The 57,671-nt window shown below is 62.0% G+C and carries 40 protein-coding genes and 1 riboswitch (1 of these 41 running past the window's edge); of the genes, 14 read left to right on the top strand and 26 right to left on the bottom strand.

The window, feature by feature from the left end; translation table 11 throughout:
* Positions 1-187: 187 nt before the first annotated feature.
* Positions 188-302, top strand: a riboswitch (glycine riboswitch).
* Between the two features lie 253 nt (positions 303-555).
* The 4 genes from gcvT (at position 556) to gcvPB (ending at position 5,166) form a co-directional block, all read left to right on the top strand.
* Positions 556-1,653, top strand: a complete 1,098-nt coding sequence (gene gcvT / locus IPF85_RS27720) for a glycine cleavage system aminomethyltransferase GcvT (protein ID WP_343411289.1) — start codon at positions 556-558, stop codon at positions 1,651-1,653.
* A 103-nt stretch (positions 1,654-1,756) separates the two neighbouring features.
* The gene (gene gcvH / locus IPF85_RS27725) at positions 1,757-2,152 is read left to right on the top strand and encodes a glycine cleavage system protein GcvH (protein WP_343411290.1); all 396 of its coding nucleotides are present in this window, start codon (positions 1,757-1,759) and stop codon (positions 2,150-2,152) included.
* Positions 2,153-2,173: 21 nt separating this feature from the next.
* Complete coding sequence (gcvPA, locus tag IPF85_RS27730) at positions 2,174-3,643, top strand: aminomethyl-transferring glycine dehydrogenase subunit GcvPA (RefSeq protein ID WP_343411291.1); 1,470 nt, start codon at positions 2,174-2,176, stop codon at positions 3,641-3,643.
* Positions 3,640-5,166 (top strand): aminomethyl-transferring glycine dehydrogenase subunit GcvPB, encoded by a 1,527-nt coding sequence (gene gcvPB, locus IPF85_RS27735; protein ID WP_343411292.1) that lies wholly within the window; start codon positions 3,640-3,642, stop codon positions 5,164-5,166. Before gcvPA ends, gcvPB begins: the two co-directional genes overlap by 4 nt.
* 152 nt (positions 5,167-5,318) lie before the next feature.
* Here the strand turns inward: gcvPB and IPF85_RS27740 are convergent, their stop codons facing one another.
* Positions 5,319-8,225 (bottom strand): BTAD domain-containing putative transcriptional regulator, encoded by a 2,907-nt coding sequence (locus IPF85_RS27740; RefSeq protein ID WP_343411293.1) that lies wholly within the window; start codon positions 8,223-8,225, stop codon positions 5,319-5,321.
* Positions 8,226-8,397: 172 nt separating this feature from the next.
* Between IPF85_RS27740 and IPF85_RS27745 the strand changes: the two genes are divergently transcribed.
* From IPF85_RS27745 to IPF85_RS27755, 3 genes are all read left to right on the top strand, one after another.
* Positions 8,398-8,592, top strand: coding sequence for a hypothetical protein (locus tag IPF85_RS27745; RefSeq protein ID WP_343411294.1), 195 nt, complete (start codon positions 8,398-8,400; stop codon positions 8,590-8,592).
* Between the two features lie 367 nt (positions 8,593-8,959).
* Entirely contained in the window at positions 8,960-9,490 is a 531-nt protein-coding gene (locus IPF85_RS27750) for a hypothetical protein (RefSeq protein ID WP_343411295.1), read from the top strand.
* Between the two features lie 29 nt (positions 9,491-9,519).
* Entirely contained in the window at positions 9,520-17,877 is an 8,358-nt protein-coding gene (locus tag IPF85_RS27755) for an Ig-like domain-containing protein (protein WP_343411296.1), read from the top strand.
* Between the two features lie 153 nt (positions 17,878-18,030).
* On the opposite strand, the gene IPF85_RS27760 is transcribed toward IPF85_RS27755, so the two are convergent.
* From IPF85_RS27760 to IPF85_RS27785, 6 genes are all read right to left on the bottom strand, one after another.
* On the bottom strand, positions 18,031-20,271 hold the full coding sequence (locus IPF85_RS27760) for a molybdopterin-dependent oxidoreductase (RefSeq protein ID WP_343411297.1): 2,241 nt from the start codon (positions 20,269-20,271) through the stop codon (positions 18,031-18,033).
* Positions 20,272-20,376: 105 nt separating this feature from the next.
* Positions 20,377-21,087, bottom strand: a complete 711-nt coding sequence (locus IPF85_RS27765; protein WP_343411298.1) for a 2Fe-2S iron-sulfur cluster-binding protein — start codon at positions 21,085-21,087, stop codon at positions 20,377-20,379.
* The gene (locus tag IPF85_RS27770; protein WP_343411299.1) at positions 21,088-21,318 is read right to left on the bottom strand and encodes a hypothetical protein; all 231 of its coding nucleotides are present in this window, start codon (positions 21,316-21,318) and stop codon (positions 21,088-21,090) included. It lies immediately after the preceding gene.
* Between the two features lie 41 nt (positions 21,319-21,359).
* Positions 21,360-22,220 (bottom strand): formate dehydrogenase accessory sulfurtransferase FdhD, encoded by an 861-nt coding sequence (fdhD, locus tag IPF85_RS27775; protein ID WP_343411300.1) that lies wholly within the window; start codon positions 22,218-22,220, stop codon positions 21,360-21,362.
* A complete protein-coding gene (locus IPF85_RS27780; RefSeq protein WP_343411301.1) occupies positions 22,217-23,968 on the bottom strand; it encodes an NAD(P)H-dependent oxidoreductase subunit E in 1,752 nt (583 codons plus the stop codon). The genes fdhD and IPF85_RS27780 overlap by 4 nt, the downstream gene beginning before the upstream one ends.
* Before the next feature lie 167 nt (positions 23,969-24,135).
* Entirely contained in the window at positions 24,136-24,489 is a 354-nt protein-coding gene (locus tag IPF85_RS27785; RefSeq protein WP_343411345.1) for an RHS repeat-associated core domain-containing protein, read from the bottom strand.
* Here IPF85_RS27785 and IPF85_RS27790 point away from each other — a divergent pair.
* Positions 24,481-24,999: a hypothetical protein gene (locus IPF85_RS27790; protein WP_343389898.1), complete on the top strand. Its 519-nt coding sequence runs from the start codon at positions 24,481-24,483 to the stop codon at positions 24,997-24,999. The two genes, IPF85_RS27785 and IPF85_RS27790, sit on opposite strands and share 9 nt — an antisense overlap.
* Before the next feature lie 331 nt (positions 25,000-25,330).
* The gene (locus IPF85_RS27795; RefSeq protein WP_343389897.1) at positions 25,331-25,624 is read left to right on the top strand and encodes a hypothetical protein; all 294 of its coding nucleotides are present in this window, start codon (positions 25,331-25,333) and stop codon (positions 25,622-25,624) included.
* Between the two features lie 192 nt (positions 25,625-25,816).
* Here the strand turns inward: IPF85_RS27795 and IPF85_RS27800 are convergent, their stop codons facing one another.
* The 8 genes from IPF85_RS27800 to IPF85_RS27835 form a co-directional block, all read right to left on the bottom strand.
* A complete protein-coding gene (locus tag IPF85_RS27800; protein ID WP_343389896.1) occupies positions 25,817-28,690 on the bottom strand; it encodes an N-6 DNA methylase in 2,874 nt (957 codons plus the stop codon).
* A gap of 597 nt (positions 28,691-29,287) precedes the next feature.
* Complete coding sequence (locus tag IPF85_RS27805; protein WP_343411302.1) at positions 29,288-29,485, bottom strand: hypothetical protein; 198 nt, start codon at positions 29,483-29,485, stop codon at positions 29,288-29,290.
* A gap of 634 nt (positions 29,486-30,119) precedes the next feature.
* Positions 30,120-31,409, bottom strand: coding sequence for a hypothetical protein (locus IPF85_RS27810; protein ID WP_343389895.1), 1,290 nt, complete (start codon positions 31,407-31,409; stop codon positions 30,120-30,122).
* Between the two features lie 699 nt (positions 31,410-32,108).
* Complete coding sequence (locus IPF85_RS27815; RefSeq protein ID WP_343411303.1) at positions 32,109-32,309, bottom strand: hypothetical protein; 201 nt, start codon at positions 32,307-32,309, stop codon at positions 32,109-32,111.
* A gap of 38 nt (positions 32,310-32,347) precedes the next feature.
* A complete protein-coding gene (locus tag IPF85_RS27820; protein ID WP_343411304.1) occupies positions 32,348-32,761 on the bottom strand; it encodes a hypothetical protein in 414 nt (137 codons plus the stop codon).
* Positions 32,762-33,056: 295 nt separating this feature from the next.
* Positions 33,057-33,818 carry a hypothetical protein gene (locus IPF85_RS27825; RefSeq protein WP_343389892.1) on the bottom strand — a complete coding sequence of 254 codons (762 nt, stop codon included), beginning with the start codon at positions 33,816-33,818 and terminating at the stop codon, positions 33,057-33,059.
* Positions 33,819-33,924: 106 nt separating this feature from the next.
* The gene (locus IPF85_RS27830; protein ID WP_343411305.1) at positions 33,925-35,073 is read right to left on the bottom strand and encodes a proprotein convertase P-domain-containing protein; all 1,149 of its coding nucleotides are present in this window, start codon (positions 35,071-35,073) and stop codon (positions 33,925-33,927) included.
* On the bottom strand, positions 34,997-38,002 hold the full coding sequence (locus tag IPF85_RS27835) for a proprotein convertase P-domain-containing protein (RefSeq protein WP_343411306.1): 3,006 nt from the start codon (positions 38,000-38,002) through the stop codon (positions 34,997-34,999). The genes IPF85_RS27830 and IPF85_RS27835 overlap by 77 nt, the downstream gene beginning before the upstream one ends.
* A 349-nt stretch (positions 38,003-38,351) precedes the next feature.
* On the opposite strand from IPF85_RS27835, the gene IPF85_RS27840 reads away from it, so the two are divergent.
* Positions 38,352-38,654: a PqqD family protein gene (locus IPF85_RS27840; RefSeq protein WP_343389889.1), complete on the top strand. Its 303-nt coding sequence runs from the start codon at positions 38,352-38,354 to the stop codon at positions 38,652-38,654.
* Between the two features lie 580 nt (positions 38,655-39,234).
* Positions 39,235-40,347 carry a hypothetical protein gene (locus tag IPF85_RS27845; protein WP_343411307.1) on the top strand — a complete coding sequence of 371 codons (1,113 nt, stop codon included), beginning with the start codon at positions 39,235-39,237 and terminating at the stop codon, positions 40,345-40,347.
* Here IPF85_RS27845 and IPF85_RS27850 read toward each other — a convergent pair.
* A complete protein-coding gene (locus IPF85_RS27850; RefSeq protein WP_343411308.1) occupies positions 40,339-41,979 on the bottom strand; it encodes a radical SAM protein in 1,641 nt (546 codons plus the stop codon). The genes IPF85_RS27845 and IPF85_RS27850 overlap by 9 nt on opposite strands.
* Before the next feature lie 243 nt (positions 41,980-42,222).
* On the opposite strand from IPF85_RS27850, the gene IPF85_RS27855 reads away from it, so the two are divergent.
* Complete coding sequence (locus IPF85_RS27855; RefSeq protein WP_343411309.1) at positions 42,223-44,514, top strand: glycoside hydrolase family 2 TIM barrel-domain containing protein; 2,292 nt, start codon at positions 42,223-42,225, stop codon at positions 44,512-44,514.
* Between the two features lie 141 nt (positions 44,515-44,655).
* Positions 44,656-45,573, top strand: a complete 918-nt coding sequence (locus IPF85_RS27860) for an NAD-dependent epimerase/dehydratase family protein (RefSeq protein WP_343411310.1) — start codon at positions 44,656-44,658, stop codon at positions 45,571-45,573.
* 117 nt (positions 45,574-45,690) lie between these two features.
* On the opposite strand, the gene murJ is transcribed toward IPF85_RS27860, so the two are convergent.
* The 9 genes from murJ to IPF85_RS27905 form a co-directional block, all read right to left on the bottom strand.
* Positions 45,691-47,241: a murein biosynthesis integral membrane protein MurJ gene (murJ, locus tag IPF85_RS27865; protein WP_343411311.1), complete on the bottom strand. Its 1,551-nt coding sequence runs from the start codon at positions 47,239-47,241 to the stop codon at positions 45,691-45,693.
* A gap of 244 nt (positions 47,242-47,485) precedes the next feature.
* Positions 47,486-48,652 (bottom strand): thiolase domain-containing protein, encoded by a 1,167-nt coding sequence (locus IPF85_RS27870; protein WP_343411312.1) that lies wholly within the window; start codon positions 48,650-48,652, stop codon positions 47,486-47,488.
* A 61-nt stretch (positions 48,653-48,713) separates the two neighbouring features.
* Positions 48,714-49,763 (bottom strand): hydroxymethylglutaryl-CoA synthase, encoded by a 1,050-nt coding sequence (locus tag IPF85_RS27875; protein WP_343411313.1) that lies wholly within the window; start codon positions 49,761-49,763, stop codon positions 48,714-48,716.
* A gap of 2 nt (positions 49,764-49,765) precedes the next feature.
* Complete coding sequence (locus IPF85_RS27880) at positions 49,766-50,233, bottom strand: CBS domain-containing protein (protein WP_343411314.1); 468 nt, start codon at positions 50,231-50,233, stop codon at positions 49,766-49,768.
* A gap of 234 nt (positions 50,234-50,467) precedes the next feature.
* Positions 50,468-50,872, bottom strand: a complete 405-nt coding sequence (locus IPF85_RS27885) for a hypothetical protein (protein ID WP_343411315.1) — start codon at positions 50,870-50,872, stop codon at positions 50,468-50,470.
* A gap of 179 nt (positions 50,873-51,051) precedes the next feature.
* Positions 51,052-51,930, bottom strand: coding sequence for a CoA ester lyase (locus IPF85_RS27890; protein WP_343411316.1), 879 nt, complete (start codon positions 51,928-51,930; stop codon positions 51,052-51,054).
* A 17-nt stretch (positions 51,931-51,947) separates the two neighbouring features.
* Positions 51,948-52,559 (bottom strand): NAD(P)-binding domain-containing protein, encoded by a 612-nt coding sequence (locus IPF85_RS27895; protein WP_343411317.1) that lies wholly within the window; start codon positions 52,557-52,559, stop codon positions 51,948-51,950.
* Positions 52,560-52,663: 104 nt separating this feature from the next.
* A complete protein-coding gene (locus tag IPF85_RS27900; protein WP_343411318.1) occupies positions 52,664-53,116 on the bottom strand; it encodes a MaoC family dehydratase in 453 nt (150 codons plus the stop codon).
* A gap of 20 nt (positions 53,117-53,136) precedes the next feature.
* Positions 53,137-54,561 carry a nucleotide sugar dehydrogenase gene (locus IPF85_RS27905; protein WP_343411319.1) on the bottom strand — a complete coding sequence of 475 codons (1,425 nt, stop codon included), beginning with the start codon at positions 54,559-54,561 and terminating at the stop codon, positions 53,137-53,139.
* A 168-nt stretch (positions 54,562-54,729) separates the two neighbouring features.
* Between IPF85_RS27905 and hutH the strand changes: the two genes are divergently transcribed.
* A complete protein-coding gene (gene hutH / locus IPF85_RS27910; protein ID WP_343411320.1) occupies positions 54,730-56,358 on the top strand; it encodes a histidine ammonia-lyase in 1,629 nt (542 codons plus the stop codon).
* Positions 56,359-56,402: 44 nt separating this feature from the next.
* Here the strand turns inward: hutH and IPF85_RS27915 are convergent, their stop codons facing one another.
* Positions 56,403-57,671, bottom strand: partial view of an ABC transporter transmembrane domain-containing protein gene (locus IPF85_RS27915; RefSeq protein ID WP_343411321.1) — the 3' portion only. 609 nt of this gene lie beyond the right edge of the window; only the last 1,269 of its 1,878 coding nucleotides appear in the window; its start codon lies beyond the right edge, outside the window — the gene reads right to left on this strand; its stop codon occupies positions 56,403-56,405.

The raw sequence follows: 57,671 nt of genomic DNA on the forward strand, positions 1-57,671 counted from the left end.
ATTTACGGGCAGCCATTCCGTTCACGTTTGGAACTGCTGCTGGCGAACGACAGGCATTGACACCGGTAGCAACGTATGCTATGATAGGCTCAGATGTTTGACTGGGATCACGGGATGATTCAAGTCAGGTGTCATGGTCTATCACGTGTTTCATTTATTTCATCTATTTCAATGATGTCATGGCTGGATGATCAGCGCGAGAGAGCACCTGGGCAAATCACCCAGGTCGCCGAAGGGGCACCCTGACCAGAAATACCGGGTCTGGCGGGCAATCTCTCAGGCAAAAAGATCGCGTTAGGACAGCACTCTGGAGAGCCGATGGCAGGGTCAGGCTGGCCGTGCCGTCGCACCGACGGGGCAATTTCCCGCACACGCGGCGAAAATCTCTCAGGTGCCAAGGACAGAGGGAATCGGGTATGTATCGCACGCGATACCTGCCCGATTCCCTTTTCTGTTTGGAGTTGGCGTCAGGCGGAAAAGCACAGGATCTGTAACCGAAACCGACGGACCAAGTAAAGAACACGTTGTCTTCAGGGAGGGATGAGGAGGGACAGGATGAATCGAACGTTTTTGTACGATGTTCACGTGGCCCTGGGCGGGCGCATGGTGGATTTTGCCGGCTGGGAATTACCGGTGCAATACCCCACCGGCCCGTTGGAGGAGCACAAGCGCGTGCGTGAGGCGGCGGGTCTGTTCGACATTGACCACATGGGACAGGTCGTCGTGGCCGGACCAGACGCGCTCAGCTTCCTGCAGAAAATCCAGGTCAACGACATCAGCACGATGGCGATCAACGATGCTCGCTACAGCCTGATGTGCTATGCCGACGGCAGCGTCATTGATGACATTTTTCTCTACCGTGTGGCGGGCGCAAGCTGGTGGGTCATTGTCAATGCGTCCAACCGCAAGAAGGATGTGGAATGGATGCAGACGCACGCGGTGGGCATGAACGTCAGCGTAACCGACATTTCGGATGACACCTACATGCTGGCCCTGCAAGGCCCCCAGGCGCAGGCAATCCTCCAGAGACTGACCGACCTCGACCTGGCGACCGTCAAGTTCCACACCTGCGCGCAGGTCACGGTCGCGGGCGTCGTGACCCTTCTGGGCGCCACCGGCTACACGGGCGAGTACGGCTACGAGTTGTTCTTCCCTGCGGCGCAGGCGGTGGCCCTGTGGAACGCCATCCTGGAGGCAGGCAAGCCGGAAGGCATCTTGCCCTGTGGCCTGGCCGCGCGCGACTCACTGCGCTTCGAGCCATGCCTGCCGCTCTACGGGCATGAGATTCACGCCCGCGTGGATCCGATCAGCGCGCGCTTGAGCTGGGCGGTCAGTTTCAAGAAGGGCGATTTCAGCGGCCGCGAGGCCCTGCTCAAGATCAAGCTGGAAGGCCCGGCGCAGCGCCTGGTGGGCTTCGAAATGGTGGAGCGCGGCGTGCCCCGCGCGGAGTACCCGGTGGCGATCGCCGGCCAGGTGGTGGGCGTTGTCACTACTGGCATGAAATCGCCGACCACGGACCGCTTCGTGGGGCTGGCCTATGTGCCGGCCGCGAGCGCGGCGGTGGGCAGTCAGATTGACATTGTCATTCGGGACACGCCCAAGAAAGCAACCGTGGTGAAGACGCCGTTCTACGTGGCGGCCTATCGTCGCTGAGCCGCGGCGCAAACCGCCGGCTCTTGCTCGACAGCATGATCTGCCTGTTGTTTCTGTCTGTCTATTCCTGTTCTATCTGTTTTTTTTGCTAAAGGAGATTACCATGAGCTACAAATTCGATCCCGCCGCCCGCTATGCCAAGTCTGATGAATGGGTGCGCCTGGACGGCGACACCGCCGTGATCGGCATCAGCGACTATGCCCAGAATGCCCTGTCCGATGTGGTGTACATCGAGCTGCCGGGCGTGGGTACGCACTACGCGCAGGGGCAGCAGTGCGCCACGGTCGAATCGGTCAAGGCCGCGTCTGACATCTACGCGCCGCTGGGCGGCACGGTCATCGCGGTCAACAGTGCGCTGGAAGATACGCCGGAGAAGGTCAATGAGGACCCGTTTGGCGAAGCCTGGCTCTTCAAGATGAAGCCAGACAACACCGCTGAGATGGAGAATCTGATGACACCGGCTGCGTACGCCGCCTACTGCACGACGCGCGAACATTAGACGGCAAAGGAGCCAACAGCGATGAACTTTAGCCCTGGCTATGTGCCCAACACGGACGCGGACCGCCAGCAGATGCTGGCGACCATTGGCGTGGCGTCGGTGGATGATCTGTTTCACGACGTACCGGCCGAATTTCGCTTTCCGCGCCTGAATTTGCCGGAACCGGTCAGCGAGTACGAAATTTTGCAGGAACTGCAGGCGCTCAGCAGCGAGGATGCCGACGCCGATACCGCGCCCTGCTTCCTGGGCGCTGGTGCGTATCACCACTTCGTCCCCTCCATTGTGGACGCCATCATCAGCCGCAGCGAATTCTACACGGCCTATACCCCCTATCAGCCAGAAGTAAGCCAGGGCACGCTGCAGGCCATCTTCGAGTATCAGAGCATGATCTGCGCGCTGACCGGCATGGATGTGTCGAACGCCAGCCACTACGACGGCGCCACCGCCGTGGCCGAAGCGGTCATCATGGCCCTCAACATTGGCCGCCTGAAGCGCAAGACGGTGCTCTTCTCGCGCGACGTCAACCCGCAGTACCGCGCCGTGGCCCAGACCTACACGCAAGGCATGGAGGTCAGCTTCAGCGGTTTTGCACCGGGGATTGACCTGGACGCGCTGGAGGCGCTGATTGATCATTCGTCGGCTGCCGTCATCGTGCAGAATCCCGACTTCCTGGGGCGGTTGACCAGCCCGGCCCGCCTGCGACAACTGGCCGCCGCGGCGCACGCCGGTGGCGCGGTGCTCATCGTCGTGGCCGATCCGATCAGCCTGGGCATGTTCAAGGCGCCGGGCAGCTACGACGCTGACATTGTCTGTGGCGAAGGGCAATCGCTGGGCAACCCACTCAACTTCGGCGGCCCCTACCTGGGCTTTTTTGCCTGCAAGAGCGATCATGTACGGCGCAGCGCCGGTCGCATCATCGGCGAAACGGTTGATGTAGACGGCGAGCGCGGCTTCGTGTTGACCCTGAGCACGCGTGAGCAGCATATTCGCCGCGATAAAGCCACATCCAACATCTGCACCAACCAGGGCCTGGTGGCGCTCTCGGCGGCCGTCTACATGTCGGCGCTGGGCAAGCATGGCCTGCGCCGGGTGGCTGAACTGTGCTATCACAAGGCGCATTACGCCGCGCAGCAGATCGCCGCGCAGACCGGCTTCGAGGTCTGGCAGGACAAACCATTCTTCCAGGAATTCATCGTGCGCTCCGCGCTGCCGGTGGCAGCAGTCAACCGTTACCTGTTCGATGAATACGGCATCATCGGTGGCTATGACCTGAGCCAGGATTATCCCGAACTAGGCAACGCCATGCTGCTGTGCGTGACCGAGACGCTGAGCAAGCGCGATATTGACGCCCTGGTGGCGGCCCTGGCCGAGATCGAGGACGCGGGCGCCGCACAGGCCGCGCCAATCCCCCAAGATGATACCCTGCCCGAACTCGACGTGGAGAGCGAGCAAATGGATGTCGTCATAGAGGCGATGGAGGTGACCCAATGAACAGCCCAGCCAACATCCCCAGCGCAGGCAGCGCCGCGACGCGCAGCGAGCCGCTGATTTTCGACCTCAGTTCTCCCGGCCGCATGGGCGCCAGCCTGCCCGCGCTGGATGTGCCGGAAGCGCCCTTGCCGCAAGATTTTCTGCGCACGGCCGCCGAACTGCCGTTGCCCGAAGTGGCCGAGATTGATGTCATGCGCCATTTCGTGCGCCTGTCCCAGAAGAACCACAGCATTGACACCGGCTTCTACCCGCTCGGCTCCTGCACGATGAAGTACAACCCCAAGGTGAATGAGAAAGCCGCACGCCTGCCCGGCTTCACCAACCTGCACCCCCTGCTGCCGGCTGAAAGCGCGCAAGGGGCCATGCAACTGATGTACGAACTGCAGGTCTACCTGGCTGAGATCAGCGGCTTCGCGGCCGTTAGTTTGCAGCCGGCGGCCGGCGCGCAGGGCGAGCTGAGCGGCGTGCTGATGATGCGCAATTACCTGTACGACCAGGGTGAGACCCAGCGCACGAAAATCCTGGTGCCAGACTCTGCGCATGGCACCAACCCGGCCTCGACGACGATGGCCGGGCTGCAGGTTGTTGAAATTCCGAGCGATGCACGAGGCAACGTGGACCTGGCTGCGCTCAAGACCCAACTGGACAAGATCGGCCGTGAAGTCGTTGGCCTGATGTTGACCAATCCAAACACCCTGGGGTTGTTCGATGAGAATGTGCTCGAGGTGATTCGCCTGGTGCAAGAGGCGGGCGGCCTGGTCTACGGCGATGGCGCCAACTTCAACGCCATCCTGGGGATCACCAAGCCGGGCGAGCTTGGTTTCGATGTGATGCACTTCAACCTGCACAAGACCTTCACCACACCGCATGGCGGCGGCGGGCCAGGCTCGGGGCCGGTGGGGTGCAGCGAGGCGCTGGCGCCCTATCTGCCAGGCCCGGTGGTGGCAATACGACCACGCGCTGACGTCGAAGAGATGGTGGACCTGGTGTGGCACATGCCGCAGTTCAGCATCGGACGCATCAAGAGCTTCCACGGCAACTTTGGCATGCTGGTGCGCGCCTATACCTACATTCGCATGTTGGGCGAAGAGGGCCTGCGCGCCGTCAGTCAAAACGCGGTCCTCAACGCCAACTATATGCAGGCGCGACTCAAGGGCGCCTACCCCATTCCGCATGGCGACCGCACCTGCATGCATGAGTTTGTGGCCCAGGGCATTCTGGAAGAGGCGCCCACGATTCACACGATGGACATTGCCAAGCGCCTGATGGATTTTGGCTATCATCCGCCCACGGTCTACTTCCCGCTGATCGTGCGCGAGGCGCTGATGATCGAGCCGACCGAAACCGAAAGCCGCGAGACGCTGGATGGTTTCGTGGACACCCTGCTGCAGATCAAGCAGGAGGCGATCGCCAATCCGCAGCTTCTCAAAGAGGCGCCGCACACGACCCCGGTCGGTCGCCTGGACGAAGTGCGCGCCGCCCGCGATCTCAAGCTGTGCGCCACCGCGGCGGCGGAGGGGTAGGGGGAAGATCGGAGAAGGGGAGAGGGCGGAGAAGGGGAGAAGGGGAGAGGCGGAGAAGGGGAGAAGGGGAGAAGGGGAGAGGCGGAGAAGGGGAAGAACTCCCTTCTTCCACGAAACCCAATCTCTGATCTCGAATCTCTAATCTCTGATCTCTAATCCCCAATCTCTGCCAGAACATCCTCCAAAGTCAACGAACGGGCCGCGTGTGCAGGCAGCATCTCTGTGGAGAGGGCGCTGCGCTGCACGGCGGCCTTGCGTTTGGTTTCGGCGCTGGCGTCCGGATGGCGCATGACCAGCGTCAGCCAGGCCACGGCTTGCGCGGGATCATGCGGCGCGGCGATGTTGACGGCCGCTTCGCTGATGACGAGCAGTGCGAGATCGCCCAGTTGCCCGTTCAGCGCAATCTGTAAGGCGCGGTGGTAGGTCTGCTGCGCCGCCGCGCTGCCGCCCTGGCGCATGAGGGCCAGGGCCAGGTTGCGCAGCGCCATGACGCTGAGATAAGTGTAACCGTTTTCCGTGCATAGCGACTCGCTCTCGTGCAGGAGCTGTTCGGCTTCAGCGTAGGCGCCGGCCAGGCACAGGGCGCCTCCCAGGGTGTTCATCGTGTGTACCAACATGCTGGGGTCACCGACCTCGCGTGCCACGGCTAATCCCTCGCGCAGATGGATCAGGGCCTGGGTCGGGTTCCCCATCACGCTGCACACCTCGCCCAGGTTCCCCAGCACCCCAGCCATGCCCCAGTGATCGCCAGCCTCGAGGTAGAGCACCAGGCTGCTTTCAAAATGATGCAGGGCGGCGGCGTAATCACCCTTGCCATACGCCACGGCGCCGAGAAACAGATGGGGATAGGCCAGGTCGGTGCGCACACCCACACGCTGAAAGAGCGCCATGCCCTCCTCGATCAACCGCTGCGCCTCATCGTAGCGCGCCAGGCGAAAGCCAAGCCAGCCCTGGCGAATGAGCAGCCCGGCCAGCAGCCGTGCGAGCTGCGGTTGCGCCGCCTGCGCTGCCTCGCTCAACGCCAGCCAGGCTTCCTGTACGCGTGTGCTCGCCTCGCGGAAGGCGGCGTGTCCTTCCTGAAACGGGCCGCGCAGGTCATAGAAAACCATCAGGCTTTCCATCGCCTGGCGTAGCACGCGGCTATCCACCTCTTGTGTACCCCATTGCCAGGCGCGGCGAATCTCCGCGGCCACCGCGCTCACCTCGACCAACGCCGCCTGTCCGTCTTTGCCCTTGAGCCGCGACTCGCGCTCGTGCAGGAACGCGGCAAAATAGGCCGCGTGGCGCGCCAGGGTGGTAGCCTGCAGATCAGCCCAGTTGCCCAGTTTATCCGCGGCATACTGATGCACCACCGGGTGTAGCTCATAGCGTCCGTCGGGCAGATGACGCAGCAGCGACTTGTTGACCAGGTTCGCCAGGGGTTTCACCTCCGCCAGCAGGCCGCGTGCGGCCGGCGCGTCGAAACTGCCGGCGGAGACGCTCGCCTGCGCCAGTGTGACCTGTTCCTCCGGGGTCAGGAAGTTCCAGGCGTGTTCGAAAACGGCGCGCAGGCTGCGATGGCGGGGCGGAGCATCTGGCCAGGTGGCGGCCAGGAAGTCGCTGGTGCGGCCGAGTTGTTCGGCAATTTCTGTACAGGACAATGCGGGCGCCTGCGCGGCCGCCAGTTCCAAGCCGAGCGGCATGCCGGCCAGCAGGCGACAGATCTGCACAATGGCCCGATAATCGGCGGCCGTGGGCGCAAAATACCGATGCTGGCGTTGCGCACATGCAACGAAGAGGGCCACGGCGTCAAAAGACAGCGGATCAACGGCTGTGTCGGTCGTTGGAAAGGCCAGCCCATCGAGATGAAAGAGCCGCTCGTCACGCAGGCCCAAGCGCGTGCGCGAGGTGATCAGAAGTTTGACGGCCGGCGCCTGTTGCATGATGTCCACCAAGAGGCTGGCGGCGGGCAGAAGATGTTCGAAGTTGTCGAGTACGAGCAGCAGCTCGCGGTTGCGCAGAAGGTCGAGCAACTGCTGAGACTGATCGTTGCCGCCGACATTCGGCGCCTGCAAGGCTTCGAGCAGCGTTGCCGGCAGGTGATGAGGGTGCGTGATGGCGGCCAGATTCACCAGACAGGCGCCGTTGATGAAATCGCCCTGCTGCAGCGCGCAGTGGGTCAGTGCCAGCGCCAGTCGCGTCTTGCCGATGCCGCCTGGCCCGATAATCGTCAGCAGGCGGCAGGCGGGATCGGCCAGGCGGGCGGCCAGGTCATCCAGTTCAGCCTGGCGTCCCACCAAGGGAGCGGACACGGCGGGTAGGGACGGCAAGGCGCCGATGGCGCGGATGCGTTCATACAACGCTGTCACTTCGGCGGACGGCTCGACCCCCAGCTCGGCGGCGAGGGTGCGACGGCAGATTTGGTATTGAGCCAGGGCGGCCGAACGCTGACCGCTGCGCGCCAGCAGGAGCATGAGCTGGCTGTGGGCCTCTTCGCGCCAGGAGTCGAGCGCCAGCAGGCGGCGCAGGCACTCGATGCCGGCCAGGTATTCTCGCCGCTGCGCATAGTGCGCGGCCAGGGTGTGCAAGGCCTGCCAGGCCTGTTCGCGCAGGCGTTCACGTTGCCAGGTCAGCCATTCATCGAAATCGGGCGCATCGCGCACATGAAAGCCTTCGAGAAAATCACCGCGGTAGAGGGTGACGGCCTGCCGCAAATGCTGCACACGCGCCGCGGCATCAGGCGCGGTTGCGGCCAGGCGCAGATTCTCCTCGAAAGCCTGCACGTCGAGCCAAAACGGCTGCGTATGGTCGAAGGTAACCGACTCACGGGTGGTGAGGACATGAACCGGCAAGAGGTGACGCAGGTTGACCAGAAGCTGGCGCAGATTGCTCTTGGCATCTGTGTCGGACATCTCGCCCCAAAACATCTCCGCCAGACGCTCGCGCGCCAGGGCGCGGTCGCTGAGTATCAGGTACACCAACAGAGCGGGCACCTTGCTGGTGATGAAACCGGTTAGTGGCGTGTTGTCGAGGGTGAATTCGAGCTTACCGAGGAGCGCAATGCGAAGTTCCGTTTTCATTCTCCAACCTGAGAATCAGACATGGATGACACGGGACGACCTGATTTCATGATGTGACGGTGTCCCGGCAAGGCATGAGAGACGGGTTGGCGTGTCAATTCACGATTTCTTTACGATGACGTGTTACCCTGCTGCAACGTTACTGTGAGCGCACCTGGAGATACCCAACACCATGACCATGCGACCATTCCATAATCACGCCAATCACGCCTATCACGCCTATCTCTTACGTATCTGGCAGGAGAAGACCACCGAGACCCCCGTGTGGCGTTTCAGCCTGGAAGACCCAAGCAGCGATCAGCGCATCGGCTTTGCCGATCTGGCTGCGCTAACTGCGTTTTTGCTGCAACGGACCTCGGAGACCTGAGATCGGAGATCGGAGACCGGAGATTGAAGACTGGAGACCGGAGACCGGAGGAACTCCCTTCTTCCACGAAACCCGATCTCCGATCTCCGATCCCTGATCTCTGTTCTTAGACCGGAGACCTGAGATCGAAAATCGAACCGCGCTATTTTACCCGATTTGCTGCGTTCCACACAATCTTTCTGGATCCCCCCAACGCCAAGACTCACGCCTGCCCCACCTCATGCCCCAACAACCGTGAAAAACTGAGCACTTTTTGGTCTGGAGAATGAATAGTCGCGGCGGCTATCCTATGGTTGGCTTTGGCTGCCTGTTTGTCGGCAGCCGGCCAGAAAATCGGTGCGTACCCACAAACGAGAAGGAGTCAACCATGTCCGCCAAGTCGCTTCGCCTTGACCCGGTCGGTCTCGGTTTTATCACACTCACGAGCACCCTGGTCATCCAACTGTTTCACAACGTTGAGCATGTCATCCAGATGTTTCAGAAATATGCCTGGCATCTCAACCGTTTTCCTGGCCTCCTGGGCCTCCGGTTTGATTTCGAGCTGGTGCATTTCCTCTATAGCCTGGCGTTGTGGGTTGCCCTTTTGGCGACGATCATCCTCTACCGCCGCAATCCCGGCATCTGGCGCGAGAGCCAGGCCGCCGCGCTGGCTCTGCAGTTTGCGCTCTGGTTTCAGGGATACCACGTCCTGGAACATAGTGTGCGGATCTGGCAGTATTTTGGCCTCGGCATGTTGTCGCCCACGCCGGGTATCCTGGGCAATTTCTTCCCCATCCTCGAACTGCATTTCTGGTTCAACAGCATCGTGACCACCGCCCTGATCATTGCCTACATCGGTTTCCGCCCCTGGTGGCGCACGGGAAAAACCCCATATCTCAATCCCCAAATCTCAAGCTGAGAGCGGGATTTTCACGAGGAGGACTTATCATGCGTTATTTGCGTGTTCCGCACGCCCCATTGGCCGAGATTCTCATCGGCGCCCTGTTGTTGGCTACGGTCCTCTTGCTGGCCGTAGTCCTGCGTACGCCCCGCGTAACGGCCTATCGGGCCGCGGCGCCACGACGTCCACGCGGCCGCACCTGGCCAACCGTGATCGGCCTGGCGCTGGTAGTGCCCTTGCTCTGGAGCCTGTTGACCTGGCCGATTTTGCAGCCGTCACGCCACAGCCTGCGCAACTGGCGCACGGCCGTGCCGGTATGGCTGGTCAACGCCTTTGTTTCGGTTGGCTTTGCCCAGGCGCCCCTCGCGCCGATGAAGCCGGACATCAACAGCGACGGTGTCGTGGACATCCAAGACCTTGCGCGCACCAGCGGCTGCTTCATGCACCCACTGACAGACCCCGGTTGTGCAGTCACCGATGTCAACCATGACAATCAAAACAGCGTGCTAGATATCGTGCGCGTGGCCGTCCGTTGGTACCAGCCGTTTACCAGGATCGCCGACAGCAGCCCCACCAACGGCGAAGATGATGTATCCATCACGCGCGAGACCGTCATCCGTTTCAGCGCGCCCATTGACGCCGCGGCCGTCCTCCCTTCCAACTTCTATGCCACTTTCGCCGGCCAGACCCTCAGCGCCCGGCTCTATCTCTCCTCCGACATGAAGACCGTGACCCTCTTTTACGATGATGACCTGCCGGCCAGCGCGCGCGTGCGCGTCACCATCAACGGCGACGCGGTGGCCGACGCGAATGGCTATGCCATGGATGTGCGCGGTAATGGCCTGGCCGGTGGCAGTGGGACAATTGACTTCGACACGCTCTCCCTTTCCACCGTGCCCGGCACGCAGGTGTGCGGCACCGTGTTCGCCTCGGAACTGGGCCTTACACCCAACGGCGAAACGACCGATGTGCCGCTGGCCGGTGTGCGTATCACCGTGGATGGCGCTGAGGCGACCATGCGCGCCGATAGCGCCAACGACGGCGCCTTCTGTCTGAACCCAGCGCCGGCCGGCAGCTTTTTTGTCCACATCGATGGCCGTACCGCCACTGCCACGGTGCCGCCAGGCGCCTATTATCCCTTCGTCGGCAAACAGTGGGCATCGGCGCCGGGGCAGAGCACCAACATTGGCAATATCTATCTGCCGTTGATTGCGCCTGACACCCTGCAGGCCGTCAGCGTCAGCAACCCCACAGCCATCACCTTTCCAGCGGCCGTGATTCAGGCCCACCCCGAACTATCGGGCACGCAGATCACCGTGCCGGCTGATTCCCTCTTCGCCAACAACGGCACGCGCGGCGGTTCCGTGGGCATTGCGCCGGTGCCGCCGGACCGCCTGCCCAGCCCGCTGCCGCCGGAGTTGGACTTCCCGATCGTCATCACCGTGCAGACCAACGGCCCGGAAAACTTCGACGCGCCGGCGCCTATCTGCATGCCCAACCTGCCGCAGCCTAGCACCGGCTTTGCTCCTTTCCCCGGCACCAAGATGGCCCTCTACAGCTTCAACCACGACACCGGTCGTTTCGAGGCCGTCGCGCCCATGACCGTCAGCGCGGATGGCGCCCGCGTCTGCACCGATCCTGGCTATGGCATTGTGGCGCCGGGCTGGCACGGCACGCAGCCAGGCGCACGCGGCAAGGGCGGCCCAATCAAGACGCTGCCGCCCAACAACTGTCCCGGTATCAACCCTTTGACGCAATGTTGCACCTCCGCCGGGCCGGTTCCACGCACCGCGGTTTCCAACCTGGCCGACTGTCCGAACCGTATTCCCAAGCCCACCTACGTGCCGCAGCCCAACGGCTGTGGGCCTGAGGGTTACGGCTACGCGATTCCTGACTGCGCGCCGGTGCTCACAGCCCTGGGAACCGTGTCGTACATCTGCTTTACCGAAGCCTGCAACGCGCACGATGTCTGCTATGGCTCGTGCAATGCCGGCGCCGGCCACAAGAACACCTGCGACGGCAACTTCCAGGACGACATGCGCTTCAAGTGCGACAGCAGCTTCCCCATTGACCCCATCGCCCGCCAGAACTGCTACGCGGCCGCGTCCGTCTACTTCAACGCTGTCAACAAGACCTCGATCGGCAATGATGCTTACAACGCGGGTCAACAGGAAGCGTGCGATTGCTGCGCTTCTGGCTCGCAGGCCGCCGCGGCGGCGCAGACGGAGCGTGTCCCCGTTGCGAACCCGACGGCTGCCTTGCTCAATCAGATCGCGCCGCCGACAGATGCCGGTCAAGAGACTGGAGCGGGCGCTGGTCAAGAGGCTGGGGCGATCAGCGCAGCGCAGCCGCAGTCAGCCGCGGCCAAAATCCTCCTGCGCGTCACATCCCCCGACGCGCCGGCCGTGGTTGACAGCAGTCTCGGCGATCTTTCCACCGGCGTTCATTACTTCGCCATTCGCAACTGGTTCACCGATGTGGTGGTGCAGCGTGGGCGCACCGGCGCCAACGGTATCGCCCATGAAAACCTGAATCTGCAGGCGCGCACCCTCTACCGCCAATACATCCTGCAGCCGTCCACGCTGCTGGTTGGCTTTGCGGATTTCACCACGCCGCTGGACGGCCTGACGATTGACTTGCCGCCAACCTACCTGGGCAATTCCACCGCGGCCGATAGCGACGGCGACAGCTTGAACGATGATGGCGAGTTGGTCATGGGCACCCAAGTCAACAATCCAGACAGCGATGGCGATGGCGTCAACGATGGCGCCGAGGTGCAGCAGGGCACCGACCCCTTGGGCGGCTTGATTGCGCAGACCGGGATCATCGCCACGACCCAGACCCCAGGCCCGGCGGTGGACATCTGTGCGGTCAACGACCTGGTGGCCGTGGCCGAGATGGAGACGGGCGTCTCGATCTTCAACGTCTTCAACAGCATCAATCCGACGATCATGGCGCAGGTCAACACGCCAGGCCAGGCGCAGTCGGTGGCTTGCGGCGACAACAATCTGCTGGCCGTGGCCGATGGCAGCGGCGGTTTGGCCGTGATTGATTTCAGCGACCCGCCGGCCGCGTTCATCAGTCACCAGGTCAACCTGGGGGGCAGTGTGCATGCGGTGGCGAGCGCGGGCAGTCTGGCCTATGCCGGATTGACCAACGGCAATGTGGTCGTGGTGGATATGCAGAGCGGCACGGTTCTGCAAACGATCAGCGCCGGCGCCGCGGCCATCGAAGACCTGTCCACAGAAAAAGAGAACCTGTTTGTGCTGCTCGACAGCCAATTACGCGCCTATAGCGTCGCCCAGGGCATCTTGACCTTCCAGGGCCAAACCGCCACGACGGGCTATGTCGCCGAAGGCATTACCGGCCGTAAGCGCCTGTTTGTCGGCGGTGGCTTTGCCTATGCAACCTCTTACCCCGGCTACGATGTCTTCGATGTCCAGAATCTCGCCTTCCCGGTGCGTGTCGGCAACGCCAGCACTCCTGGGCCGAATTCGTTCAAGCAGATTGTGGCCAATGGCTCCGGTCTGGGCGTGGCCACCGTGGGCGTCAACCCGCGCAACGATGGCACGCACGATCTGTGGCTCTACGATGTGAGCGATCCCACGCGCACCGGCGACCTGCTGACCACGTTTAGCACGCCGGACGTGGCGCGCGCCGTGGCGATCTACAACGGGTTGGCCTATGTCGCGGACAGCGCGGGCGGGATGCACGTCATGAGCTACCTGGCGTATGACACCCAGGGCATTCCGCCCACCATTGCTTTGAGTACTAACTTCGTGTCTGGTCAGGCCGAAGAGGGTAAGGTGATGCGGGTGACGGCTGCTGTCGCGGATGACAGCCAGGTGCGCTCTGTGCAGTTCTACATCAACGACGTGCAGACACAGACAGATGGTAACTTCCCCTTCGAGGTGCGCTTCATCACGCCGCGCATCAACCCGCCGCCGGCGCCAGGCCGACCCGGCCAGCCGCAGGATGCGATCTTCACCCTGCGCGCACGTGCCATTGATACCGGCGGCAATGCCACCTGGAGCGATACCATGACGGTGACGCTGACGGCCGACGCCACCGCGCCGCAAGTGACGCTGGTTGCGCCAGCCAGCAACTCGGTGAACATCCAGGGAGGGGTTAGCGCCGTTGCCGTCACCTTCAGCGAGCCGGTTGACCCTGCATCCCTCACGGCCGCCACCTTCCGCCTGTTCAACGCGGGCAACGATGGTCAGCTTGGCACCGGTGATGATCAACTGGTGAGCGGCGGCGTCATCGAGTACCGCAGCGATGTCAATATGGCCGTGTTGAGCTTCGGCGCTCCCTTGCCGCCGCAACTGTACCGCGTGGATGTCAGCACGGGGGTGACCGACCTCGTGGGTAATGCGCTGGTAGCAGCTTTCAGCTCAACCTTCCGCGTGAATCAGCCGGTGACGTGGGCGTCAGACAACAGCGGCTTCTGGGATGTTGGCAGCAACTGGAGCAGCGGCAGCGCGCCGACCGCCTCAGATTTCGTCATCATCTCACGCCCCAGCGCGGCGATAACGGTAACGGTGCGCTTTGGCGGCGCGACGGCGCGTAGGGTTACCAGCGACGAAACCCTGGAAATCAACGGCGGTACCCTGACCGTAGCCACGCCTTCGACAAACGCCGGCCTGGTCAAGATCAGCAGCGGCGCCCTGGTCGGCAGCGATTGGGTTTTGCAGAATGGCCTGGCCTGGAGCGGCGGCACGGTGGACGTTGCGAACGCGCGCATGACCGTCAACGGTGCGGTGAGCATCAGCGGCAGCGCGACCAAATCGTTGTGGCGAGGCACGCTTGATCTGCTGGGCACGACGACCTGGAGCGGCAGCGGCGCCATCAGCCTGTCGAACGGCGCGGTCATCAACAACCAGGCCGGGGCGACCTTCAACGCGGAGACCGATCAAGTCTTCACATCCATCCAACTTGGCGGCACGTTCAACAACTCCGGCGCTTTCCGCAAACAGAACAGCGCGGGGACGACCACCTTTACCGGTTCGATCGGCTTCAACAACTATGGCAATCTGCAACTGCAGAGCGGAACGCTGGCGATCGCGTCCAACGGCACCCAAACCGGTGACGCGCAACTGAGCGCGGGCACAGTGCTGCAATTTACCGGCGGCACCTACGGACTGAATAATGCCTCGAACATCAGCGGCGGCGATGTCCTCATTAGCAGCGCCACCGTCAACATCAACGGTCAGATCAACGTTCAGAATCTGCGCATGACGGGCGGCGCCCTGGGCGGCAGTGGTACGTTGACCACTACCAACATCTTTACCTGGACGGCCGGTTCCTGGAACGATAACGGCACGACGGTCATCCCGGTCGGCGCAACGTTGGTCATCAACGGCAGCGTCTCGATCTGGCAGCACACCGTACACAACAAGGGCACGACCATCTGGAGCGGGGCGGGTGACATCAGCATCTCGAACGGTTCGGTGTTCAACAACCTGGCCGGTGCGCTGTTCGAGGCGCAGAACGACCGCACGATCAACTCCATCCAGATTGGCGGGGTTTTCAACAACGCCGGCGTCTTCCGCAAGCTGAGCGGCGCGGGCAACACGACGGTGACGAGCGTCACCTTCAACAACAGCAACCTGGTGCAGGTGCAGAGCGGCACACTGAAGCCGGGCGGCGGGGGCACGAGCAGCGGCGTCTTCGACGTCAGCAGCGGCGCGGTGCTGGATTTCACCAGCAGTCACTCCTTGAACAACGCCACCTTCGACGGGCCCGGATTGACGCGGCACAGTAGCGGCACCTTGACCCTGACCGGTCCGGTGACGGCGCAGTTGTGGCACATGACGGGCGGCGCCCTGGGCGGCAGCAACACCTTGACCGTCACCCAGAACATGACCTGGACGGCCGGTTCCTGGAACGATAACGGCACGACGGTCATCCCGGTCGGCGCAACGTTGGTCATCAACGGCAGCGTCTCGATCTGGCAACACACCGTACACAACAAGGGCACGACCATCTGGAGCGGGGCGGGTGACATCAGCATCTCGAACGGTTCGATGTTCAACAACCTGGCCGGTGCGCTGTTCGAGGCGCAGAACGACCGCACGATCAACTCCATCCAGATTGGCGGGGTTTTCAACAACGCCGGCGTCTTCCGCAAACTGAGCGGTGCGGGCAACACGACGGTGACGAGCGTCACCTTCAACAACAGCAACCTGGTGCAGGTGCAGAGCGGCACGTTGAAGCCGGGCGGCGGGGGCACGAGCAGCGGCGGCGTCTTCGACGTCAGCAGCGGCGCCGTGCTGGATTTCACCACCAATCACAGCCTGGGCAACGCCACCTTCGACGGGCCGGGATTGACGCGGCACAGCAGCGGCACCTTGACCCTGACCGGTCCGGTGACGGCGCAGTTGTGGCACATGACGGGCGGCTCCCTGGGCGGCAGCAACACCCTGACCGTCACCCAAAACATAACCTGGACAGCCGGCTCCTGGAACGATAACGGCACGACGGTGATCCCGGTGGGCGCGACGTTGGTCATCAACGGCAGCGTCTCGATCTGGCAGCACACCGTACACAACAAGGGTACGACCACCTGGAGCGGCGCGGGCGACATCAGCATCTCGAACGGTTCGGTGTTCAACAACCTGGCCGGTGCGCTGTTCGAGGCGCAGAACGACCGCCTGATCAACTCCATCCAGGTTGGCGGGGTTTTCAACAACGCCGGCGTCTTCCGCAAACTGAGCGGTGCGGGCAACACGACGCTGACGAGCGTCACTCTCAACAACAGCAACCTGGTGCAGGTGCAGAGCGGCACGTTGAAGCTGAACGGCGGTGGCAGCAGCGGTGGCGTCTTCGATGTCAGCAGCGGCGCCGTGCTCGACTTCACTACCAATCACAGCCTGGGCAACGTCACCTTCGACGGGCCAGGGCTGACGCGGCATAGCGGCGGCATCCTGACCCTCAACGCTCCGGTGACGGCGCAGTTGTGGCACATGACGGGCGGCACCCTGGGCGGCAGCAACACCCTGACCGTCACCCAAAACATAACCTGGACAGCCGGCTCCTGGAACGATAACGGCACGACGGTGATCCCGGTGGGCGCAACGTTGGTCATCAACGGCAGCGTCTCGATCTGGCAGCACACCGTACACAACAGAGGCACGACCACCTGGAGCGGCGCGGGCGATATCAGCATCTCGAACAATTCGGTGTTCAACAACCTGGCCGGCGCGCTATTCGAGGCGCAGAACAACCGCCTGATCAACTCCATCCAGCTTGGCGGTGTCTTCAACAACAGCGGCACCTTCCGCAAGCTGAGCGGTACGGGCGATACGACGCTGACGAGCGTCACTCTCAACAACAGCAACCTGGTGCAGGTGCAGAGCGGCACGTTGAAGCTGAACGGCGGCGGCAGCAGCGGTGGCGTCTTCGATGTCAGCAGCGGCGCCGTGCTCGACTTCACTACCAATCACAGCCTGGGCAACGTCACCTTCGACGGGCCGGGGCTGACGCGGCATAGCGGCGGCATCCTGACCCTCAACGCTCCGGTGACGGCGCAGTTGTGGCACATGACGGGCGGCACCCTGGGCGGCAGCAACACCCTGACCGTCACCCAGAACATGACCTGGACGGCCGGTTCCTGGAACGATAACGGCACGACGGTCATCCCGGTAGGCGCAACGTTGGTCATCAATGGCAGCGTCTCGATCTGGCAGCACACCGTACACAACAGAGGCACGACTATCTGGAGCGGAGCGGGTGACATCAGCATCTCGAACGGTTCGGTGTTCAACAACCTGGCCGGTGCGCTGTTCGAGGCGCAGAACGACCGCACGATCAACTCCATCCAGCTTGGCGGGGTTTTCAACAACGCCGGCGTCTTCCGCAAGCTGAGCGGTGCGGGCAACACGACGGTGACGAGCGTCACCTTCAACAACAGCGGCAGCGTGGAAGCGCTCAGCGGGACGTTGGGTTTTGTGGGCGGCTACAGTCAGAGCGCCGGCAGCCTGACCCTCGGCGGCGGCAATGTGCAGGCCAATGGAACGCTGGCCCTGAACGGAGGCAGTCTCAACGGCGTGGGGACGGTCACAGCGAATGTCAGCAACAGCGGGCAAATCGCCCCAGGCAACGGCGGCGCCGGCGCCCTGGCGATCGTGGGCGCCTACACGCAGGCGGCCGGTGGCACGCTCAATATCGAACTGGGCGGCCTGACCGCGGGCAGCCAACACGATCAGTTGACCGTCAGCGGCGCGGTCACGCTCAACGGCACGCTCAACGTGACCCTGATCAACGGCTTCAGCCCGGCGGTCAACGACAACTTCATCGTGCTGATCTACGCCTCTCGCAGCGGCACGTTCAGCGCCATCGCCGGCAACGGCAACACCTACAGCCCCCTCTACAACGCCGGCAATCTGACGCTGGTGGCGCAGTAACTGCGGCGCAGGGGTGCGCTGGTGACGCGATTGGAAGTGACCGGCACTTCAGTGTGCGCAACGTGCAGGTTGGTTGCGCGGCGAAGTGCCGGTCCCCTGGCGGGCGGGACGCAGCCACGAGTTGGCATTGGACATCGGAGAGATTCTCATTGCTCAGCGCCGCGCGCCAGGGCTGCTGACACCGCTCACAGCGCCGCCCGGCCGCGCCAATGGCGTCAGGCGCACGGCGCACACTTTGTAATCGGGAATTTTCGCCAGCGGATCGAGATCGTGCAGGGTCAACTCATTGGCCGCGGCTTCGGCAAAGTGAAAGGGCAAGAAGACCGTCCCTTGCGGCGAACGCCCCGTCACCAACACCTTGCACTCGACACGCCCGCGCCGCGACTTGAGTTCCACCCACGCCCCTGAGCTGACCGCCAGCGCCAGCGCATCCTCGGGATGCACCTCCACCACCGCCTCCGGGTAGATCTCGTCCAGCTTCGAGCGCCGCGTCATCGTGCCGCCATGCCAGTGGAAGAGCACGCGCCCCGTGGACAGAATCAGCGGGTAGTCGGGGTCCGGCAGCTCGTGCGGCTGCAGGAAGTCGAGGCTGTGGAATTTACCGCGGCCGCGCGGAAAGCTCTCGGCAAAAAGGTAGGGCGAGCCAGGGTGATCCGGCGTGGGGCAGGGCCAGTGGACGCCGCCCTCCTTTTCCAAGCGATCGTAGCTGATGCCCTGGAAAGGCGGGGTCAAGCGCGCCATCTCCTGCCAGATGGCCTCCGGATGGTCGTAGGCGTAGGAGGACAGCGCGCCCAGGGCCAGGTTCGCCACCGCGTCCGGTGCGGCCGCCGGCAGAGCGCCGCCGGGCAGACCTGGCGCCGCGCCCAGCGCATGCAGTTGCTGCGCCACGCGGCCGGCCAGATCGCAGACGATCTCCCAATCGGCCCGCGCCGCGCCGATCGGCTTGATCGCGGCGCGCACCCGTTGCACGCGGCGATCCGAGTTGGTGAAGGTACCCTCTTTTTCGGCAAAGCTGGTGGCCGGCAGGATGATGTCGGCGTAGGCGCAGGTTTCGTTGAAGAAGATGTCCTGGCAGACGATCAGATTCAGGTTCTCCAGGCAGTGCCGCGCATGAGCCAGGTTCGGCTCGCTCATCAGCGGGTTTTCACCCATCACGTAGAAGGCGCGCAGCGCACCGCTGCCCGCGCCGTCCACCATCTCCGGCGTGGCAAGCCCTGGCTGCGGGTTGAGGGGCGCGCCCCAGGCCCAGGCAAACTTCGCACGGATGGCGGGGTCATCCACACGCTGATAGCCGGGAAAGACGTTGAAAAGCCCGCCGGCGTCCGAGCAGCCCTGCACATTGTTCTGCCCGCGCAGTGGGTTGAGGCCGGCGCCCTCTGCGCCCAGATGACCGCACATCAACGCCAGGTTCGCCAGCGCCAGCGCGTTATCGGTGCCATGCGTGCTCTGACTGATGCCCATGCCCCAGTAGATCGCGGCCCGCTCAGCCTGCGCATAGAGCCGCGCCGCCTTGATGATGTCCGCGGCCGGCACGCCGGTCATCTCTTGAGCATAGGCCGGCGTCCAGCGTTCCAGGCTCTCGATATAGTCCGCAAAGCCTTCGGTGCGCGTGCGGATGAAATCGGCGTCGTACCATGCCTCGCGCACGATGACATGCGCCAGCGCCTGCCACAGGATCACATCGGTGCCCGGCTTCTGGCGCAGCCACACCTCGGCGAAATCGGCCAGCTCAATGTGGCGCGGATCGGCCACGATCAGATGCGCGCCGTTTTTGCGCACCGCCTGCTTGAGGAAGGTGGCGATGACCGGGTGGGTTTCGGTGGTGTTCGAGCCGGTGACGATGAAACACTCCAAAGTGGGCATCTCTGCAATCGAGTTCGACATGGCCGAGGAGCCAAGCGCCATCTGCAGGCCGGTGACAGATCCAGCGTGACAGAGCCGCGCGCAGTGATCCACGTTGTTGGTGCCCAGCAGTTGACGCATGAGCTTTTGGAAGACATAGTTGTCTTCGTTGGTGGCCTTGGCCGAACAAAGCCCGGCAATGGCATCGCCGCCATGCTGCACCTTGATCGCGATCAGCCGCTGCGCGACCAAGTCGAGCGCGGCGTCCCAGGTCAGCGGGCGAAAGCCATCCAGGTCAAGCGGGCCTCGACGGACGCGCCCGGCCTGGATGTCGGCGTAGTCGTGACGGATCAGCGGAGTGGTCAGGCGACTGGGATGGTAGACAAAGTCCATGCCAAAACGCCCCTTGACGCACAGGCGGCCGTAGTTGGGCGCTGTGTCGTGCGGCGCATTCACGCGGAAGATCACCTGCTCGGCGTTGACGTGCAGATTGACCTGGCAGCCCACGCCGCAGTAGGCGCAGGTGGAACGGGTGACATGGTCGGCTATCATTTGGTCTCCTCCTGACTCTACTGCTGGTAGGAAATTGAACCGCCAAGACGCGAAGGACGCCAAGGATCTCTTATCGTCGCGCGCGGAGACGTCTACACACGGCGGCTAGGTTTCTGGTTTGTCGCTTCGCCTGGGCTTGGGTTTGCGGCTTTGCCACGCCAGCCCCTGGTCGAGCAGCCATTCCTGTTTGCCCTTGAGCGCGCCGGTTGGGCACACCTCCACGCAGTTGCCGCAGAAGACGCAGGTCGTGTCGGGCATCGGCGCGTTGAAAAAGGTGGTGATGGACGTGTGAAAGCCGCGTTCGCCCAAAGTGAGGGCAAAGGTGTTTTGCACATCATCGGCGCAGACCTGCACGCAGCGCCAACAGAGGATGCACTTGCTGTAGTCACGCACATAGAAGGGATTGTCGTCTTCGACGGCCGCGTCGCGGCGCTCGCCGCCGGCGAAACGGGCCGGGTCCGCGCCAAAACGGGCGCTGTAGGTTGCGATCTGCGGCGCTTCGGAGCAATCCACGGTCGAATGAAGCAGTTCCAGGATCACCTTGCGCGCGCGTCGCACGCGCGGGGTATCGGTCTGCACCTCCAACCCTTCCACGCAGGGCGCGACGCAGGCCGGGATCAGGGTGCGGCCGCGTGTCGGTTCCACCACGCACATGCGGCAGACCGCGTTGGGCGTCAGGTTGGGGTGGTAGCACAGAGTGGGGATGTCCACGCCAATCTCGACCGCCGCGGCCAACACCGTCGTGCCGGCGGGTACGGTCAGCGCGTGACCGTCAATGACAACGCCGACCGTCGCAGGTGCAGACGAATTGCTCATCTACTCCCCTTCGCCGACCGGCTCCCAGGACGAGGTGTAGACCAGTCGCGCGACGCTGTCCCAATAGATTGGTTTTTCATGCCGCAGCAGGTCCAGGATGAAATTGGCAGAAGTCAGCGGCAGATTGCTGATCGTCGCCAGTGAGCCGCTGTCGAGCAGCAGGCGAATCTCCGCCTTGTCGCTGCCCGCCTGATGCCAGACGCTGTAGTTATGAACTTGATTGAGTGCCATGATCCCCTTCCTTCATCGACTCTCCACTCTCCACTCTCCCCTCACTCCCCACTCTCCTCATTTACTCCCACCCCGATCTCCGATCTCCGATCTCCGATCTCCTCAAACCCCAGCCTCTCCGGCGCGGTGTAGGCGCGCAGGCCACCGGTGCGGACATACCCCACCAGGGTGATGTTCCAGGCGTGTGCCAACTCGATAGACAGAGCCGTTGGCGAGGTGCGGCTGGCTACGATGGCGATGCGCATCTTGGCTGCTTTGTTGAGCATTTCTGAGCTGATGCGGCCCGTGGAGAGCAAAATCAGATCGTCTGTCGGCTGACGACGACGCAGGCACTGCCCCCACAGGCGATCCACCGTGTTGTGGCGTCCCACATCCTGCGCCGCCATCAGCACCTGGTCGCCATCGCTCAGCCCGCTGGTGTGAATACCACGCGCGGTCCGGTAGAGCACGGCGGCCTCCTGCAGTTCGCTCATCAGGCGTATGAGCTGCTCCGGCGCCAACTGGCGAGCGGATGTCAGCGGCGCCTGCTGCTCGGCCAGGTCATCGAAGGTGACGCCGCCGCCGCAACCGGAGGTGATGATGACGCGTCGCGGCGGCTCGAAATTGGCGTTACGCAGCCACACGTCCACGCAGGTGCCGCTGGGGCAGATCGTGACCAGACGCACATCGTCCATGGATTGGATGATGCCTTCGGCGCGCAGGAAGCCGAGCGCGAGGGTGTCCTGTTCGAACGGCGAACACATCAGCGTCGCCAGTTCCAGGCCGTTGACATGCAGGCGCAGGAATTCTTCGCCCGGCGCCGCGCCATCTATCACCCGCCAGCTTCCCCGCTCATACGCGGCGTAGCTACAATTGACCAGTCCATCCATCAGTTTGTCTGATTTCCATTTGTCTTGATTCAACCGCCGAACAGTTCCACCGCGCTCAAGATCGCACCGGAGGCGGTTTGTCCCAGGCCGCAGAGCGACGCGTCACGCATTGCGCCCGCCAGGTCATCCAGGTCAAGCCGATCGTGGGGTCGCGCCTGGCCGGTGCGCAGGCGTTCGACGATCTCGACCTGGCGCTGGGTTCCCATCTGACAGGGATAGCACTTGCCGCACGACTCATGGGCAAAGAAGCGGGCCACGCGCCTGACCACTTCCCAGGGGGCCACGCGATCATCCAGCACCATCACCGCGCCAGAACCGAGCGTGGCGCCAATTTCACGCAGCGACTGCCAGTCGAGGGCCACGTCGAAATGGGCCGCGCTGACGAAGGTGCCGGCCGCGCCGCCCAGGAGCACGCTGGTGATGCGGCGGTCAGGCAGCGGCCCGCCGGCCTGATCGAAGAGCAGATGGCGCAAGGAGCGTCCCAGCGGCAGTTCGTAGAGGCCTGGGCGCTGCACACAGCCGCTGACGCCGAAGAGCTTGGTGCCCGGCGATTGCGCGGTGCCGTACTGACGCAGCCAGCCAGGGCCGTGGCGCACGATGGGCGGGATGTTGAAGAAGGTCTCGACGTTGTTGATGACCGTGGGTTTGCCAAAGAGGCCCACCTGCACCGGAAACGGCGGCTTGACGCGGGGCATGCCGCGCTTGCCTTCGATGGACTCGAAGAGCGCGGTCTCTTCGCCGCAGATGTACGCGCCCGCGCCCAGGCGCAGCTCGATGTCGAAGTGCAGGTCACTACCCAACAGATGATGGCCCAGGTAACCGGCCTCGCGGCAGCGGGCCAGTGCGTTTTCCAGCAGCGGCGCCAGGTAGCCGTACTCGCCGCGCAGGTAGATGTAACCGCCCACCTCGCCTTGCCCCTGAATCGCGTAGGCGGTCAGCGCCATCGCCTCGATCAGGCGGAAGGGGTCGCCTTGCAGCAGGGTGCGGTCCTTGAAGGTGCCCGGCTCGCTCTCGTCCGCGTTGCACACCACCATCTTGGGCGTGGCCGGCTCGTCCGCGGCGCTGCGCCATTTGACCCCGGTGGGAAAGGCGGCGCCGCCGCGGCCCACCAGGCCCGACGCCTCGATGGCCTGCACGACTGCGGCCGGCGTCATGGCGCCCAGGGCCTGGCGCAGGGCCGCAAATCCGCCGCGCTGCTCATGGTCCGCCAGGCTCCAGGGATCAACCCGGCCCACATGGTCCGCCAGCACCACGTCACCGAGCACCGGGGGGGCGGTTTCAACAGCAGCGGGCAATACATCGGCGTCGCGATCCGAGGCCAACCAGGAGAGCAGGGCAGCGGCGGGCAGCGGCGTCTCATCGAGCAAGACCGCGGGTGCGTCGGCGCAACGGCCCAGGCAGGGCATCAACTCCAGGGTGAACGCGCCGTCGGGCGTGGTATCGCCATGCTGGCGCAGGCCGGTGTGGGTGGCGATGGTGTCGCGCAACGACTCGCAGTTGGTCGGCTGAGCCAGGTAGCAAGCGATGTCATCGCACACGCGCAGCAGGTGGCGGCCATGCGGCTGGCTGTAGAGCATGGTGTAGAAGTCAATGACGCCGTAGATGTCGGCCACAGGCACGGCCAGCGCGGCGCCGACGCGGGTCACAAGATCAGGCGAGAGCCAGCCGTGGGCGCGCTGCACGGCCAGCAGACAGGGCAGCAGGTAAGCGCGGCCCTTGCCCTGGAAAGACGCCAGGACAGACGCCACAGATTCGGAAGGGGAGAGCGCGGAAACAGGCATCGTCGGTCTTCCTGATTGAACGCGTAAGAATTCACAACGCTCACAACCGCGGGTGGTCGTAGCGGGCAGCACAAGCTTAGGCTGATGCTGGGGTGGCACGGTAAGGAGGGGATTATACCCGCATTGGCGGTGGTTTGCAAGCACCGAACGCGAGGAACCAGGCGGAATCAACGGCTGACATGCAGAGTTTCTAGCAGCGGGTTATTCAGGACATAGCTGTACCGATTGAGACTCTGCGGATTCCCTGGATTGGGAATGAGTGTATCCGCACTGGCAAACCGTCCCAACGATGGGTCGTAATACCGCGTTGTAGAAATACAACCCGCCGGCCACACTGTCCAGCACCTGCCCGGTGAAGCGCCGCTGCGTCGGCGTCGCGCCGAAGTTGTAGCGATTCTCACCCTACGGTCGACCATCTCTTCCAGGAACTCGACCGATGCCAAAGCAAAGGCCTCGTGGCTTTGGACCAGTCGGTCCCAAATGGCCAGATCCCGTGCATTAGATGATTCTATTTGCCGCATCGTCGCCACGAACAGGGGCACCCTCAACTGATTTCCTGGCCCAACATCGCCATCGTCCAGGTAGTCAAACAACGCGTGAATGGTGAACTCAACGTGATGCGGCGCATTGTTCAGGGTGACCAGAAGATGGTGCAAAGCCTGATTCGTAAGACCCAGCAAGAGGGCGTGATCAACACCGCTTTCATTGAACGGCTCAACGCCACTTTTCGCCAGCGGCTCAATAGTCTGGCTCGCAGAACCCGCACCTTGGTGCGTAAGGCAGCCACCCTTGAAGCAGGCATGTTTGTCGTCGGTTGCCTCTACAACTTCTGCGACACTCACCATAGCCTGCGTCTTAAGTTGCTTGTCGGCAGGCACGGTTATCGCTGGGTGCAACGTCGTACGCCGGCTTTGGCCGCAAGCTTGACCGATCATATCTGGACACCAACCGAGTTGTTCAATTTTAAGGTGCCTTTGCCTCGCTGGGAACCCCCCGTTCACCGCGGTCGGCCCTCCCGCAAGACCCAATAACTCATCGAAAAGTGGTGTAAATGACCACGTTTAAGTGCGGTGACACCCGCTGGTTTTTGTGACCAATTATCTGTAGATATCAACTCATCCTTATCCAAAGATGGCGCAACTCACAAACGTCAAGACCACCCACTCTCCGATGCTCAGACTGGAGTGTGCTAATCTTAGTGGTCAGGTTATCACTTAGCGATTGGAGAGTATCGGAATCACTCCAGACTGAATCTGGTCCTGCCGCCAAGTCCCTAATCCAGCTGTTCACCTGATCCAGCCAATAGGAAAAGGACTGCTCCTGAACGTATGCGATCATGGCCGCAAAGGTATGCGCGGCCCCATGGAGGCCGAATTTGAAACGCTGGATACCGCCAGTCGTGCCATATTCGGTAGTGACGTATTCGCGCTTGTCTCGATCCGGCCCTTTTGGTATCGGGAGCCGTTTGCACTCAATGGGAAACAGCGGGTCAAACTGGCTGTGCCGGCGGCCTTCGATGATGAAAGCGGCGGCCCGGGGCTTCACTGTGAGGTCTATCTTCCTACCGCCACGCGTTTCATCGCCGGTCTCGGTTCGGAACTGGACATGGCTCCAGATGGGCGAGTAGTAGACAGCACTGTTGAGATGATCGCATAGGTGTTCGGTTAATGTGGTTTCCGCGTCTGCGGACGGCCGATCAGGGTGGTCGCGCCACCGGGGAAGTTCCTTGGCTATGAAGCCTACAAGCTCCAGCTTCGCTGTGCAAGGCAGGTGAATGTCCCGGTCGAGCCTACCTGATGGAAGATCGATGTTGATACTGATACTGTCCGCCAACATAGTCACAAAGCCTCAGAAGCCTTGCTCGGCCAGGTCAGCGAGCGTCTCATCCGCATCCCGGAGTGCGATGGAGCGCAGCCAGTATCGCAACCGGTCGGGCTTGAGCAAGTAAATGCATGCTCCATCATAGATCCGGGCGATACGGGTAACATTGAGGCCGCCGCCGCGTTTTTCTCGCAGCAGCGCGTTGAGTTTCCCTTTGAGTTCCTCCGCACCTGTCCAGTCCACCTTTCCATTGCCGAAAACATAAGGCTGACAAATCACGCCCTGCCAAGTATACTCCTTCAAGGCGTGTAATCTGTTATTTCTGTAAACGCCGTTAATCCGGGTGGTGAAAACGTCATTGAATGAAGGCAGAGCAGGTACACCCTTGTCTTTCATTGCAGCAGAGTTTTCGCCGAGGCGGATGAGATCGCGATAATAGTCCACAATGTCGGCAATTAGAATCTGCTCGTGAAGACTTAGTTCAAGATCGTGAGATGACGGGCATGGTAGGTCGAATACATCTGCACCGGATAGCGTAGTGGCATGTTGGGTAAACAACTTAATACTAGTTGCTGCAACATATGCTCTTAAGGAATTCTTCTCTTTACTAAGAAAGGCGTCGAGCTTCCTAAGGCATTCAATGTGATCTGAAGTACCACAGAACCCCACAATCTGGTTTTTGTATGTCAGATAATGCGCTGTCCAGAGACCATGATTCAGATCGTATTGCTCATGTACCAAAACCATCGGAGGAGTATAACGTGCCCTTGTATAACCAGAGCGAAAAGAGGTGGTAGTCACAGTGATAATAGTATTGGAATCAATACCTGATTCGGAGATTCCGCCTGATGGAAGCAATGGCTGTCCGGTCAGGTGATTACCTGGCTGACGCACGACAGTTTTGCTGGGTGGCCCATCCTTGGGCGGGGCAGCTTCGATAAAGCCCTCCCCGTAGTCCCAACCTTGTTCTACTGCGTATTGCCCTAAGGTTCTGAATTTCCGCAGCCTATCAACAAGACCAAGGACGCGCCCACCGCCGAGCAGGTCACATCGCCACACGGCGTTATTGCTCAGGACTAATTCCCGCGGCAGCCAGTGCATGTCATAATAATCAATATCGAAGCCTTGTTCCGCATCAGCGCGGCCACTGCGGCGAAAGGTGGCGTGGAGTATCTGCCGCTCCGGTGGCGGCGTTTGGGCTTCTGCAACTATCACAACGACCTTGGTGTCAGCGCCGCTTTTTTGGAAGAGACCACGGATTGAGACGAAATCGAGAATCTCGCGGACGTCCCAGCGTTCAATGAACTTACGCCGGAACGCGAGTGACTGCCGGTTGTAGAGGAAGTTGTACTGTTGGAGCATGGAGAGCACGCCGCCATGAGCCAGCATCTCCATGGATTCATGGAGGAAAAGATAGGCTATTTGTCTGTCGGGCGGCGCTCCGTGTTCCCGCTGATATCGCTCATAGGCCCGTTGTGCGCCGTCGGTGCCAAGTGTCGAGGCAAATGGCGGATTTCCGATGATTACGCCGACGCGTTCCTTGACTGTTTGCTTCTCGCGAGCCTCAAAGAAACAACCTGTGTGAATAGTATGTTCCTTTAGAGGCGGGAAGAGCTTCACGCTGGTCCTGATCTCTATCGGCTCGAGTGCATCGCAGAGAGCGAGGGAGAGGCTAAACGCAGCGAGTTCGACGGCGCCTTCTTCCAAATCAATACCCCGCAGCCGTGTCGTAAGCAATTTCTGAAGGGTTGCCTGTGTTGGGTGCTCCCATCCGTTGCGAAAGCGCCAGTGAAGCACAAGTCGCTTGTAGGCTTCGACAAGGAAGACCCCAGAGCCGCAAGCTGGATCAAGAATGACTTCGTCGTTCTCCTCCAGCCGGTCCAGCCGCTCCCAACTCAAAACTTCGCCCAGCATAAGACGAACGACAAAATGCGGAGTATAGACCGCCAACGCCGCGTCGTTGACGAAAAGCTGGTAGATGTGGCTGATAAGTTCCACTGGCAGATCGGCAAAGGAGTATCGTTGCCACAGCGTACGCTGACCACCAGCCTCCTGCCGTCCTTCCACCAGTTGGGCAAAGCGGGCGAGTTGACTGCTGGCCTGCAACGTCTTGCGTTCTTCGTCGCTCAGGACGAACACATGCCCGTTGAATCGCTCTTCCAGATGATCTAGCAAATCAACAAGAGCCGGACCGTCAGCAAGCACCTGAAAGAACTCTCCTGCGTCAGGCAGAAAACGGGCAAAGAAGGCGTCCTCAAAAACCCCTCGCCTTTCAAGATACGCGATAAGCACCGACAGGATGAGCAAACGTCGCTGAAGCGGTTTGGGCAGGGTGCTTTCTTTGTTGAGTTCCTGGTGCAGTTCCTTGACTGCGTTGATGAGCGTCTTTTGCGCTGCTTGTTGGCTGGATAGGAGCTGCTTGCACACCGCTGGATCATCCCAGAGCGTTCCGGTGCGGAGCCGTTCGGCCTCCCACCACGGATCTTGATCGATTCGGGAAGTGAGTTCAAGCGTCTTAAAGGGATTGAAAACGGGTCTGCTACCGCTCTCGAAATCAGGCCGGTGCGCACAGCGGAAAAGCTGAACTAAACCACTTGTAACGCGATAGACCAGCGGCACGCCGCCCCAACTCCACAGTCGCTTGTGCAATTCTGCGAAATCAGGGTCCGGTGTTGGCCCATCTGAGCGGTAAAGAAACGCCTGCGCCACCGATGCTTTGCCATCGCGAGGTGCCTCAAAGAAGACCGCATCTGCCGTGTATAGCTCGGCCTTCTCCATGACTGCTACTTCTTCGGCTGGCCGACCAGTCTTGAGATACCCCCGAACGGGCACGATGCCTTCCACGACAGCAAGGTTCTGGGCATCGCTAAAATCGGTCAACCAGTTTCTAGGATCGTTCATCTCTGCGCTTTCATTCGGTCAAAGGGCGTTGAAACACTTGTGTCCAATGAGGCTGAGGTATGCCTATAAAATTGGACAGAAGAAGGGGCAAAGACAAAGGAAAAGACGAGGTGGCTCGATTGGAAACCTGGCCCTCTCGCCTTATCTGGGGGTGTATGCGCAATTGTAGGCGAGAATAACGGATTGTCAAGCCAAGTCCATCGAACTGGCACCAACGGCTTGCTGAGCTAGCTATTGTGTCTCAATCTCGACTAGCGTGGGGTAGCCAAGCAAGGAGTCCAATGAGCTTGCGCAACTATACCTCGTCTATAAACCGGTCCAGTTGTCGGTAGGCATCTTAATAGCTGTGATACTCTGAGAACTCTACATCTTCTTTCTTAGATAGTTTGGATCAGACGTTTGGCGTAGCCATTCTGGCAAGCTTCACCGATCTCGGCCAAGCTGATGCTTACGGTATGATCTTTGGAGTCGTAACGACCCGCCACCGAGAAACAGCGGAAATCGTTACAGCGAGAAACAAAACGACCGGGGAGGTCTTCAGGACAAATTATAGCACATCTGTTCGAGAATGTCAAAATTCGCAGCCAAAGCATCTGTTTAAGCCGCAGAATTGGCGGGAAGGGTTTGTGGCACGATTACTGGCCAGGCGTGACGCCAGGGCGTGGACGTGAGCAGATAGCAGTGGTTGAAGCACGCAAAGCTCAGCAGACAAAGCAGGAAATAGGCCAACGTCAGGCTCACGTTGCGCGCGGAGGGTTGCCAGGGCAGCCAGGCGAGCAGAATCAGGGGCGCCACCCTCTTCGTCGACCATGAGCTCATCGCGTCTGGCTCAGTGAGGCGCAGGAAACTCAAGCGCAAGAGCTTGGTTACGACGAGACGCAATTGGAAGTATTACGGGCAGAGGTGCTGGCCGCCTACGCCAATGATCGAGGCGATAGCGTGACCCACGAAGCATTCCCACGGGACAGCACATAAGTGTCACGGTACGCGTACAGCTGAGGAGTATCCGAAAAAAGGCCACCACAGCCGCGCTAGCAAACCATCGGTCACTTGGCTGGCCCGTGGTGTCCACAGTATCTCACCGCCGGCAGCCCACCGAATTCAAAGGCAAACACCATCGCTACACGACCCTATCTTCCTGCGTCGGCAACCAGCGAGGGGGCGTGCTGGCGCGCCCCACTGACCTCTGGGACCGGTAGCACAAGGGCCGGTTATGATCAGCCCTAAAATCTGGCCAGCAGGTTAGAGGCAACGGCGGCACCCAAGAAAGACTGACTGATGGCTGATCTTGTACGCCCGGGCGCGGGCTTGGATGTGCCGGCTCTACGATCACGCCAGACGACGCAAGGCAGCCCTTTACTCAACGAAGATGAGACGAAAACCTGGGAAGCGGCTTACAGGGCGCATGTAGGGACTGACGCGCGGCAATCTATGGAACGTTTGGGGAAAAGTTTTCCACAAACTCTGTGTACATGGCTTGCAGCTGATCATCGTAGTATGTGAGGCCAGTTACTTGAATAATGTGGATCCATTTGTTAGTTGCGATGGCAACCGAATACATGCGAACACGATAGTTCTCGTCCGATAGGCTTGTCTCGCTAACCGACTGTACGGCAGGGTAGCCATGAATCTTGGTCGCCGTGGGAGGAGTAACTACGTCAACCTTAGCGTACTCCGATAACTCCTGAAGCAGTCGATCTAATTCTTCCACAGTAGGATAAGTGGATCCTAAGAAGTCGAGCGTTGGGAGGCTGGCTACTAGAATCACGGTGTTGCCCTCCATGCCAGCGGATCCCAAAGGGGCAACAAATGCTACGCCCCTTCCTGGGTTGTCTGGTTCGGAGGGAATTGCTTTTCGTTGCCAACTCTCAGGAAAATACGCTGAGAAATTAGCGTCTTGATCCTCGTAGTAAACCCAAGTAGTTTTGCCAAACACCAAGAAAGATGGCGTTGGAAAATTAGAAGTTGGTGTCGGGCTAGGCTGGGGCGGTAAGGTTGGCGCAGTCGTTGGTCGAATAGTCGGTGTGCGTGATGGCTCTATTTGGGACGTTGTGCATTCTGTAGCAATCTCAAACATAGCAGAACTTGATTCGTTACCCACCTGTGCAGATTTCTCCCAAGTAATTAAGCCACGATTGTATTTGTTCTGGTCCGATGACTCAAAACCTTCCACAATGAGATCAAAGGCCTGAATCCGTAGCTCAACGCTGGAAAGCTCCTTTTCCCAAAAATCCTTACCTTCAGCATGCGCACCAAGTTTTACCCAGTCATCTACGAATTGTTTCTGATAGGGTTGATATTCCTTTATGATGTTGACCATCTCTTCGGAAGCAGCAGAATAGTCGAGACCGGTTTCCCCATGCTTATCAAACCACTCTACAAATTGGGATGACCCGCTGATTCTTTTTGCGCGAAGAAGTTCGGCTTTTGCAAGCCACAGACAGAAACTTGAGTCAGGTTCTAGAGTGACTGTCAAAGTGTTTTCCACAACTTGTCGTCTGTCGCCCGAAACAGGTGCGCGTCCTACCCCCAACGACAAGAAAAGAATCTCTGCTCCTGCCTGAAATGGCATAGCGATCACAAACCCCAGGAGCACCGCACCGACGAAACCAAGAAAGCCGCGCTTTCTTCCCTGAATCTGATTCTTCGTACTCCAACGCCGCACCGACCAGGCGATAGCGACCATCGCTATGAACCCGTATATTGCTCCCATATTCATGATTCACCATCTTTTGTTCTTGGGTACCACATGAAAAACAGAACGTGCTTACTTAGCTACAGACGCAACACCACAGGGTTTGACGCGATCTCCTTCAGATTTTGGTGGATTCGCTTCAACGGATTGCAGGCAGATGCAAGGGGACGAAACGTAACGCTCGGTGCCATTGCCGGACACTCTTTTAATGGAGATATCGAGACAGAAATGGAGACGAGAAACGAACTAACTGGTCATCAGGTCGGTGTCAACCACGGGAACTTACCGCCGGCAGCCCATCGTGTCAAAGGCAGACACCATGAATACCCCACCGGCCGGCATAGCCGCGTGCTGGCACTCTGCCTCGCCGGCCATCCCCGGAGTACCCCCGTGGCCATCGGGACTTCGTAGCAGAAGAGTGGGGTAAGGGCGACGTATGCGCTGACTTAAGCAAGCACAGTACGAACTGACAGACGGAAGCCTCTGGGGTATGATAGCGAGACAACAACCAAACTATCACCCTGGAGGCTTCTATGATAGAGTTTAGCGCAAAGCCAGCGTGCGTCCACAATCAGTCGCCACTGGGCGCCTTCGTAATTGAGCACTGGGCGCTGATCGAACAGGTGCTGCTGGCCGACTTGGCCACGAGAGCCTCTACGAGCGGGGTATTGCGCCGCCGGTATCGGCGATTAACCCTTCGGACTGTTCGGCCTGGAACGCCTCCTAGTTCGACTTTCCCGCCAGCCGCGCCAGCCTCTCCGTCACCAGGACGCACATGTCGTGAGTAATGTGCGTCCTGGTGAAAAACGCGTCGTCGCTTCCCTCCATGCGGATCAACTCATCGAGCTGCTCGATCTGGTCGGCCACGCGAATGTCGAGCGCGTTATCCTGCAGGATACAGGCGTCTTTGACGGATATGAGCATACGGCTACGCCTGGTCTACAGTGATGCGTTAGTGGCTCTTATGGAGACTCGGGTTCTGGCAAAGGTAGCCAGTCGGGATGCAAGCGTTCAGCAGGGACATGGCGCAAGAAAACCGCCATGATCGAACCAATCGCAGCCGCTATGTCAATGAAGCGCCACAACCTGGCCTCGTCGGCGATTCCCAGTCGTTTGTAAGACAGATGAGCGACTTCCTTGTTGGCCCGCTTTTGTACTGGAATCAGCGCCTCCGGTATACTTGGCCTGACCTTCACCCAGTCATTAGGGTCATCAAAGTAATCTCCGGCAACGACATCGTCTGGATATCGTTTGCCTTCGTAAAGAAACCCAAGCATCACCCGTGCGTGAATCGCAAAAGACTCAAGCACCGCATTGTTGAGCGGCCCCTGGCCCAACACAGCAGAGGCCATGCCCCGCCCCAAGCTGTTCAGCATCCAGAATTCGTAGAGGAGATGCTGTGAAGCCGCAATGAGTTCTTCCGGTTGTCGCCGAGCCTGGCCTCCATCAGAGTCACTCCTCAAATCCATCTACCGCATGCATCTCATGTATGTGGTTTCGCTTTCCTACTATCGCGGAGTCTTATCGCTCCAACCGCCCGTTCATGGCGTTCTTCAGCTTTGGCTCCAGTTTGCGCACTTTTGCTATTACACATCGTGTATGCGCTTGAAGTATAGTAACTCTAAGACGTCACCGCATCTCCCCGAGTGATCTACGTTGCCGTGCAGAAGGTCAGCGACCTTTAGACACGTTTTTCGAGTTGCTTTCGGCTGTCTGTGAACGGAAATCACTTTCTAAGCGGTAGTGCCGAAAAACGAGAAGATGTAGCGCCATCGTTGGGGTATGAGGAGCCGATTCGAGTCTCGGCACAAATCGCATGATCCTTCCGGCCCCACTCGTTGGGGCACGAGTTGGGGCCGATCCAAGTCTGGCGTGAGCCGCAAAACTCTCCCGGCCCCACCTCGTGCCCCTACCAATAATAGAAACGGTCTTCGCACCAGCGCATCGGGTTCTGGCGGATGTATTCGCGAATGCGTTCCAATTCCTGCTCGCCGCGCACGATATGATCGTAGAAGTTGCGTTGCCAAAGCGGCGGAGCCGGGATGAGGCCGCGATGGGCCGCTTGCTGCGTGACGGCGCTCTTGTAAGCGCCCACCAGGCTTGACAGCGATCCGGCATGGCATCGCCAAACTTGCGTGTCTTGCTGACCGCGCCCGGCTCCGCAGAGCCGGTGTCCATAATCCAGAGCAGCACGTGCGCATGGTTGGGCATGATCACATGGATATCCACCTGGGCGTCGGTGTGGCGTTCGGCGAATTCAATCCAACACTGGTCCACAATGCGTCCCAGGGGACTTAAGACCATGACGCCGTTGATGACTTCGCCGAAGATGTGCTGGCTGCGATGCACACGGAAGGTGATAAAGTAGGCTCCGGCGTTGGTGTAGTCGAAGCCGACGTAACGCAACGTGTTGCGGCGACGATAGTCGGTCATTGCGCACTCCTCTCTCGCGCACACGCGTCGGGGCACGAGGCGGGGCCGGCGTGAGTCTCACCATCAGTTGGATCAATCTCTCGGCCCCACCTCATGCCCAACGGGTCTAGCGCGTACTGCGGCGGCGCAGGAGGGCGGCCGCAGCGGTCAGTGTCACCAGGGCCAGGGCCATGAGCGGCCAGGCGCTGACGGGGCTGGGTGCTGAGCCGCTGTCGAGGCTGCTCAGTTCAACACCGGTCGGGGAGCCGGGCGTGGGCGTCGCGGTGGGGGTGACGGTCGCCGTTGGCGGAACCGGCGTGTCGGTCGGCGTCGCGGTGGGCGGCGCAGAAGTGGCCGTCGGCGTGGCCGTGGGCGCCGCGCCGCACGATCCGGTCTGGATGTCCAGCGACCAACTGTTGAGGCTGCCACCGTCGAGGTTGGCGTCGTCCGAGATGGTCACCAGCCATTCGCCGTTGGGGTCTTCGCCGATGAAGGCGGCGAACGCCTCCTCAGGCACGAGCGGCGAGGCCAGGGTCAGGTTGACGTACAACTGATCGGTCACCAGGCCGTTGTTGTTGGTATAGGGCACCTGACCACCGGGGTTGGCGTCGTCATCCCACAGCGTGCCCAGGAACACATGGTCGAAACTGCTCCCATTGTCGCTGGAGAAGGTGACGATGGTGCCCTGCGGCGAACGCAGCGTCATGTCCAGGTCGCTACTGAACGTGTGCGACATGAACGTGGTCATGTTGAGGTCGGTCAGGAAGGTCGGCAAGCCGCTGACCATGATGGACGAGGTCACGACAGGCGTGCCCGTCGCGGTGATGGCAACCGGCGTCGAATTGGAGCTTGCGGCGCTCGCCGTGCTCGGCGCGGCGTCCAGCGAGGTCACTTGCAGCGTCCAACTGTTCAACGTGCCGCCATCGGCTGTGGTGTCATCGGAGATGGTCAGTAGCCAGTCGCCATTCGGATCTTCACCGATGAAGGCGCTCAGCGCTTCTTCGATCACCAGCGGTGAGGCGGTGACGAGATTGACGTACAGCTGATCGTTCACCAGGCCGTTGTTGTTCACGTACGGCACCTGGCCGCCGGGGTTGGCGTCGTCATCCCACACCGTGCCGGCGAAGCCATTGTCGTTGGTGCCGCCGTTATCGGTGGAGATCGTCACGATGGTGCCTTGCGGCGATTGCAGTGTGATGTCAAGTTGGGCGTTCGATGTGTGATTGATGAGGGTGCTCAGGTTGAGGTCCCACAGATACGGCGCTGCGCCAGCCACAGTCAGCGTGGACGAGATTACCGCCGGGGCCGGTGGGAATGGTCACCGCGGTGCTGTTGGCAAAGTCCAGTGTGGACGCGGTGCAGACCGGCGGCGCCGGCGGGATGACTCCCACGATCGGCGTCGGCGTGTTGGTCGCGGTCGGCGTGGCCGTCGGCGGCACGGGAGTCGCAGTGTCGGTTGGGGTGGCCGTGAGTGGCTCAGGAGTCGCAGTGTCGGTCGGGGTGGCCGTCGCCGGCTCAGGAGTCGCGGTGTCGGTTGGGGTGGCCGTGGCCGGCTCAGGAGTCGCAGTGTCGGTCGGGGTGGCCGTCGCCGGCTCAGGAGTCGCAGTGTCGGTTGGGGTGGCCGTGGGCGGGACACTGGTTTCGGTCTGCACACACCACTCGACTAGAACGCCGGTATCGCCGCCGGCCGCATCCACGGCGGTGATGGTCCACGCGCCGCTCTGGTCCATGCCGTCGAACGCGCTCAGCGCGTTGTTGGGAATGAACGTGCCGTTGATCGTCGGCACGCTGGCCGCGCACTCATTCTCCACAGGCGTTGCCGCTTCATCGTCCAGGGTGGCCGTGATGTTGTCGCCGGAGCAGCCGAACGTGCTGGCTGGCACGCCAGGACGGTCAACGACAGTAACGCTGGTGGCGTTGTGGGTTACACTGAAGCTCGTGTCGCCCACCCAGGTGTGGGTCGCGCGCACGAAGACATTGACATCGTTCAGTGTGCCGGTTGAACCGACATTCAAGGTGTCGCTGACGCCGGTCGGGTTATTGTCCGGAATCGCAACGTTGGGCGTGCTGCAGGTGAAGCCTGCTGGCACAGGAGTCGCCGTGGGGGTATTAGTCGGGGTCGGAGTATCGGTGGGCGTAGGCGTCACGGTAGGCGTCACTGTAGGCGTGAAGGTCGCGCCGGCCGGCTGACAGGCCGTTACGCTGACGTCGTCCACCGCCAGACCCGCATACTGGATGCTGCTATCGCCGTCGAGATGGAAGACCAGTTCGGTGTTCTGGCCGGCGTAGCTGCTCAAGTCGCGCTGCCGGGTTCCCCAGCCGGCCGACTCCTGCACGGTGACAGCGCCGACGCCCGTTGTCATGGTGGCGCCGTACCACTCCCACAGGCGGGACGGGTTGGCGCCGCCCACCTCGCGGAAATCCACATAGGCATGGTCGAAGGAGGCCGATTCGATCTGGTACTTCTGGCTCCAGGTGACGACGACCGGCCCTACCAGGCCCGCCAGGCTAATGTTGGGCGAAACCAGGTCCTGATTGCTGCTGACGTTGTAAAGGCCGGTGAGGTTGGTCTTCCAGCAGTTGACGCCGCCGTTACAGGTGTTGATGGGCGCCGCGGTGGGGCTGCCCCAGGCCCATGTGTCGGCTGTGCCAGAGTGGGTGAAGCCGCCGTCCGTAGCTTCGAAATCGGAACTGTAGACCGTGACCGGGGTGGTGCCGCCCGGACAAACCGGCGGCGGCGTCGGCTCGCACACCCGCATGCTCCAGCCCAGCAGGGTGCCACCGTTGGTGTTGGCCGTATCATCGGTCAGCTTGAGCGTCCAGGCCCCGCCCGCGTCCTGACCGTCGAACCAATCGAGACGGTAGACATTCTCAGGCTCGAAGGCCGGGCCGGGCTGAAGCAAATAGACCGCAATCGGGATGGCTGCTTCGTCGTCCAGCGTGGTGGTCATGGTAACGAAGACGCCGGCGGTGGATTGACCCACATCCGTGAAGAGGCCGACTTCGTTGCCGCCGGGCGCCATCAGGGTCACATCCAGTTCAGTCATGACGGTGTGCGTCAGTTCGACAGTCACGTTCAAGTCGGCGATGCGCGGATTGCCCGGCACGGTGATCGTGGAGGATGCGGTCGTCGCGCCAGGGCCGAGGGTTTGGGGCACATCGGTGCTGGTGTAGGTGGTGCAGGTCTCCGGGGCGGCCGGATGCACGGAGACGCTCAGGTTATAGTCGCCGAAGGTGGTGCCGCCGGCGGGTACGCCGACCCAGATGTAGTAGGTGCCGGTCTCGCGGACGGTCATGAAGTGGGCTTCGGACAGGGGATTGGTGGCTGAGCCAACGCTGGCATCATTGACCGTCAGGTAGTAGTTGCTGAACAGGCCGATACCCAGGGAGCCGTTCCACTGCGTGTTGTCGCGCGTGGGATCCAGGTCGAGACTGGCGTAGATGGTGTCCCCTGCGTTCAGGGCGAGAGAGAACCAGTCGGCATCGGTGGCGCTGCTGGTGGTGCCGGTCATCCAACCGAAGGCGGGCAAGGCGTTGGCGGTGCCCGGGGTGTCATTGGGCTCAACTTCGGCTGTGGGGCTGCCGCTCTGCACTCTGACATGCAGGTGATAGGGGCGCAGGTGGTTGGTGGCGCTGAAATGTTTGACCTGCAGAAAATAGGCGCCGCTGCTGACAATGTTGGCGCCGGCAATGGTGGACGATGACGAGCCAAGCGAGCCATCGTTGTCGTCGGTTTCAACCACCGTCGTTCCATCGCTGGCAAACAGGCTCAACACGCTGTCGGTCGAGCCGTTGGACGAGAAGCTGGTCATGACCGCGGCGTAGATGCGATCGCCGGCATTGGCCGTGAAGGAGAAGTAGTCCAGGTCGCCATTGGGGAAAACGGCGCCCCAGACGACACCGTCGTTACTGGCAAGGGCCGTGGCGGTGGCGGCGGTGTTGTTCGGCTCGACTTCGGCCTGAAAGGCCTGATCGAGCGGCTGGTAGGGTGCAAACTGGGAGCCGTAGACGCCATCCGGCGTCTTGCCCTCATCAACATCGTCCTGGGGGATCAGTTCGATGGCTTTGGGCGGCTCGGCTTGCGTTGGCAATGGCGCCTGGTCGGGCGCGGCGTTGGTTCGGGCCAGTGCCAGGCTGCCGGGAATGGCAACGGCAAGCAGCAGGCCCACAATGAGCAACAGACGGAGAGTACGCGGTGCATGCATGAGATGGTTCCTCCTAAACAACGACCCTCGACGGGAACCAACCCGAAGCACAGAGCGGCAAGGCAAACCTGGCAGGAGCGCCACGCTGCGCGTTGTTTGCATTTGACGTCACAGATTCGCGTTGGTTCAACAAAAAAAGAGGTGGGGGCTACGGGAGGCCGAAGACAACGAACGGCACAATTTTAGCAGTACGTGTCACTTGTGTCAATTGGCAGTTACCGCAGGTACCGCGAGGGCCATGCGGGCGCTTGACAAGCCGGAAGGGGCTATGCTATAATCGGCTCAACTTGTCCCCGTTACGCTATCCTCATCTGTTTACGCAGACACGATCACGAGCGAAGGATATCCGGTGACCGGATTGAACGATGAATTGACCATTCACCGTCGTGAAGAACGACTGATTGCACGTGTCATTGATGGCGAAGCAATTATCGTAGACTTCAAGACCGGCGATCACTATAGCCTGAACCAGATCGGCACCCTCGTGTGGGAGATGGCGGACGGACAACATTCCTTTCAGGATATAGTAGCCTCTATTTTAGAGCGTTACGATATCAGTGAAGCGCAAGCCCGTGCAGACCTGAGCAAGCTGGTTTCCGACATGGAAAACGAAAATCTTGTGGTGCTTGGCGAAGCTCCAATCTCCAGCTAGCGAAGGGTTTGTAACGGGCTGAGATTACCTAAATGGCGACACTGCGTGGGTGCCGTCGCGAACGTACTTTCCAAACATCAGCGCAATGCTTAGCGCAAGGAGGAATCAACATGAATCCTAAGATGGCCTACGAGGCCCCGAAACTGATCAAGCACCAGCGACTCCAGAAGGTTACATTGGCGACGACACCGCCGCCTCTGAACTTCCCGAACGCCTTGCCCGGTCAGTAATACTCGGGAAACTCAAGGTGGAGGCGTCGTGAATCTCTTTTCTCGGCGCAACTGGCTACGCGACCTGTCGGTAGTCAATGTCCAACCCTTCGCCTGCTGGGAACGTTACCACATTCGTTTTACTAATCTGAGTACCTGGCCACCGACCGGTATTCCCGGTGCTTGGGTAATGTCCAGAACGAGAGTGCGTGCAACGGAGCTTCGCCAAGTCACGTCTTCCGAATTCTAACGAACAGGGCAGTTGCGCATTAGCCAACTGCCCTGTTCGTTTGTTTTTTGCCTCCCCCCTTCCGCCCTGGATAGTCACTGTCCGTAAACAGGTTAGCGGTGTCATGACAGGATGCCCTTGCATGACAACGCCGAACCGCTATGTTAGGAACGGACAGTTGCACAGTTACATAAAGTATGGCTTCATGGTGAACGCAGACGACTTCTTCTTTTCGCTCCAGCAGATCTGCGCACAGGCAGGTCCTCTTTCCTGGGCCACAGTGCGTGTCGGTGCTGAAGATATTGCCCTGGCCGCGGCGCCGGTCGCCCTGCACCAACGCCTGTTACGCCCGCTGTCTCATCTCCAGCAACCGTCCGCCTCGGCCACGACCCTCACCCTGACCCTGGTGGCGGCGGCGGCGGACGCACCGCCCTTTCCCTGGCCCGACGCGCCGCAGGCGGGCGATTTTTGGGAGTTTCGCACCGGCGACTACCTCTTCTCACACTACGGACATGGACTGGCTGTCGTTGGCCTGGACCTGCGCCGCGGTTGTGCGGTTGGCTATGTGCGTCGGCCGGAGCTGTTGCCGGCTGCCTTCTTCAGCGGCCTTCTTTTCACCACCCTGTATCAGGCGCTGCGCCCGCGCGGCTTCTTCCTGCTGCATGCCGCGGCTCTCGCCTGGCAAGGACAGGGGGTGCTGATTACCGGCCCCTCGGGCGCTGGCAAAACGACCACTATGCTGCAATGCGTGCGCGCCGGCTTCCGTTTCGTGTCCGATGACGCGACGCTGCTCACGCGCGCCGCGCAGGGCGACATCCTGGCGGTGGCAACCCTCAATACCATGCACGTCACCCCGCGCACCGTGGATTTTTTTCCTGAACTGGCTCCGTTTGTCAATGAGCGCGCCGACAATGGCAAGGCCACCATTTTCTTACCCGAAGTCTATCCGGACTCTATGTCTGCCGTGAATTCCAGGGAAGCGGTGGCGCCCGTGCGCCTGCTGATCGTGCCTTCGCTGCAGGGGCCGCGCGATGGCACATTCGAGCCGCTGTCGGGACGCACCGTGCTCAGCGAGGCCCTGCCGCTCAGTGTGGATTTGCAGCAGCCGGCCGCCGCCGCCGCGCACCTGGACCTGCTGGCACAACTGGTGAAGCAAGCGCGTTGTTTTCGCTTGCATTTGCCGCCTGACGTGGTGAGCGTACCGCCGCTGCTGGCGGCACGCCTGGCCCATTTGAGCTTGGATGAACTAAGGTGAGGTGAGCGCAGACAGGCGCGCGCGCACGCTGGCGACCCGCGTGCGGGCAAGATCGAATTCGTACAGCGTGGGCCGTATGAGCGTCGTGACCTCCAACGCCTGGAAGCCGGCTTGGCGTCCTGCGCGCAGAAGGCGCTTGAGCAGCAGATAGGGGAGGCTGGCAAGACCGCTGTACTCGAGCTTCAGTTCCCTCACCAGCGGCAAGAAGGACGCGGCCTGTCCGTTGGCGCGGGCCAGTTCGGCTTCGCGCCGCGCTAATTCATCCTGCAGGTCAATGACCAGCTCATACCAGGCCGCACCAAAGATCGCCATGGTCTGATCCAACAGCACCTTGACCTGGGCGGCGTCCTGGTTTTGAAAATGATAGGGCAACGATTCATGCACGCTGCCAAATGCGATGCCGGCAGCCTCTGCCTCCTCACGCGAGCGCGTGCCTGGAAACAGGGCCAGCGTTGACAGAATGATCGGCGGGAAATAGCCAAACAGGCCATGACTCTCGATGAAGTCCAGATTCTGTTCCAGGTCCTCGATGGTGGTATTTGGCTCGAACATGATGAAATCCACCTGGGCGGCCACGTCATTGCCCCACAGGATGCCCAGGGCGCGGCTGTTCTCCTCCACCGTGGTTTCCTTGTTCAGGCGATCCAGGCTGCCCTGGCTGCCGCTCTCCAGACCGGCGCCCACATAGCGCAACCCCGCCTGCCGAAAGGCCGGGAAATACTTCTCGCCTTTGACGATCTGATCGGCGCGCGTGAGAAAGGCAAATGTGAAGTCCACACCGCGCGCGCGCAACGCTTCGGCAATTTCCAGCGCACGCTTGGGCTGCACGAAGAAGTTGTCATCCTGGAACTCGAAGTGACTGACGCCGCCCTGGCGCGCCAGTTGTTCCATTTCATCCACCACGTTGGCCACGCTGCGCCCCCGCCAGCTCTTGCCCGGCGATGCCGCATAAAAGGTGATGATACTGCAAAAATGACAGTGGAAGGGGCAGCCGCGGCTGCTAATGAGGGACGCTTTGATGCGCGGTTTTTGATCTACCGTGTCCATAAACCCGGGATAGCTGCTCACCGGCGGCAGCAAATCACGCGCCGGAAACGGTATCTCATCCAGGTTTTGCAGAAGCGGGCGCGCAGGGGTCAGCTTGATGCGCTTGCCCTCGCGGTAGCCCAGGCCCGCCACCTCTGCCAGGGGTCGGCCGCTCTGTTGGGCCTGCAGCAGTTCGAGCAGCGTCGCCTCCCCTTCACCGCGCACGACGATGTCAATTTCAGGGAAGTCGTTCAGCGATTCATACGGTGCAAAGGTCGGATGATAACCACCCCAGATGATCTGCAAGCGCGGCCGCTGGGCCTTCAAGCGCTGTGATAACGCCCGCGCCGTTGGGATGGTGGCCGTGAGCAGGGAGATGCCCACCGTTTCATACTCGCCAGCGAGGGCATAGGCGACGATCTCATCCAGCGGCAGCGGGTGATCGCCCCAGTTGCCGTCCAGCAGGTCGGCGCGTGCGCCGTGCTGGCGTAAATAGCCCGCAAGATAGGCGATGCCAAGCGGCTGCGTTCCCCGCCATTCCCGGTGTTCATGGTCCGGCGGGCTGATCAACAGTAACTTGGCGCCACCCGGTGCAATTGGATACATCGTTCGTCCTCCACCATTGAGTAGGGGCACGATTCTAACATACGCCTTGTCCGGCGTCAAGCATTTTTGCTACCAAACCGAGTGCCTATGTTGCGGAGCGGAGGAGATCTGCCACGAATTACACGAATTTTCACGAATTTCACAGAAGCCAATTCGTGGCAAGACTCTGCTGGCCGCCAGGAACCGGCCACGAATTTTCACGAGTTTTTGCTGGCGCACCGTTACGAAAGTGAGAGGCGTCCGATGTTGATCCAATCTGCCTGGGAATTTGGCTCTGTGGACTCACAGCCCTGGCCCGGGCCGGAGGCGCCCGATCTGGCTGCGGTGACCGCCTGGCGGCCGGCCACGGTACCGGGGCAGGTACACAGCGATCTGCTGGCACACGGGATGATTCCCGATCCATTCGTGGGCGCCAACCTGCGCGCCTGCGCCTGGGTGGATGCGCTTGATTGGTGGTATCGCACCACGCTGACCCTTGACCTGGCGCCTGCGCAGCGCACCTTCATCACCTTCCACGGTCTGGATACCTACGCCGCGGTCTTCGTCAATCAACGGTGCGTTCTGCGCAGCACCGGCATGTTCGCGCCCCACACCGTTGAGTTGACCGGCCTGGCGCCGCCTGCTGCCGCGATCGAACTGGCCGTGCGCCTGACCGGGCCGGCCGGCTGGCCGCGTCAGCATCACAGCCGGCGCGAGCGGCTGCTCTTCGCCCTGGAGCGCCTGAGCGGCGCCGCGGCCGCGCTTGGCCCCATCCCCGAACGCCTCGATCATCTCAAGGCGCCGATGCAGTTCGGCTGGGACTTTGCCCCGCGCCTGCGCACCGTGGGCATTTGGGACGAGGTGAGCCTGCACAGCAGCGGCCCGGCGACCATCCTGGCGCTGAAGCCTCCGCACGCGTCGGCGCCCATGTCCGGTCAGGCTGCCGGCGATGCGCCCGTCTGGACTGTTGAGATGACCCTGGACGCGACCGCGCTGTGCGCCGTGCAGGCCACGCTGCGTGTCACGCCGGCCAATTTCGAAGGCCAGGCCTGGGCGCACACGACTGCGCTGACCCTTTCCCCTGGGCCGCAAACGGCGCCTGTGATCTTGCCGCCGCTGACCCTGGCGCCCTGGGAACCGTGGGAGCGCGGCTTTCCGCACCTCTACTGGCTGGAGGTCACGCTGCATGACGCGGCCACCGGCGCGCAACTCGATCAGCGTCGCCTGCGCTTTGGGCAGCGGCAAGTGGCCTGGGCGCCGCTGGCCGGTCCGGGAACCGCACCCTGGCGCCTGCATATCAACGACGAGCCGCTGTTCGTGCGCGGCGCCAACTGGGTGCCGGCCGATGCACTGCCCGGACGCCTGCGCCCGCCCACTTACCGGCGCCTGCTGAGCGCGGCGCGCGCGGCGGGCATCAACCTGCTGCGGGTGTGGGGCGGCGGCCTGCGCGAAAAGGCGGCCTTCTACGACCTGTGCGATGAGATGGGGCTGCTGGTCTGGCAGGAATTTCCCTTTGCCTGCCTTTTTCTGGCCGCGTACCCGCACGAAACGGCCTGGCTCGACCGCGTGGAGGCCGAAGCGCGGGGCATCGTGCAGGCGGTGCGCCACCATCCGAGCGTGGCGATGTGGTGCGGCGGCAATGAGATGGGCGTGCGGCGCAATCAACACCTGCTGGCGCGCCTGGCCCGCGCCGTAGCGGCCGAGGACGGTACGCGCCCCTTTGTGCCTGCCTCGCCCGCCCAGGGCGATGTGCATGAATGGGCCGTCTGGCACGGGCGCGCCCCCTTGCGCACTTACCAGGCGCTGCAGGCGCCGTTTTGCAGCGAATTTGGGCTGAGCGCCCTGCCGGCCGCGGAGTCGCTGGCGCACTTCCTGCCGGCTGCACAGCCGTGGCCTGACGCCCCGGTCTGGCGCCTGCACCAGGCTGAAGCGGGCAAGCTGGCCCATTACGCAGCCCTGGCGGGGACGCCGGCGCCCCCGGCTGATCTGCCTGCCCTAATCGCGGCCACACAGACGGCACAGGCGGCCGGCTTGCAGGTCGCCATCGAGCATTTGCGGCGCCACAAGGCCACCTGCGGCGGACTGGCCTTCTGGCAGTTCAACGAACCGTGGCCCACGATTGCGTGGAGCGTGCTGGATTTCGATGGCCGTCCCAAGCTGGCCTACGCGCGGTTGCAGCGCATCCTGCAGCCGGTGTTGATCTGCCTGGCCTACCAACTGCCGGTTGGCGCCCGGCCCCAGGCCATCAGCGGCGCCATCTGGATCGTCAACGACACCCGCGCCCCGTTGCCTGGCCTGACCTGGCTGGCCTGGCTGGACAACGAGCCGCTGGCCCACGGCCTTGCCGCGCTGGAAGCAGATGCCAGCCGACCGGTCGGCGCGTTGACCGCGCCCGTCGCCGGCCGACCCGCCCGCCTGCGCCTGGAACTGCGCCAGGCCAACATCCTCCTCGCCAGCAATGAGTACGATCTGGCCCTGGTTGATCTGCCCGCGCAGCCCTTGCCCTCCCGCGCGCGCCGCTGGCTGGCAAACCGGATTCTGAAGGATGAAGGATGAATTCCTGCACTTCCTCCCACCGTCTTGACATTCTGACCTGTTTGCAGTAATCTGTCTGCACGATACTACTGCGCCTGCCGGCGTGGAATTACCCTAATTTACTCGAATTGCTTGAAATACTCGAAAAGGAACACGTTTCACATGCGTATTTTGGTCACTGGCGGCGCCGGCTTTATCGGCTCGCATGTCACCGATGTGATGTTGGCTGCTGGTCATGAGGTCATTGTGGTGGACAACCTCAGCTCGGGCAAACGCGCCAATCTGAACCCACAGGTCTCTGCATTCTACGAACTTGACATCCTGGACGCGGACGGTTTGCAACAGGTTTTTGCCGCGCACCGACCGCACGCGGTCTCACACCAGGCGGCCCTGGCCAACGTGCGCGAATCGCTGCACGAGCCGGCGCGCTATGCCGAGGTCAACCTGCTCGGTTCGATCAACCTGCTGGAAGCGGCGCGGCGCCATGACTGCCAGCGCATCATCTACGCCTCCACCGGCGGCGCCTGCTATGGCGAGCCGCTCTTTGTGCCGGTCACCGAAGATCACCCTATCAACCCGCTCGACCCCTACGGCGCCAGCAAGCATGCGGTCGAGCATTACCTCTATCTGTACCAACACAACTACGGCCTGGCCTACACGATCCTGCGCTATCCCAACGTCTATGGCCCGCGCCAGGACCCGTTGGGCGAAGCCGGCGTCATCGCCATCTTCACCGGCGCCATGCTTGCCGGCCGCGAGGTCACCATCAACGGCAGCGGAGAACAGGTGCGTGATTTTGTTTACGTGGGCGACATTGCGCGTGGCAATCTGTTGGCCCTGCAAACACCCGGCAGCGCCATCTACAACCTGGGCAGCGCGGTGGGTACCAGCGTCAACACCATTTTTGCAGAACTGCAAGGGGCCACCCAATACCCCCTGGCGCCACACTACGGCCCGGCCAAGCTGGGCGAAGTCTCGCGCACTTACCTGGACGCCAGCCAGGCCCGTCGTGACCTGGGGTGGGAACCCCGAATGAGTTTGCACGACGGCCTGCGCCTGACCGCTGACAGCTTCCGATAAGGAACGGGAATTTTTCCGGCGTGCGCATCCCCTATATCCACGAAAGCGGCCTGATCGGCATCGGCTTCAGCCTCGTGGTGGTGGTCATCGCCTCGCTCAACCTGGTGCTGGACGGCGTTAGCGGCGGAGCAAGTGTCGGATGGCCTGCAACTCCTCCGCGCGTGCCAGCCAGGCGACGGTCAGATAGACGCCGACGCCGAGGGGCAGGCAAAGCAGCACCTTCAACCAGGCGCCGGACACTCCCGGCGCCTGTTGCCATCCCCAGACGACGATCCCCAGGGCGGTGCTGGCCAGGGCGGTGCGCCAGAGCGCCGGCGCCAGCATCCCGGCCTGCAGCCCGCCCAAGCGCCGGCGTAACAGCCAGAGAAGTGCGACCATCTCGATCGTGGTGGCGATGCTGTTCGCCAGGGCCAGGCCTCCATGTTGCAGCGGCCCCAGCAGAAGCAGGCTGAGCACGATGTTGAGCAGCATGGCGCCCACACCGATCACGACCGGGGTGGCGGTGTCGTGCAGCGCGTAGAAGGCGCGCGCCGCCACTTCAACCACCGAATGTCCCACCAACCCAAGCGCATACAGTTGCAGGGCTGTCACCACCAGGGCCGTGGAGGCCGCGGTGAAGGCGTTGCGCTGCAAGAGCACCGTAATCAGCGGGCGCGCCAGCAGGATCAGGCCAATGGCCGCCGGCAGGGTGAAGAAAAGAATGGTGCGCAGGGCCGTGGTGAAGGTGCTGCGTAGGGCCGCCAGGTTGTGCTGGGCAACCTGCGTGGCAAAGGTGGGAAAGACGACGGTGGCCACGGCCTGGGCAAAGATACCCTGCGGCAAGAGCATGAGCAACCAACCGTAGTTGAGCGCGGCCAGGCGACCTTCGGGCAGACCGGACGCCAGGATGGTATTCACCCAGAAGTTGAGCTGTACCGCGGCCAGTCCCAGCACGCGGGGCGCCATCAGGCGGCCGATCTCGCGCACGCCGGCATCATGCACGTCCAACAGCGGGAAGTAGCGGGCGCCCAGGCGCACGAGCGCGGGTATCTGCACCAACAGATGGCCGGCCGCGCCCACCAGCACCCCGATGGCCAGGCCGCGCACGCCCAGGGCGCCGCCCAACAACCAGGCCCCGCCGATGATCGCCAGGTTGTAGATGATCGGTGCGGCGGCCGGCGCCAGGAAATGTTGCATCGCATTGAGCGCGCCCATCACCAGGCCGCTGATCCCAAAAATGATCGTCGAGATGAGCATCAGGCGCATGAGGCTGACGGTCAGCGCCTGCTGCGCCGCGCTGAAGCCAGGCGCCAACAGGTGACGCACCAGCCAGGGCGCGCTCACCGCGGCCAGGATGGCGGTTAGCGTCAGCAGGAGAGCCATCAAGTTGGCAACAGCACTCGCCAGCCGCCAGGCTTTGGCGCGGTCTCCTTGCAGCAGGCGTGCGGCGAACGTGGGGATGAAGGCCGAGCCAAGCGCGCCGCCGGCCACCAGTTGAAAGAGCAGATCTGGCACGCGGAAGGCCGCCAGGTAAGCATCAAGCTCGGCGCTGGTGCCAAATTGCGCGCCGATGACCACTTCTCGCAGCAGCCCCAGGGCGCGGCTGACGATGAAGAAGCCCATGACCAGGGCCGCGGCGCGCGCCATGCTGGTGTTTTGTGTTGCGCTGTTCTGTTTGACGTGCGTCATGCGCTGTTCATGCCCCGGCTTCTCCATAATCCGGGGTAGGGGCATGGCCTTGCGCCTGCCCGCGTGGGCGACCGCAAGGGTGCGCCCCTACAAATTTCTCCATAATCCGGGGTAGGGGCATGGCCTTGCGCCTGCCCGCGTGGGCGACCGCAAGGGTGCGCCCCTACAAATTTCTCCATAATCCGGGGTAGGGGCATGGCCTTGCGCCTGCCCGCGTGGGCGACCGCAAGGGTGCGCCCCTACTTTAGTTCATCCGTTGCAGAATATGGGTGGCGACCGTGGCGCCGCTGCCGCCGATGTTTTGCGTCATGCCGATGGCCGCATTCTGCACCTGGTTGGGGCCGGCGCGGCTGGTCAGTTGCAGGTAGGCCTCCACGACCTGATAAACACCGGTGGCGCCGACGGGGTGGCCGCGTGCCTTGAGGCCCCCCATGGTTGACATGGGCAGGCGGCCTTCGGTGGTGATCTCCCCCTCTTTGGCCATCTCGTGCGCCTTACCCGGCCCGGCAAAGCCGCAAGCCTCCAGGGAAAGCGCCGCCATCACGCTGAAGGCGTCGTGCGCCTCGAAGAAGTTGATGTCCTGTGGTTCGAGGCCCGCCTGTGCATAGGCCCGGCGGCTGGAGAGGTACGAGGCCTGCAGGAACATGGGCGTTGCACGGCTGTGAACGGCGACCGAATCGGTGGCATTGGCCGAGGCCAGCACACGTGCGAACGGCCGGCCGCTGGCCTTGATCTCCGCCATGCGGTCCCCCGAGCAAATAATCAGCGCGGCCGCGCCATCGCAGATGGGGGAGGCGTCCAGCACGCGAATCGGATCGGCTACCACCGGTGAACGCCGGTAGGTGCGCATATCAACCGCCTTCTGGAACATGGCGTTGGGGTTGCGTGCGCCGTTGTGATGGGCGTTGATGGGGAAATAGGCCAGGTCTTCGGGGATCAGGCTGTATTCGTAGAGGTAGCGGCGCATGATCATGGCGTTGAGGGCCACGAAGCTGACGCCATGCGAGGCTTCCTCATCGTAGTCGGCGGCCATGGCCAAACCACGTGTCGTGATCCGTGGATCGGTGGCGGTCAGTTTCTCGACGCCGCAGACCGCGACGATGTCATGCTGCCCGCTGGCAATTGCCATGACGCCCCAGCGTACCGCTGCCCCGCCCGATCCGCAGGCGGCCTCGGCGGTGGCGGCGTCAATGCCGCGCAGGCCTGCCGCGTCCGCGATGAGTGCGCCCAGGTGCTGCTGGTTGAGCAGGACGCCCGACAGCATGTTGCCGACATACAAACCTTCCACCGACTCAGCCCCGGCATCGTGCATGGCGGCTTCGACGGCGCGTGCTGCCATGACCCGCAGGCTCAGATCGTTATGGCGCCCGACGGCTGTCTGGCCGACGCCGATGATGTAGGCATCGCGCATGTTAGTCTCCGTTGTCCCCTGGTTTTCCGTCCCCGTCATTCAGAAACTGATCTGGAAATTTCTAATTGGAATAAAACTTGCCTTGAAACCTGGCATAGGTTGCGTAATCAATGTCCCGACGACGCTTGACATAATCGCTGACACAGGGCGCGGCTAAGCGCGGGGCGTAGATGCGGTCAGTGACCACCAGGGAAAAGGCGTCACTGCCGGCGCCCGCGCCAAATGACACCACCAGGATGCGTTCGCCAGCCGTAGCCACATCCAGGACCGCGCTGAGGCTAAGCAGGACCGAACCGGCATGAGTGCTGCCGATATCCTCAACCAGGAACCCCGCGGCATATTGGTCGTAGGAAAAACCCAGGGCTTCTGCGGCGCGCCGCGGGACTTTGTTGTCTGGCTGATGGAAGATCACGTGCTGGTAGTCGGCGGCGCTGCGCCCCAGTTCACTCAACAGTTGGCTGGCGGCTGCTTTGACATGGTCGTTGTAGGCTTCGGAGCCGGTGGAGCGCAAGGCGTTACTGTAGTAGCGCGCACCGGGGCGCCGCCAGATGTCCATGCTATGGGTGACGTAGGAGATGGAGCCTTCGATGATGGCCACGCTCTCTTCCGCCGGCCCAACGATGACGGCCGCGCCGCCGGCTGCGGTGGTGTACTCCAGGGCGTCGCCGGGGCGTCCTTGCGCGGCGTCCATGCCGATGCACATGGCGTAGTCAGCCATGCCAGAGCCGACCAGGGCGATGCAGGCCTGCAGCGCCTCGGTGCCGGCCTTGCCGCCAAATTCCCAATCGGCGGCAAGGGTTTCGGGCGAGGCGCCCAGAAATTCGGCTACGATCGTACTGGTTGGTTTGACCGCGTAGGGGTGAGATTCGCTGCCCACCCACAGCGCCTTCAGCTCTTTGGGGTCAATCGCGGCGCGCCACATGGCATTGCGCGCCGCTTCGATAGACATGGTGGCGGTATCTTCATCAATTCCGGCTACCGCCTTTTGTTTGACAGGCCAGCCGGCGTCTTTTCCGCGCCAGACCCGCGCAATCTCTTCGCCGGCCAGGCGGTAACGGGGCACGTAGGCGCCATGACCGACGAGACCGACATCCCGATTGGGCTTGAGCATCGCTATTCCAGGGGCGCGGGCTGCATATGGAACTGACGCCTGAAGATGGACTGATAGACATCGCCCTGACTGACGATCCCCACCAGTTTGCCGCCTTCGACCACGGGTAGGCGTCGAATGGTCCAGAGCACCATCAGGCCGGCGGCTTCCAACAGCGGAGTGTCCGGAGAAACCGTCTGTACATGACGGGTCATCACCTCACCGGCCGTGATGCCGCTGATGTCATCGAAACCCTCATCTTTGGCCGAATGAGCCAGGCTGGGGGTAGGCGATTCCAGGAGGTGCCGGAAGAGGGGGTGCATTTCGCGCAGCACGTCCTTTTCTGAAATAATGCCGACCATGCTGCCTTCGTCATTGACAACAGGCAGACCGCTCAGGTGACACTCCACAATGGTACGCGCCACATCGCTGAGCGGCGCTTTTTCATTTACCACGAACACGTTGGTCGTCATGATTGATCGAATGGTCACAGTTCCCTCCCTCATGGCATCAGATCTCAAGTCGAGATAGGTATTGGTTGTCTCTATCTTATTAGCATCACTATAACGCAATGCGCCATAAAAGTCAACGGCGAATTGGGCGGTCTTGACAAAGGTCGCGCGGGTAGCGCCGCGACTCGCCGGTGGTTAGGTGTGCCTACCCGTTTGGGTGGGGTGACGTGCGGGTGCAGGGGCAGGCCGCCAGGGGGTAACGGACGGCTGCGGTCACGCGTCGTGGGGTTCGATTTCCCACGTGTCCTGCTGGCTGCCCCAATGGCTGCTGCCGTCACTACGACTAACGTGCCACCATGTCCTGCGCACCACGGTGACGCCGGGCGCTTTCTGCTCCGCGCTGAGGGCGGTGGCCGGCGACGAGACCGGGGCTGGGCCGGGGCGCGTCAGTCGGTTGCCGAGCAGGCGCTGAGCGAGGCGCAGCGCCAGCGCCGCGGTGGCCACGGCCACCGTTGCCCCCACCTCGCGGCGGGTGATGGCCGGCAAGGTCAAGCCACCGAAGCGGGTGACAGCCAATTTGTCATTGATGTTCGCCCCACAGGCGCGACAGATCGTTGCCTCCGCCGCATTGGCGGCCCGGCAACGTGGACAGATGCGCTGAACAGACATGATCGTCATGGCAAACCTCCCAAAAACGTAAGCGTTCAGGCCCTCACCCCCCGGCCCCCTCTCCCGTCGTGGAAAAGCACACGACGGGAGAGGGGGAGCGGCCACACCTCAGCCCCCTCTCCCGACGACAGCAGTTCCGTCGTCGGGAGAGGGGGTAGGGGGTGAGGGTCTGAACGGTTACCCAAAAACTAAGACCCGGAACCGACCAGGCCGGCCCGCGCGATGACCTGCTCGGCCGCGCGAATCAGCGGCATGTCCACCATCTTGCCTTCGTAGGCAAAGGCGCCGGCGCCTGCGGCCTGCTGACGAGCGTGGGCTTCGATCAGGCGCCGCGCCTGAGCCACCGCCTCAGCCGACGGGGTAAACGCGGCGTTGATCACCTCGACCTGGCGCGGGTGAATCGCCATCTTGCCGGTATATCCCATCTGCATGGCGCGCTGACATTCCCGCTGCAGGCCATCCATGTCGTTCAAATCTACAAAGACGGTGTCAATCGCCTGCCGGCGATAGGCCGCGGCCGCGGTCACCACCGCGCTGCGCGCATAAAATACTTCCCAGCCTTCGGCCGTGCGCGTCGCGCCCATGTCACCGGCCAGGTCCTCCGCGCCGAACATCAACGCATCCACGCGGTCATCCGCGGCCGCAATCTCGCGCACGTTCATGACGCCCAGCGCCGTTTCCACGATCACCAACATGCGCACTGCGCCCGCAGGCCATCCCTGCGCGTGTTCGACCCGCGCCAGGGCCTCGCTGACCTTTTGTACCTGGCCGGCAGATTCTACCTTGGGCAAGACCAGGCCATCCGGTCGGCCGGTCATCACCGCATCCAGATCAGCCGTCTCCAACCCAGAGCCAACCGGGTTGATGCGCACCAGGCGCTCGCGGCTGCCAAAATCAAGGCCGGCCAGGGCTTCCACAATCGTGGCCCGCGCCTCGGCCTTACGGCTGAACGCCACGCCATCTTCCAAGTCCATAATGATGCTGTCGGTCGGCAGCCGCGTGGCTTTTTCGATTTTGCGTAGACTGTCGCCGGGCATGAACAAAAGGGAACGTCGGACGCGGGCCATGAAACCTCCTGCCTATCTCAGTCGGTTAGCACCTTGAAGGCCAGGTGGCGCCCCATGCGCTGGCCGTTGGCCAGGGCAAACCACAAGCCTGTCACCATGTCAACCAACGGCGCCTGGGCGATTTCGCCCACGCGTATGGGGTGCAGTCCCGCGTCCGCGATCAACTGCTCAACGGCCACCTGCGCGTCTCCCCCCGCGCCACAGTAGAACAGATCGGCCTGTTGATCGCCAAAGCGAGGATTGACGAGATTTTCCCAACCCATGCTGTTGAACGCCCGAAACACCCTGGCGCTCGGCGCCTGGGCGGCGAAGATGGCAGCGCTGTTCATGGTCGGCGCGCCCATGCGGTTGGCCGCATCAATGACAATTTTGCCGTTCAAGGCCGCGGCATGGGTGCGAATGGTTGCCTCCATGGCGCCGCCGGGAATGGCAAAGACCACGACATCGCCGAAAGCAATGGCGGAGGCCATCGTCCCAACCGCTGCCTGCGCCCCCAGCTCGCTGACAAACGCTTGCACATGAGGGCTGTTCGCTTCACGCACGCCGAACTGAACCGTATGACCGGCCTGCGCCCATCGCTTGCCCAGCGTACCGCCGATATTCCCGGCGCCTAGAACTCCAACTTTCATGTTTTCCCACCTTTCGTGTCACTGCTTAAGCTCCTGCGTCCGGCGCTAGCCTGCGCAGGCAGGGTTGATCATCCTTGCCGCGACTTCGGTCGCCCGCAACCTTCTCAGATTGGTCGCTTCAGAAAAAGTACCGTCCGTTCCAATTCAATCACTACCATACCGGCCTGATTCTTGCCAATGTGACGCAGCCGCACCAGGCCGCGGTCGGGCTTGGAGGCGGAATCCCGCATTTCCAGCACCTCTGTCTCCACGTAGATGGTGTCGCCATGAAAGACGGGGCGCGGATGGGTTACGCGCTCATACGACAGGTTCGCCACGATCGTGCCCTCTGTCAATTCTGGCACGGTCAGGCCAACTACCAGGCCCATCGTGAAGATGCCATTGACGATGCGCTGCCCAAACGACGTGCGGCTGGCAAAATCCTCATTCAGATGCAGCGGCTGCGGGTTCATCGTCAGGGCACTGAAAAGCACATTATCCATCTCCGTCACCGTGCGCCCCAGGCTGTGTTGGATCCGCATCCCCACCGTCAGCTCGTCAAAATACTTGCCCGTCATGACGATCTCCCTCGATTGATCTATTCCTCGTCGTCCTCCGCAGGCTCTGCAACAGGTGCGTCAGGTCGCAGCACCGGCGCGCCCACAGCCAGATAGGTGTAACCGCGCGCGACCAGTTCGGCAAAGTCAGAAATCATGCGCCGGCCGTCAATGATCAGATAGGGCGGCCGCGAGGTCTGCTCGATCTCATTAGAAATACCGCGGAATTCCTCCCAATCGGTCGAGATGAACAGGGCATCGCTGCCTTCCAGGGCCGCGTGGGCGCTGTCGTGATAGCTGATCTTCTCGAACAGGTGATTGCGCGCCGGATCGAAGTAACGCTGCGCCTCCTCGGTCGCCAGGGGGTCATAGGCCCGGATCGCCTTGACGCCCAGCGCCAGCAGGCTATCCACGACCTTGAGCGCAGACGAGTCACGTATGTCATTGGTGTGCTTCTTGAAGGCCAGCCCCAGCAAGGTCACCGTTTTATGGTTGAAATTGAAAAGCGCCTCGTGTACCGCACGCTCGATCAGGTAGCTCTTCTGATACTCGTTGATCTGGTACACCGAGCGCAGCAGATCGGTGGACTTGCCGCGGCGGCTCAACTGATAGGTGAGCGATTGGATGTCCTTGCCAAAACAACTGCCGCCGGCGCCGTTGCTGACATACGAACCCCACGTGCTGATGCGTTCGTCCGCGGTGACGCCCAGCTTGAGCTGCGCCATATCAATGTTGTCGAACGTTTCCGCCAGGCGTGCGCCCACCCCATTCCAGAAGGAGATGTAGGTCAGCAGCAGCGTATTGGCCACATACTTGATCGCCTCGGCCGTCTCCGGGGTCGTTTCGATGTAGCGAATGCGTACATGGTTGACGAACTGTGGGTAAACATGACGCAGCACGTTGAAATCTTCGTTCGTGTCCGCGCCCACAACTACCCGGTCCGGCTTGCGTGAACGCTCGACCGCGTTGCCTTCGGGTAGGAACTCCGGGTTGGACGCGACGCCAAAGTTGGGTACCCCGTGCTCTGTCAGCACCTTTTGCAGCTTGCGTGCCGTACCCACCGGAACCGTGCTCTTGTTGACCAAAACCACCCGGCGCTGATCGCGGCGCTGAGTCAGCAGCTCGCCCAGTTGATGAACTGCCTTGAGATAGTAGCTCAGGTCGGTGGCTCCGCTGCGCAGGGGTGGGGTGGGCAGGCATAAGAAGATGACCTGGGTGCCTTCGATGACTTCACGGATCTGTGCTGCGTCCGACACGAAGAACAGGTGGCGATCAAGGTTCTCAGCAATCACATCGGCCAGTTCTGGCTCGTTGACATAGCTTTCGATGCGGTGACGGTCTCCGCTCTGATAGGCTTCGATGCGGACCTGGTCAATGTCGTAGGCGTAGACTTGATGACCAAACTCAGAGCACACGGCAGCATGGGTCAGACCGACAAAACCGGTGCCCACAACTAGGATTTTCATGCAGATTCTTGCCTCATGCGACGCGCCTGGGATGTGGTGCGGGGGACGCCGTCATCATACCCCAAAACAGGATGCCTGGCAACTTGCCGCCCTATTTTGTCGCGCAGTTGATCACCACCTGTGGTAAAATAGGGTCACTCTCGCGGAGCAAGGAGGCTCTCACGTTCCATGACTGCTGGCTTTTTCGAATTAGTGCTTGACGGGCAATCGCTTACCATCGCCCAGGTTGTACGCGTGGCGCAGGCCGCGCCGGGAACCCTGCACCTGCGCCTGGACGACGCGGCGCAGGCACGCGTCCGGCGGGCACAGGCTGCCGTCGAGCAGATCATCGCGCAAGAACAGGTCGTTTACGGCATCACCACCGGCTTTGGCGCGTTCAAGAACATCTTCATCTCCCCAGAGCAGACGACCCAGTTGCAGCGCAACATCCTGATGAGCCACGCGGTGGGCGTCGGTGCGCCCTTTCCCACCAATGTCGTGCGCGCGATGATGCTCATTCGCGCCAACACGCTGGCCCTGGGACATTCTGGCGTGCGGCCGCAGGTGATCGAATTCCTGCTGCGCCTGCTGGAGCGCGGGGTACACCCGGTGGTGCCCCGGCAAGGTTCGCTGGGCGCGTCCGGCGACCTGGCGCCGCTGGCGCACGTCAGCCTGGTGTTGATCGGCCTGGGCGAGGCGGAGGTGCAGGGCGAGATTTTGCCGGGCGCGGCCGCGCTGGCGCGGGTTGACCTGGCGCCGCTGACGCTGCAGGCCAAAGAGGGCCTGGCGCTGACCAACGGTACAGGCCTGATGGCTGCGCTCGGCTGCCTGGCCGTGGCTGAGGCCGAAAACGCGGCCCGCGTGGCCGACATTGCCGGCTGCCTGTCGCTGGAAGCGCTGCACGGCACGACGCGCGCCTTCGACGCGCGCATCCATGCCGCACGGCCGCACCCGCGCCAGGTGGAATGTGCGGCCCGCCTGCGCGAGCTGTTGACCGGTTCGGAGTTCACACGGGACCGCCCCGGTGTTCTTGGGGAAGATCGCCAACCCGCGCCGTCGGCAGACTTCGTGCCGCCGCACCGCCACACGCCGGTTGATCCGCAGGACGCGTACACGCTGCGCTGCATTCCCCAAGTCCACGGCGCGTGCGAGGATGCCATCAAGTACGCGCGCTGGGTGGTGGAGATCGAGCTGAACAGCGCCACCGATAACCCGCTGATTTTTGTGGATGAGGCGAGCGGCGCGGTGGATGTCATCTCCGGGGGTAATTTTCACGGCGAGCCGCTGGCCATTGCCTTCGATTACCTGGGCCTGGCCCTGACCGAGCTGGGCAACATGTCCGAGCGCCGCTTGAGCCGCCTGCTGGATGCGGATAGCAACGGGCATGTGCTGCCCCCATTCCTGACCGCAGATGGCGGCCTCAACAGCGGCTTCATGTTGGTGCAATACACCGCAGCCGCGCTGTGCAGTGAAAACAAGGCCCTGGTACACCCGGCCAGCGCCGATACGATTCCAACATCGGCCAATGTCGAAGATCATGTCAGCAATGGGCCGATTGCCGGACGCCAGGCGCGGCGCATCCTGCGCAACCTGGAGACCATCCTGGCCATGGAACTGCTGGCCGCCAGCCAGGGTATTGATTTCCGCCGTCAAGTGCTCGGGCCTGACACGCGGCTGGGACAGGGCACCGCGCCCGTCTACGAGCTGGTGCGTACACAGGTGCCGTTTGTGACCACAGATGTCGTGATGTACCCGCTGATCGAAACCGCCCGCCAGTTGGTTATCAGCGGGGCGGTGGTTGCCAGCACGTTGAACTGAGAACTCCTGAATCCTTTGCGTCCCTGCGTTCAGACATTTTTGGATCAGCCCAGGCCGGGGAGGAAGCTGAAGGAGCGCCGGCGGGGTGTTGTGACCGGCCCAGCGTCGGCGGCGCTGACGGAGGTTGTGGCCGGCGATTCGTCGAGCTTGAACTGTATGCGGTAGAGGCGCGCGTACAGGCCATCCTGCGCCATCAATTCCTCGTGCGTACCCAACTCCACCAGGCGGCCCTCTTCCAAAACCGCGATGCGATGCGCGTTCTGAATCGTGGACAGCCGGTGCGCAATGACCACGCTGGTGCGGTCGCGCATCAGGTGCTCCAGCGCCTCCTGCACCAGGCCCTCGCTTTCGCTGTCCAGCGACGAGGTGGCTTCGTCCAGCAGGAGAATGCGCGGGTTCTTGAGGATGGCGCGGGCAATGGCGATGCGCTGGCGCTGGCCGCCGCTGAGCTTGACCCCGCGCTCGCCCACGATGGTCTCATAGCCGTTGGGGAGCTGCAAGATGAAGTCGTGCGCATTGGCCGCGCGCGCCGCTTCGATCATCTCCGCCTCGCTGGCGCCCAGGCGGCCGTAGAGGATGTTGTCGCGCACGCTGCCGCCGAACAGCAGCGTCTCCTGCGGCACGATGCCGATCTGGCTGCGCAGGCTGTGAACCTGCACCGTGCGGATGTCGAACCCGTCTACGCAGATGCGGCCGGCCGTCGGATCGTAGAAGCGGGGAACCAGGTTGACCAGGGTCGTCTTGCCGGCGCCGCTGGGGCCGACCAGCGCCAGCACCTCGCCAGGCTGCACATCCAGGGTGATGTCAGTCAGGATGGCGGCGCCGGCGGGGTTATCCCGATAGGCAAACGATACCCCCTCGAAGGTGATACGCCCCTGCACCGGCGGCAGCGGCGGCGCGCCGGGCGCATCGGCGATCTCCGGCTGCGCGTCGAGAATCTCGAACAGGCGCCGACTGGCGCCGAGCGCCTCTTGCAGGCCGGTCCACAGGCTGCTAAACTGACCGATGGAGCCGGCAATGGTCAGGGTGAGGATGAGGAACATCAGCAGTTGCCCGGCAGTCAGGCGACCGGCCAGCACCTCGTGCCCTCCGAACCAGAAGATGGAGATCACGGCGGCAAAGCCCATGAAGGACGCCAGGGGGCCAAAGAGCGAGCTCAGGCGGATGCGTTTGAACGCCAGGAGCAGCGTCTGCTGAATACTCTGGCGAAAGCGGCCTACCTCGTAGGCTTCGCGTGTGAACGATTGCACCACGCGCACGCCGCCGATGGCCTCTTCGAGCACGGTGGTCGCGTCAGCCAGTTGATCCTGCAC

It is taken from the genome of Candidatus Amarolinea dominans, assembly GCF_016704685.1.
GTDB classification, from domain to species: Bacteria; Chloroflexota; Anaerolineae; order SSC4; family Amarolineaceae; genus Amarolinea; species Amarolinea dominans.

What these genes read in the sequence shown, in the direction of transcription:
- gcvT (WP_343411289.1), top strand. Translation starts at nt 556, where the DNA reads ATGAATCGAACGTTTTTGTACGATGTTCACGTGGCCCTGGGCGGGCGC.
- gcvH (WP_343411290.1), top strand. Translation starts at nt 1,757, where the DNA reads ATGAGCTACAAATTCGATCCCGCCGCCCGCTATGCCAAGTCTGATGAA.
- gcvPA (WP_343411291.1), top strand. Translation starts at nt 2,174, where the DNA reads ATGAACTTTAGCCCTGGCTATGTGCCCAACACGGACGCGGACCGCCAG.
- gcvPB (WP_343411292.1), top strand. Translation starts at nt 3,640, where the DNA reads ATGAACAGCCCAGCCAACATCCCCAGCGCAGGCAGCGCCGCGACGCGC.
- IPF85_RS27740 (WP_343411293.1), bottom strand. Translation starts at nt 8,225, where the DNA reads ATGAAAACGGAACTTCGCATTGCGCTCCTCGGTAAGCTCGAATTCACC.
- IPF85_RS27745 (WP_343411294.1), top strand. Translation starts at nt 8,398, where the DNA reads ATGACCATGCGACCATTCCATAATCACGCCAATCACGCCTATCACGCC.
- IPF85_RS27750 (WP_343411295.1), top strand. Translation starts at nt 8,960, where the DNA reads ATGTCCGCCAAGTCGCTTCGCCTTGACCCGGTCGGTCTCGGTTTTATC.
- IPF85_RS27755 (WP_343411296.1), top strand. Translation starts at nt 9,520, where the DNA reads ATGCGTTATTTGCGTGTTCCGCACGCCCCATTGGCCGAGATTCTCATC.
- IPF85_RS27760 (WP_343411297.1), bottom strand. Translation starts at nt 20,271, where the DNA reads ATGATAGCCGACCATGTCACCCGTTCCACCTGCGCCTACTGCGGCGTG.
- IPF85_RS27765 (WP_343411298.1), bottom strand. Translation starts at nt 21,087, where the DNA reads ATGAGCAATTCGTCTGCACCTGCGACGGTCGGCGTTGTCATTGACGGT.
- IPF85_RS27770 (WP_343411299.1), bottom strand. Translation starts at nt 21,318, where the DNA reads ATGGCACTCAATCAAGTTCATAACTACAGCGTCTGGCATCAGGCGGGC.
- IPF85_RS27780 (WP_343411301.1), bottom strand. Translation starts at nt 23,968, where the DNA reads ATGCCTGTTTCCGCGCTCTCCCCTTCCGAATCTGTGGCGTCTGTCCTG.
- IPF85_RS27785 (WP_343411345.1), bottom strand. Translation starts at nt 24,489, where the DNA reads ATGCGGCAAATAGAATCATCTAATGCACGGGATCTGGCCATTTGGGAC.
- IPF85_RS27795 (WP_343389897.1), top strand. Translation starts at nt 25,331, where the DNA reads ATGGAGGCCGAATTTGAAACGCTGGATACCGCCAGTCGTGCCATATTC.
- IPF85_RS27800 (WP_343389896.1), bottom strand. Translation starts at nt 28,690, where the DNA reads ATGAACGATCCTAGAAACTGGTTGACCGATTTTAGCGATGCCCAGAAC.
- IPF85_RS27810 (WP_343389895.1), bottom strand. Translation starts at nt 31,409, where the DNA reads ATGAATATGGGAGCAATATACGGGTTCATAGCGATGGTCGCTATCGCC.
- IPF85_RS27815 (WP_343411303.1), bottom strand. Translation starts at nt 32,309, where the DNA reads ATGCTCATATCCGTCAAAGACGCCTGTATCCTGCAGGATAACGCGCTC.
- IPF85_RS27820 (WP_343411304.1), bottom strand. Translation starts at nt 32,761, where the DNA reads ATGCTGAACAGCTTGGGGCGGGGCATGGCCTCTGCTGTGTTGGGCCAG.
- IPF85_RS27825 (WP_343389892.1), bottom strand. Translation starts at nt 33,818, where the DNA reads ATGACCGACTATCGTCGCCGCAACACGTTGCGTTACGTCGGCTTCGAC.
- IPF85_RS27835 (WP_343411306.1), bottom strand. Translation starts at nt 38,002, where the DNA reads ATGCATGCACCGCGTACTCTCCGTCTGTTGCTCATTGTGGGCCTGCTG.
- IPF85_RS27845 (WP_343411307.1), top strand. Translation starts at nt 39,235, where the DNA reads ATGACAACGCCGAACCGCTATGTTAGGAACGGACAGTTGCACAGTTAC.
- IPF85_RS27850 (WP_343411308.1), bottom strand. Translation starts at nt 41,979, where the DNA reads ATGTATCCAATTGCACCGGGTGGCGCCAAGTTACTGTTGATCAGCCCG.
- IPF85_RS27855 (WP_343411309.1), top strand. Translation starts at nt 42,223, where the DNA reads ATGTTGATCCAATCTGCCTGGGAATTTGGCTCTGTGGACTCACAGCCC.
- IPF85_RS27860 (WP_343411310.1), top strand. Translation starts at nt 44,656, where the DNA reads ATGCGTATTTTGGTCACTGGCGGCGCCGGCTTTATCGGCTCGCATGTC.
- murJ (WP_343411311.1), bottom strand. Translation starts at nt 47,241, where the DNA reads ATGACGCACGTCAAACAGAACAGCGCAACACAAAACACCAGCATGGCG.
- IPF85_RS27870 (WP_343411312.1), bottom strand. Translation starts at nt 48,652, where the DNA reads ATGCGCGATGCCTACATCATCGGCGTCGGCCAGACAGCCGTCGGGCGC.
- IPF85_RS27875 (WP_343411313.1), bottom strand. Translation starts at nt 49,763, where the DNA reads ATGCTCAAGCCCAATCGGGATGTCGGTCTCGTCGGTCATGGCGCCTAC.
- IPF85_RS27885 (WP_343411315.1), bottom strand. Translation starts at nt 50,872, where the DNA reads ATGACGATCATGTCTGTTCAGCGCATCTGTCCACGTTGCCGGGCCGCC.
- IPF85_RS27890 (WP_343411316.1), bottom strand. Translation starts at nt 51,930, where the DNA reads ATGGCCCGCGTCCGACGTTCCCTTTTGTTCATGCCCGGCGACAGTCTA.
- IPF85_RS27895 (WP_343411317.1), bottom strand. Translation starts at nt 52,559, where the DNA reads ATGAAAGTTGGAGTTCTAGGCGCCGGGAATATCGGCGGTACGCTGGGC.
- IPF85_RS27900 (WP_343411318.1), bottom strand. Translation starts at nt 53,116, where the DNA reads ATGACGGGCAAGTATTTTGACGAGCTGACGGTGGGGATGCGGATCCAA.
- IPF85_RS27905 (WP_343411319.1), bottom strand. Translation starts at nt 54,561, where the DNA reads ATGAAAATCCTAGTTGTGGGCACCGGTTTTGTCGGTCTGACCCATGCT.
- hutH (WP_343411320.1), top strand. Translation starts at nt 54,730, where the DNA reads ATGACTGCTGGCTTTTTCGAATTAGTGCTTGACGGGCAATCGCTTACC.